At 60.8% G+C, this 57,368-nt stretch carries 53 protein-coding genes (2 of these 53 only partly in view); 25 read left to right on the top strand and 28 right to left on the bottom strand.

Features of this window, described 5'->3' with window-relative positions:
* Window positions 1–810: the 5' portion of a ComEC/Rec2 family competence protein gene (locus GLP43_RS11525; RefSeq protein WP_237279416.1), read on the bottom strand. 1,290 nt of this gene lie to the left of the window's left edge; only the first 810 of its 2,100 coding nucleotides appear in the window; it begins with the start codon at window positions 808–810; its stop codon lies beyond the left edge, outside the window.
* A 126-nt stretch (window positions 811–936) separates the two neighbouring features.
* On the opposite strand from GLP43_RS11525, the gene gltX reads away from it, so the two are divergent.
* The 3 genes from gltX to GLP43_RS11540 all read left to right on the top strand — a co-directional run bounded on the left by gltX (window position 937) and on the right by GLP43_RS11540 (window position 4,403).
* Complete coding sequence (gene gltX, locus GLP43_RS11530; protein WP_237279417.1) at window positions 937–2,337, top strand: glutamate--tRNA ligase; 1,401 nt, start codon at window positions 937–939, stop codon at window positions 2,335–2,337.
* Window positions 2,338–2,450: 113 nt separating this feature from the next.
* The gene (locus GLP43_RS11535) at window positions 2,451–3,746 is read left to right on the top strand and encodes a citrate synthase (RefSeq protein ID WP_237279418.1); all 1,296 of its coding nucleotides are present in this window, start codon (window positions 2,451–2,453) and stop codon (window positions 3,744–3,746) included.
* Between the two features lie 363 nt (window positions 3,747–4,109).
* Window positions 4,110–4,403, top strand: coding sequence for a hypothetical protein (locus tag GLP43_RS11540; RefSeq protein ID WP_237279419.1), 294 nt, complete (start codon window positions 4,110–4,112; stop codon window positions 4,401–4,403).
* Window positions 4,404–4,408: 5 nt separating this feature from the next.
* Here the strand turns inward: GLP43_RS11540 and GLP43_RS11545 are convergent, their stop codons facing one another.
* From GLP43_RS11545 to GLP43_RS11590, 10 genes are all read right to left on the bottom strand, one after another.
* A complete protein-coding gene (locus GLP43_RS11545) occupies window positions 4,409–5,185 on the bottom strand; it encodes an enoyl-CoA hydratase-related protein (RefSeq protein WP_237279420.1) in 777 nt (258 codons plus the stop codon).
* Window positions 5,186–5,257: 72 nt separating this feature from the next.
* A complete protein-coding gene (locus GLP43_RS11550) occupies window positions 5,258–5,728 on the bottom strand; it encodes a cytochrome c-type biogenesis protein (RefSeq protein WP_237279421.1) in 471 nt (156 codons plus the stop codon).
* The gene (locus GLP43_RS11555) at window positions 5,725–7,686 is read right to left on the bottom strand and encodes a heme lyase CcmF/NrfE family subunit (RefSeq protein WP_237279422.1); all 1,962 of its coding nucleotides are present in this window, start codon (window positions 7,684–7,686) and stop codon (window positions 5,725–5,727) included. The genes GLP43_RS11550 and GLP43_RS11555 overlap by 4 nt, the downstream gene beginning before the upstream one ends.
* A 53-nt stretch (window positions 7,687–7,739) precedes the next feature.
* Window positions 7,740–8,354, bottom strand: coding sequence for a holin family protein (locus GLP43_RS11560; protein WP_237279423.1), 615 nt, complete (start codon window positions 8,352–8,354; stop codon window positions 7,740–7,742).
* On the bottom strand, window positions 8,345–8,956 hold the full coding sequence (locus tag GLP43_RS11565) for a holin-associated N-acetylmuramidase (RefSeq protein ID WP_237279424.1): 612 nt from the start codon (window positions 8,954–8,956) through the stop codon (window positions 8,345–8,347). Before GLP43_RS11565 ends, GLP43_RS11560 begins: the two co-directional genes overlap by 10 nt.
* Window positions 8,957–9,036: 80 nt before the next feature.
* Entirely contained in the window at window positions 9,037–9,480 is a 444-nt protein-coding gene (gene ccmE, locus GLP43_RS11570) for a cytochrome c maturation protein CcmE (protein WP_237279425.1), read from the bottom strand.
* Between the two features lie 6 nt (window positions 9,481–9,486).
* On the bottom strand, window positions 9,487–10,515 hold the full coding sequence (gene argC / locus GLP43_RS11575) for an N-acetyl-gamma-glutamyl-phosphate reductase (protein ID WP_237279426.1): 1,029 nt from the start codon (window positions 10,513–10,515) through the stop codon (window positions 9,487–9,489).
* A 36-nt stretch (window positions 10,516–10,551) separates the two neighbouring features.
* Entirely contained in the window at window positions 10,552–11,361 is an 810-nt protein-coding gene (locus tag GLP43_RS11580) for a glutamate racemase (protein ID WP_237279427.1), read from the bottom strand.
* 12 nt (window positions 11,362–11,373) lie between these two features.
* On the bottom strand, window positions 11,374–12,273 hold the full coding sequence (locus GLP43_RS11585) for a lysophospholipid acyltransferase family protein (protein WP_237279428.1): 900 nt from the start codon (window positions 12,271–12,273) through the stop codon (window positions 11,374–11,376).
* A 79-nt stretch (window positions 12,274–12,352) separates the two neighbouring features.
* Window positions 12,353–15,769 (bottom strand): indolepyruvate ferredoxin oxidoreductase family protein, encoded by a 3,417-nt coding sequence (locus tag GLP43_RS11590; protein WP_237279429.1) that lies wholly within the window; start codon window positions 15,767–15,769, stop codon window positions 12,353–12,355.
* Window positions 15,770–16,030: 261 nt separating this feature from the next.
* Between GLP43_RS11590 and GLP43_RS11595 the strand changes: the two genes are divergently transcribed.
* Window positions 16,031–16,936, top strand: a complete 906-nt coding sequence (locus GLP43_RS11595) for a LysR family transcriptional regulator (protein ID WP_009824823.1) — start codon at window positions 16,031–16,033, stop codon at window positions 16,934–16,936.
* A gap of 252 nt (window positions 16,937–17,188) precedes the next feature.
* The gene (purL, locus tag GLP43_RS11600) at window positions 17,189–19,348 is read left to right on the top strand and encodes a phosphoribosylformylglycinamidine synthase subunit PurL (RefSeq protein ID WP_237279430.1); all 2,160 of its coding nucleotides are present in this window, start codon (window positions 17,189–17,191) and stop codon (window positions 19,346–19,348) included.
* Here the strand turns inward: purL and GLP43_RS11605 are convergent.
* A complete protein-coding gene (locus GLP43_RS11605) occupies window positions 19,345–20,607 on the bottom strand; it encodes a vWA domain-containing protein (RefSeq protein ID WP_237279431.1) in 1,263 nt (420 codons plus the stop codon). The two genes, purL and GLP43_RS11605, sit on opposite strands and share 4 nt — an antisense overlap.
* A gap of 76 nt (window positions 20,608–20,683) precedes the next feature.
* A complete protein-coding gene (locus tag GLP43_RS11610; protein ID WP_237279432.1) occupies window positions 20,684–21,595 on the bottom strand; it encodes an AAA family ATPase in 912 nt (303 codons plus the stop codon).
* Between the two features lie 212 nt (window positions 21,596–21,807).
* Here GLP43_RS11610 and GLP43_RS11615 point away from each other — a divergent pair, with 212 nt between their 5' ends.
* From GLP43_RS11615 to GLP43_RS11630, 4 genes are all read left to right on the top strand, one after another.
* The gene (locus GLP43_RS11615; RefSeq protein ID WP_237279433.1) at window positions 21,808–22,809 is read left to right on the top strand and encodes a phosphoadenosine phosphosulfate reductase; all 1,002 of its coding nucleotides are present in this window, start codon (window positions 21,808–21,810) and stop codon (window positions 22,807–22,809) included.
* 70 nt (window positions 22,810–22,879) lie between these two features.
* Entirely contained in the window at window positions 22,880–23,917 is a 1,038-nt protein-coding gene (gene pyrC, locus GLP43_RS11620; RefSeq protein ID WP_237279434.1) for a dihydroorotase, read from the top strand.
* A gap of 84 nt (window positions 23,918–24,001) precedes the next feature.
* Window positions 24,002–24,682 (top strand): orotate phosphoribosyltransferase, encoded by a 681-nt coding sequence (locus GLP43_RS11625; RefSeq protein WP_237279435.1) that lies wholly within the window; start codon window positions 24,002–24,004, stop codon window positions 24,680–24,682.
* Between the two features lie 157 nt (window positions 24,683–24,839).
* A complete protein-coding gene (locus GLP43_RS11630; RefSeq protein WP_237279436.1) occupies window positions 24,840–26,342 on the top strand; it encodes a replicative DNA helicase in 1,503 nt (500 codons plus the stop codon).
* A 45-nt stretch (window positions 26,343–26,387) separates the two neighbouring features.
* Here GLP43_RS11630 and GLP43_RS11635 read toward each other — a convergent pair whose 3' ends face one another.
* Window positions 26,388–27,113, bottom strand: a complete 726-nt coding sequence (locus GLP43_RS11635) for a sterol desaturase family protein (protein ID WP_237279437.1) — start codon at window positions 27,111–27,113, stop codon at window positions 26,388–26,390.
* Between the two features lie 12 nt (window positions 27,114–27,125).
* Window positions 27,126–28,442, bottom strand: a complete 1,317-nt coding sequence (locus GLP43_RS11640; protein ID WP_237279963.1) for an alpha/beta hydrolase family protein — start codon at window positions 28,440–28,442, stop codon at window positions 27,126–27,128.
* Between the two features lie 237 nt (window positions 28,443–28,679).
* On the opposite strand from GLP43_RS11640, the gene alr reads away from it, so the two are divergent.
* From alr to GLP43_RS11695, 11 genes are all read left to right on the top strand, one after another.
* The gene (gene alr, locus GLP43_RS11645; protein WP_237279438.1) at window positions 28,680–29,714 is read left to right on the top strand and encodes an alanine racemase; all 1,035 of its coding nucleotides are present in this window, start codon (window positions 28,680–28,682) and stop codon (window positions 29,712–29,714) included.
* On the top strand, window positions 29,704–30,177 hold the full coding sequence (locus GLP43_RS11650; protein WP_237279439.1) for a paraquat-inducible protein A: 474 nt from the start codon (window positions 29,704–29,706) through the stop codon (window positions 30,175–30,177). Before alr ends, GLP43_RS11650 begins: the two co-directional genes overlap by 11 nt.
* A gap of 165 nt (window positions 30,178–30,342) precedes the next feature.
* Window positions 30,343–31,110: a DNA repair protein gene (locus tag GLP43_RS11655; RefSeq protein WP_237279440.1), complete on the top strand. Its 768-nt coding sequence runs from the start codon at window positions 30,343–30,345 to the stop codon at window positions 31,108–31,110.
* 60 nt (window positions 31,111–31,170) lie between these two features.
* Window positions 31,171–32,538 carry a DNA repair protein RadA gene (radA, locus tag GLP43_RS11660; RefSeq protein WP_237279441.1) on the top strand — a complete coding sequence of 456 codons (1,368 nt, stop codon included), beginning with the start codon at window positions 31,171–31,173 and terminating at the stop codon, window positions 32,536–32,538.
* 28 nt (window positions 32,539–32,566) lie between these two features.
* Window positions 32,567–33,121 (top strand): CvpA family protein, encoded by a 555-nt coding sequence (locus GLP43_RS11665; protein WP_005853908.1) that lies wholly within the window; start codon window positions 32,567–32,569, stop codon window positions 33,119–33,121.
* A gap of 186 nt (window positions 33,122–33,307) precedes the next feature.
* Window positions 33,308–34,792, top strand: a complete 1,485-nt coding sequence (gene purF, locus GLP43_RS11670) for an amidophosphoribosyltransferase (protein WP_237279964.1) — start codon at window positions 33,308–33,310, stop codon at window positions 34,790–34,792.
* Between the two features lie 219 nt (window positions 34,793–35,011).
* A complete protein-coding gene (locus GLP43_RS11675; RefSeq protein WP_005853915.1) occupies window positions 35,012–35,278 on the top strand; it encodes a hypothetical protein in 267 nt (88 codons plus the stop codon).
* Window positions 35,279–35,348: 70 nt separating this feature from the next.
* Window positions 35,349–35,999, top strand: a complete 651-nt coding sequence (locus tag GLP43_RS11680; protein WP_237279442.1) for an SDR family NAD(P)-dependent oxidoreductase — start codon at window positions 35,349–35,351, stop codon at window positions 35,997–35,999.
* Window positions 36,000–36,071: 72 nt separating this feature from the next.
* Window positions 36,072–36,857 (top strand): 5'/3'-nucleotidase SurE, encoded by a 786-nt coding sequence (gene surE / locus GLP43_RS11685; RefSeq protein ID WP_237279443.1) that lies wholly within the window; start codon window positions 36,072–36,074, stop codon window positions 36,855–36,857.
* Complete coding sequence (locus tag GLP43_RS11690) at window positions 36,854–37,513, top strand: protein-L-isoaspartate(D-aspartate) O-methyltransferase (RefSeq protein WP_005853921.1); 660 nt, start codon at window positions 36,854–36,856, stop codon at window positions 37,511–37,513. The genes surE and GLP43_RS11690 overlap by 4 nt, the downstream gene beginning before the upstream one ends.
* Before the next feature lie 76 nt (window positions 37,514–37,589).
* The gene (locus GLP43_RS11695) at window positions 37,590–38,846 is read left to right on the top strand and encodes a peptidoglycan DD-metalloendopeptidase family protein (protein WP_237279444.1); all 1,257 of its coding nucleotides are present in this window, start codon (window positions 37,590–37,592) and stop codon (window positions 38,844–38,846) included.
* A 77-nt stretch (window positions 38,847–38,923) separates the two neighbouring features.
* Here GLP43_RS11695 and GLP43_RS11700 read toward each other — a convergent pair whose 3' ends face one another.
* From GLP43_RS11700 to GLP43_RS11715, 4 genes are read right to left on the bottom strand one after another with little or no spacing between them, the layout of a single operon-like run.
* On the bottom strand, window positions 38,924–39,763 hold the full coding sequence (locus GLP43_RS11700) for an ATP-binding protein (RefSeq protein ID WP_138058753.1): 840 nt from the start codon (window positions 39,761–39,763) through the stop codon (window positions 38,924–38,926).
* A complete protein-coding gene (gene tatC / locus GLP43_RS11705; RefSeq protein WP_005853927.1) occupies window positions 39,760–40,644 on the bottom strand; it encodes a twin-arginine translocase subunit TatC in 885 nt (294 codons plus the stop codon). The genes GLP43_RS11700 and tatC overlap by 4 nt, the downstream gene beginning before the upstream one ends.
* Window positions 40,641–41,279, bottom strand: coding sequence for a Sec-independent protein translocase protein TatB (gene tatB / locus GLP43_RS11710; protein WP_237279445.1), 639 nt, complete (start codon window positions 41,277–41,279; stop codon window positions 40,641–40,643). The genes tatC and tatB overlap by 4 nt, the downstream gene beginning before the upstream one ends.
* A 6-nt stretch (window positions 41,280–41,285) precedes the next feature.
* A complete protein-coding gene (locus tag GLP43_RS11715) occupies window positions 41,286–41,522 on the bottom strand; it encodes a twin-arginine translocase TatA/TatE family subunit (protein ID WP_005853930.1) in 237 nt (78 codons plus the stop codon).
* Window positions 41,523–41,741: 219 nt separating this feature from the next.
* Between GLP43_RS11715 and GLP43_RS11720 the strand changes: the two genes are divergently transcribed.
* Window positions 41,742–42,395, top strand: a complete 654-nt coding sequence (locus tag GLP43_RS11720) for a helix-turn-helix transcriptional regulator (protein ID WP_237279446.1) — start codon at window positions 41,742–41,744, stop codon at window positions 42,393–42,395.
* A gap of 51 nt (window positions 42,396–42,446) precedes the next feature.
* Here GLP43_RS11720 and GLP43_RS11725 read toward each other — a convergent pair whose 3' ends face one another.
* From GLP43_RS11725 to GLP43_RS11735, 3 genes are all read right to left on the bottom strand, one after another.
* Complete coding sequence (locus tag GLP43_RS11725; protein ID WP_237279447.1) at window positions 42,447–43,550, bottom strand: ABC transporter ATP-binding protein; 1,104 nt, start codon at window positions 43,548–43,550, stop codon at window positions 42,447–42,449.
* Between the two features lie 43 nt (window positions 43,551–43,593).
* Window positions 43,594–44,952, bottom strand: coding sequence for a sodium:proline symporter (locus tag GLP43_RS11730; protein ID WP_237279448.1), 1,359 nt, complete (start codon window positions 44,950–44,952; stop codon window positions 43,594–43,596).
* 153 nt (window positions 44,953–45,105) lie between these two features.
* Window positions 45,106–45,885: an SDR family oxidoreductase gene (locus tag GLP43_RS11735; RefSeq protein ID WP_237279449.1), complete on the bottom strand. Its 780-nt coding sequence runs from the start codon at window positions 45,883–45,885 to the stop codon at window positions 45,106–45,108.
* 183 nt (window positions 45,886–46,068) lie between these two features.
* Between GLP43_RS11735 and GLP43_RS11740 the strand changes: the two genes are divergently transcribed.
* Entirely contained in the window at window positions 46,069–47,082 is a 1,014-nt protein-coding gene (locus GLP43_RS11740; protein WP_074634407.1) for a Hint domain-containing protein, read from the top strand.
* On the opposite strand, the gene GLP43_RS11745 is transcribed toward GLP43_RS11740, so the two are convergent.
* Window positions 47,083–47,442, bottom strand: a complete 360-nt coding sequence (locus GLP43_RS11745) for a nuclear transport factor 2 family protein (RefSeq protein WP_237279450.1) — start codon at window positions 47,440–47,442, stop codon at window positions 47,083–47,085.
* A 131-nt stretch (window positions 47,443–47,573) separates the two neighbouring features.
* On the opposite strand from GLP43_RS11745, the gene GLP43_RS11750 reads away from it, so the two are divergent.
* The 3 genes from GLP43_RS11750 (at window position 47,574) to GLP43_RS11760 (ending at window position 51,937) form a co-directional block, all read left to right on the top strand.
* A complete protein-coding gene (locus GLP43_RS11750; RefSeq protein WP_237279451.1) occupies window positions 47,574–49,193 on the top strand; it encodes a peptide chain release factor 3 in 1,620 nt (539 codons plus the stop codon).
* Between the two features lie 42 nt (window positions 49,194–49,235).
* Entirely contained in the window at window positions 49,236–50,180 is a 945-nt protein-coding gene (locus GLP43_RS11755) for a glycosyltransferase family 2 protein (RefSeq protein WP_237279452.1), read from the top strand.
* A gap of 137 nt (window positions 50,181–50,317) precedes the next feature.
* Complete coding sequence (locus tag GLP43_RS11760; RefSeq protein WP_237279453.1) at window positions 50,318–51,937, top strand: DEAD/DEAH box helicase; 1,620 nt, start codon at window positions 50,318–50,320, stop codon at window positions 51,935–51,937.
* Between the two features lie 171 nt (window positions 51,938–52,108).
* On the opposite strand, the gene GLP43_RS11765 is transcribed toward GLP43_RS11760, so the two are convergent.
* The 5 genes in view from GLP43_RS11765 to GLP43_RS11785 are tightly spaced (at most 37 nt apart) and all read right to left on the bottom strand, a layout consistent with a single transcriptional unit that may run on beyond the window.
* Entirely contained in the window at window positions 52,109–53,776 is a 1,668-nt protein-coding gene (locus GLP43_RS11765) for a ribonuclease J (RefSeq protein WP_237279454.1), read from the bottom strand.
* 4 nt (window positions 53,777–53,780) lie between these two features.
* The gene (locus GLP43_RS11770; RefSeq protein WP_237279455.1) at window positions 53,781–54,554 is read right to left on the bottom strand and encodes a type III pantothenate kinase; all 774 of its coding nucleotides are present in this window, start codon (window positions 54,552–54,554) and stop codon (window positions 53,781–53,783) included.
* Between the two features lie 21 nt (window positions 54,555–54,575).
* Complete coding sequence (locus GLP43_RS11775; protein WP_237279965.1) at window positions 54,576–55,337, bottom strand: biotin--[acetyl-CoA-carboxylase] ligase; 762 nt, start codon at window positions 55,335–55,337, stop codon at window positions 54,576–54,578.
* Between the two features lie 37 nt (window positions 55,338–55,374).
* Window positions 55,375–56,820, bottom strand: coding sequence for an NADH-quinone oxidoreductase subunit NuoN (gene nuoN / locus GLP43_RS11780; RefSeq protein WP_237279456.1), 1,446 nt, complete (start codon window positions 56,818–56,820; stop codon window positions 55,375–55,377).
* Between the two features lie 11 nt (window positions 56,821–56,831).
* Window positions 56,832–57,368 carry the 3' portion of an NADH-quinone oxidoreductase subunit M gene (locus GLP43_RS11785; RefSeq protein WP_009824853.1) on the bottom strand. 1,020 nt of this gene lie beyond the right edge of the window, so only the last 537 of its 1,557 coding nucleotides appear in the window; its start codon lies off the right edge, out of view — the gene reads right to left on this strand; it ends in the stop codon at window positions 56,832–56,834.

Here is a 57,368-nt window from a genome sequence, read left to right on the forward strand (position 1 = left end):
GTGCAAGCCCGAGATCGCCAGCAGATGCGCAAGGTTGCTGGCACGCAGATCGTGCAGTGCGTCTTGGCTGATGGCGCTGCGGTCGCCAGTGGTGATCGCGGTGGCAAACCCGCCGATATCACCCGACAAGATCCGCTGAATGTGGGTCGAGGCCGCCATACGCGCCCGAAATACCGCCAGCCCGCTATGCCCCGCCTCGGCCGGCGTGGCCGCCAACAAGGGCGTGCGACTATACCCCACAGCGCCCAAGCGCACGAACCATGCATGCCGTTGGAAATCAAAGCCCTCAGGCTCGACCGGACCGCTTGGCGGCGACAGATGCCCCGTGGTCATCACCCCGAGCCCCGGCGTGATATCAGCGTCAAAGCGCCTGTCGCCATGCAAGGACACGCGCACATGCAGGGGCGTCCGAGCCGCAGAGACCCGTTCCAGCACCACTTGATCCAACGTCAACCGCAGGGCATCGGACTGGCTGCGATCCACCGCCACGACGCGCCCCGCGATTGGGCCGTAATAGCGCCACCCCAGCACCGGCCCGCCGACGGCATCAGCCCGCCACGCCGCCAAATCAAAACCGACCAACACCAAGGCCGTGCCCAACAGAACAGGCCCCGCGACCTCGCCCGCCAGAAAGGCCGCAGCCCCCAGCAGCGCCGCCCCGCCCGCGACCCAAAGCAGAACAGCCAGCGAAGGCTCAGCCCGCAGCGCAAAATAGCTGCCGACCCCCATGGCCAGACAGACCGGCACCCATCCGATCAGATGCCCCCGCTGTGCGCGCATGCTCTGCGCCATATAGGACAACAGCCCCATACTTGCCCCCGTTCTCTGCACTGGGTAGATAGTCGGGGACGCTATCTCCAAAGGAGTTAGCAAATGATAAACGGCACCCCGAACGGGCGTTTTCCGTGAACTTCTGCTGCAAAGGACCCTCCGCCCATGACAACGCCTGTCGTTACCCGTTTCGCCCCGTCTCCTACCGGTTATCTGCACATCGGCGGCGCGCGGACGGCGCTGTTCAGCTGGCTTTATGCACGCGGCCGGGGCGGTAAATTCCTGCTGCGTATCGAAGACACCGACCGCCAGCGCCACACCCCCGAGGCAACCGAAGCGATTCTGCAGGGCATGGCGTGGCTGGGACTGGATCACGACGGTGACGTGGTCAGCCAGTTCGAAAACGCGCCCCGCCACGCCGAGGTGGCGCTGCAGCTTCTTGCCGAAGGAAAGGCCTATAAGTGCTTCGCCTCGCAAGAAGAAATCGCCGCGTTCCGGGATCAGGCCAAAGCCGAGGGGCGCAGCACCCTGTACCAATCGCCTTGGCGTGACGCCGCGCCCGAAACGCACCCCGACGCCCCCTATGTCGTACGGATCAAGGCCCCGTTGACGGGCGAAACCGTCATCCACGACGCGGTGCAGGGCGACGTGGTGATCGGGAACGACCAGCTCGATGACATGGTGCTGTTACGTTCCGATGGTACGCCCGTCTATATGCTGGCCGTTGTTGTTGATGACCATGACATGGGCGTGACCCATGTGATCCGCGGGGATGATCACCTCAACAACGCCGCGCGCCAGATGATGATCTACAACGCCATGGGCTGGGACGTACCGGTCTGGGCGCATATCCCGCTGATCCACGGCGCGGATGGCAAAAAACTGTCGAAACGTCACGGCGCTTTGGGCGCGCAAGAGTATCAGGCTATGGGCTTTCCCGCGGCCGGTATGCGCAACTACCTCGCCCGTCTGGGGTGGAGCCATGGGGACGACGAATTCTTCACCGACGCCCAAGCGCAAGAATGGTTCGATCTGGACGGTATCCGCAAAAGCCCCGCGCAATTCGACCTCAAGAAGCTGGAAAACATCTGCGGGCAGCACATCGCCGCGGCGGATGATGCTGCATTGCGGCACGAGATCGAGGGCTATTTGACCGCTGCTGGTCTGCCCGCGCTTACGAAAGCGCAAGCGGACGGGTTGGAGCGGGCGATGTATTGCTTAAAGGATCGCGCGAAGAAATTCCCTGATCTTCTTGAAAAAGCTGAATTTATCCTCGCTGAACGCCCCATCCAACCGGACGAGAAGGCAGACAAGCATTTGGACAATGTATCCCGTGGTATGCTGACTGAATTGACGCCGCAGTTGCAGAATGTTACTTGGGACAGAGAAACGCTGGAGGAGGCGCTGAACGGCTTTGCCGCCGCTCGGGACACCAAATTCGGCAAACTGGCGGGGCCGCTGCGCGCAGCACTCGCCGGGCGGGCAGCAACCCCATCAGTTTTCGATATGATGCTGGTACTTGGGCGCGACGAAAGCCTTGCCCGCTTAAACGATGCAGCTATCTAAAATATGCAAAAGCATATTCCTGATGTGCACAACAATAACTGAGGGGCGGACCGTTTCGGTATCTCCCCAGTCGGCGGCATGACGCGCGTCGATAAACGATAGGAAGGGACTTCATGGCCGAAAGTACAAAATCCGCAACGTTGACCATCGACGGGAACAGCTTTGAACTGCCGATCTATTCCCCGTCGGCGGGCCCGGATGTCATGGACATCCGCAAGCTGTTCGCGCAGGCGAATGTGTTCACATATGACCCTGGCTTCACCTCGACAGCGGCCTGTGACAGCACGATCACCTTCATTGACGGTGACGAAGGCGTGTTGCTGCACCGTGGGTATCCGATCGACCAACTGGCCAGCGAATCTCACTACCTCGAAGTGTGCTACCTGCTGCTGTATGGCGAACTGCCCTCTGCCGCGCAGCTGGAAGAGTTCGAAAATCTGGTGACCAACCACACCATGATCCACGAGCAGATGATCAACTTCTTCCGTGGTTTCCGCCGTGATGCACACCCGATGGCGATCATGGTCGGCGTTGTGGGCGCGATGTCTGCCTTCTACCACGACAGCACCGACATCAACGACGCGCACCAACGCGAAGTGGCAACGATCCGTCTGATCGCCAAGATGCCGACGATTGCCGCGATGGCCTATAAATACACCATCGGTCAACCGTTCATCTATCCGCGCAACGACGTAGACTATGCCGGTAACTTCCTGCGCATGTGCTTTGCCGTTCCAGCCGAGGATTATGTCGTCGACCCGATCCTGTCGCGCGCGATGGACCGTATCTTTACCCTGCATGCGGACCACGAACAGAACGCATCGACTTCGACCGTGCGTCTGGCGTCCTCTTCGGGGGCGAACCCCTTTGCCTGTATCGCTGCCGGCATCGCCTGCCTTTGGGGTCCGGCGCATGGTGGGGCGAACCAGGCCTGTCTGGAAATGCTGAAAGAGATCGGCACACCGGACCGCATCCCTGAATTCATCGCCCGTGCCAAGGACAAGAACGACCCGTTCCGCCTGATGGGCTTTGGTCACCGCGTTTACAAGAACCACGACCCACGCGCGACCGTGATGAAAGAAAGCGCGGACGAAGTGCTTGAACTGCTGGGTGTCGAAAACAACCCGATCCTGCAGGTCGCGAAAGAGCTTGAAAAACAAGCGCTGGAAGATCCGTATTTCGCAGAGAAGAAGCTGTTCCCGAACGTCGATTTCTACTCGGGCATCATCCTTGAAGCGATGGGGTTCCCCACATCGATGTTTACGCCGATCTTTGCGCTGGCACGGACTGTTGGCTGGATCTCGCAGTGGAAAGAGCAGATCAGCGATCCTCAGCTGAAAATCGGGCGTCCCCGTCAGCTGTATCTTGGCGAAACACCACGCGACTATGTGGATATCGAAAAGCGCTGAATTTCAGTACATTAGTCGAAACGCCCCGCCCTCACGGCGGGGCGTTTTGCATTTCGGGGTGGGCTGCTGCTGCCTGAAACGCAGGACAAAGAGAATCACCTGGGCCCCCGCCAGAAAGCACCCCGTGATCAAAGCGCCTCTTTCCAGCCCACTGTTTCAACTCACTTTTCCCCATTTCGAAACCATAGGGTCCGAAATATGGCAGTTTTGTGTTGTTGTTTCCAAGCTGCGCATAATGGCCAAAATTGATTGACCAACCGCCCCGATCATCCCAGATTCATCGTCAATTCAGCGCAGGTTCACCCTGTGCGATGCACAGCAGACCCCAATACGCCCGCTGGCCCCTGCGGAAAGGATGACCGGATGAACGACCCTCGGCCTCGCCTGCAATGGGATAACGCAACCAGTCTAAGCTGCAAGACCGCACGGCATCACCCCGCGCCGCAGGGATCCTTTGTGCATGATATCGAACAGAAATGTGACCAGATCGCGGTTGTCTATGACAAAGGCCAGACGCCGCCGCGGATCACGGTCAAACAGGTGTCAGGCAGCGTGCACACGGTGCTAGCCGACGGGATAGCGGTGGCCGTGGTTGCCAGCGCCTCGCGTCCGACCCTCAACGCCGATGATGTGTTGCTGGTCGAACGCTCGGTCTAGCGGGATTAGCGGCCCTCGAAGCTCGCGGGGCGTTTTTCCATAAAGGCCATCACGCCCTCTTTGAAATCACGCGATTGCCCGCATTTCCCTTGTTCCTGCGCCTCTAGCGACAGCTGATCCTCCAGCGTGTTGTCCCAGCTGGCGCGAATAGCGTTCTTGGCAGCGGCATAGGCTGCGGTCGGACCTTGGGCCAGATGCGCCGCCTTGGCACGCCAATGGGCGTCAAACTCGGCATCGGCCACGGCCTCCCAGATCATCCCCCAGTCATCCGCCTGACAGGCAGAGATTTTATCCGCGAACAAGGCCGCGCCCATAGCCTTGGCCGTGCCCATCTGACGGGGCAACGTATAGGTGCCGCCCGCATCAGGCATCAGACCAATGCGCGTAAACGCTTGCAGGAAATAAGAAGATTCCGTCGCAAAGACCACATCCGTCGCCAGTGCAAGGTTCGCCCCTGCCCCCGCCGCAGGACCATTGACCGCGGCGATCGTTGGCACAGGGCAGTTGGTGATCGCCCGCAGCATGGGGCCGTATTCTTCGCGAAGGGTGCGTTCCAGGTCCAGCGTCCCTTTGCTGCTGCTGTCGCTAAGATCCTGACCGGTGCAAAACGCACGACCGGCTCCGGTGATGACCACACAGCGCGCGTCTTTGCCCGCTTGGGTAAACGCGTGCTCGATCTCTGCCCGCATTTGCGTGGTCAGCGCGTTCATCTTGTCGGGGCGGTTCATGGTGACCACGGCCAGCCCGTCGGTCAGTTCATAGGTCAGGGTTTGATAGTCCACGGCGCGGGTTCCTCCTCTAGAATTCCCCCGCACCTTACCCATACGACACGCAGCCGCCAGCAAAACCCCGCGTTATCGCTTCAGAATGTCATCCAGCCGCGCCTGTTCTTGCGCGCTGAGCGGGGCTTGTTCGGCAGACGGAGCCTTCGCACGACCGCGCAGGTAGCCAAGCCCCACCCCCGCGGCGATCAACAGCATCAGCGGCCCTGCCGCCCACAACACCCAGGTTGATCCCTGCGCAGGCGGGTTGAGCAGGACATATTCACCATAGCGGTCGACGATATAAGCGACCGCCTCTTCGTCGCTATCACCGGCCACCAGACGTTCGCGCAGCAGGATACGCAGGTCGCGCGCAAGGCTAGCGTTGCTTTCGTCGATGCTCTCATTGCGGCACACAAGGCAACGCAACCCTTTCGACAAGCTCCGCGCGCGTTGTTCAAGCGCCGGATCCGAGAGCACCTCGTCCGGCTGCACGGCCCAGGTCGGCGCAACCGATAGCACAGGTGCCGCGAACAACATCAGGGCGAGTATCAGCGCTCTCATTCCGCAGGCACCGGCTTTGATTTCGCCGCCCCTGCCGCAACGCGGTAGCGTCGGTCCGAAAGGCTCAACACGCCGCCAAGGGCCATCAGCGCGCAGCCGATCCATATCCAGTTGGTCAGCGGTTTGACATAGGTGCGCACCACCCATCCGCCATTTGCCTGTTCATCCCCGATCACGACATAAACATCGCGCAGCAGGTTATAGTCGATCGCCGCTTCGGTCGTGGGCATCTGCGCCACGGGATAGAAGCGTTTCTCCGGTCGCAACTGCGCAATCTCTTCCCCGTCGTGGAACAATGTCACGCTGCCGGTCGTCGCCGTATAGTTAGGGCCTTGGCCCTGGGTGACATCGTCCAACTGCACGCTATAGCGCCCCACATCGTAGGATTCCCCCAGCGGAACGGCGCGGATGTCATCAATCGACCACGCCGTCAGGCCAGCCACCCCTGCCATGGTAACCCCAAGACCGGCGTGGGCCACCATCTTACCCCAGTCCGCGCGCGGCAATCGCCCAAGCCGGCGCAGCCGGTTGGCACCACGTCCTGTGCGCCCCCACAGGTCGACAACGGTGCCCATCACGATCCACGCGCCCAAGAACAACCCGAGCGGACCCAACAGGCTACGCCCCGACTGCATCGCGTAGGCCAGCCCTCCAATCGCAATCGCCAATACAAAGGCGTAGCGTAGCGGCTTTAGCGCCCGCGAAATCACCGCACGCTTCCAAGGCATCGCCGACCCGATCGGTAGGATCAGCCCCAGCATAACCATGAAAGGTGTAAAGGCGGCGTTAAAAAACGGGGGGCCAACACTCAATTTTCTGTCGAAGAACATTTCGGCCAGCAGCGGCCACATCGTGCCGATGAACACGACGAAACAGGCTACGGCGAGCAAGACGTTGTTTACCAGCAAAGCCGACTCCCGGCTGACCATGCTGAACACGCCTTTCGCCTCTAACGCGCTCGCGCGCGCCGCGAACAGAACCAGCGCACCGCCCATGAAAAACGCCATGATCATCAGAATAAACACGCCGCGCTCGGGGTCATTCGCAAAGGCGTGGACCGAGGTCAGCAACCCAGACCTGACGATAAACGTCCCGATCAGCGAGAAGCCAAAAGCCAGGATCGCAAGCAGGATCGTCCAGCTTTTCAGGCTTTCGCGTTTTTCGACAACGATGGCGGAATGAAGCAACGCCGCCGCAAGAAGCCAGGGCATAAAGCTTGCGTTTTCAACGGGATCCCAGAACCAGAACCCGCCCCAGCCAAGCTCGTAATAGGCCCACCAGGACCCAAGCGCGATGCCGATCGTCAAAAACACCCACGCCGCCAAAGTCCAAGGGCGCACCCACCGGCCCCAAGCGGCATCGATCCGCCCTTCGATCAAGGCGGCGACGGCAAAGCTAAAGGTCATCGAGAGGCCCACATAACCCAGATACAAAAACGGCGGGTGGAAGGCGAGCCCGGGATCCTGCAGAAGCGGGTTCAGATCCTGCCCGTCAAACGGTGGCGTCGCCAGCCGCAAGAACGGGTTGGATGTGAACAGGATGAAGGCAAAAAACGCCACACCGATGGCGGCTTGCACAGAAAGCACTCGCGCCCGCAACGTCGGCGGCAGATTGCCCCCGAACCACGCGGCCATCGCCCCGAATAGCGAGACAATCAGCACCCACAGCAGCATTGAGCCTTCGTGATTGCCCCAAGTCCCGCTGATTTTATACAAAAGCGGCTTCATAGAGTGGCTGTTCAACACCACCAAACGCAGCGAGAAATCAGATGTGACAAAGGCCCACATCAACGCGCCAAACGCCAGCAGTGTCAGAGCGAATTGCGCACCGGCAGCGGGCTCTGCCACCGCCATCCAACCGGGCCAGCGTTTATGGGCACCGATCAGGGGCACGACCGTCTGAACGATGGCAACGCCGAAGGCGAGGATAAGGGCGAAATGTCCGAGCTCTGTAATCATACCCCGATCATAGAGCGGAGCACCGCCCCATACCATGCCGATTCACCGCGAAATCACACGACTGTGCGCAGCAAAGCGTCGCAGGGTCCCCCATAGCCCGCAGCCCTGCGCCAGTCCGCAAGCGCTGCGTTGTCCGATCTGTCGCGCGCGGCCTCAGATGCGCCTTCCAGATCCCGCAGGGCCCCTTCTTCAACACCATCAACACGTAGCGTTTCCAGCTCTTCGATATGCCGCATCACCGTTGGGGTCCGCGCAATGGTCCGCGCGATAGAGCGTTGGAACTCCAGGGTTTTCACCTGATGCCGCGCGCCAAAGTAGAAGGACACGACAACCCCCAGAAGCCACCATAACGGCTCTGGCACCAGCGACACGCCCTGCATCCGGCTGGCAAACCAGACCGGGTCAACCATCGCCGCGATGAACAAGCCCAAGGTCCCAAGCGCCAGCGCTGGACGCGGAAGCCGGTTCAACCCGTCCATGAAACGGTCAAACCGTCCCTTGCGGGGCATAGCGAATTCCGCCCCAAATTGCACCATAGCCTGTTCCCGCGCGGTCGCATCACGGCCGGCCGTCTTCTCCGCATTGGCGCGAAATACCTCGACCGTGTCGCGCACCACATTGCGGCCGTCACCAAAGACCAGTGCAAGCGCGGTATCAATCATCCCCATGCCGCGACCCTTTCGTTAAAGTCACGGATGCTCAGATGATATCGCGGCGACATGAATTCCTCTGCCCGTTTGATCCATCCTCCTTTCTTTCCGGCCCTTGTGCGGGCGTATTTGCGACTTGCGGGGCGCTGATCCGCGAGCCCAAAGTAATAGTTGCGCCGCGCCACGGCGTAGGCGTCCACCATCTGCGCAGGTGCAGCGGCGTAAGCGCACCCCGTCGCGCCAAGCGTTTGCGGCCCAAGCACCCCGTCCACGGCCACATCAAACCCCATATCTCTTAACAATCGCTGAAGAATCTTCACCGCATTCGCCCCCGCATTGACGTACATATCAAAAACGGACGGCTGGAGCGGACGGGGCAGCTGTGCGATCTTGGGTTTGTGGAAGTAATGGGTGATGAATATCTCGGTCGCTTGAGCTTGTGTAAGCTCTTGAACATCGGCGAGATTTACGGCGCCGTCACGGTTCACATCCAGCCCCAGCCGACGCAGTGTGTGGATGGTGACGCCGTGGTTCGTTGCCCCGCCCGGATCATCGGGGTCATTCACAAAGCCCCCCTCACGCGCGACGATGGACTTTGCAATTTCCTCAACAGTTTGCATCAAATTGGCCCTTCTTGCAGGTTGTACTGCTGCAAGAATGACGTTTCAGATGTTAACGAAACCCGGCAGGCCCGTACGCATCACCCCTCGGGGGCAACATAAACGCCTTGCTCTTTCAGGGCGTCGACGACCTCTTTCGGCATGTAGGTCTCGTCATGTTTGGCAAGGATTTCAGTCGCTTCGAAGGTGCCGTTGATGTAACGCCCTGTCCCGACCATGCCTTGATTTTCCTCGAACAGATCGGGCAATACACCGCTGTAGGTCACAGGCACAACCGCGCCTCCATCGGTCACGGAAAAGCGGATCGTCAGGCCATCACCGCGCACAAGGCTGCCTTCTTCGACCAGGCCACCGATGCGGAAAACCTCTGTCGGGCCGGGGGGTTCGGCGATCACCTGACTGGGCGCGCGGAAAAAGTTGATCCCGTCGCGCATGGCATATCCAATCAGCGCCGTGGACAGCACAAGCGCCACGACCGCGACACCGATGATCTGGATACGCCGTTGCTTTTTAAGACTTTTCATGCGCCCTCAGGGAAATAGCGGAGCCATCATCAGCCCCTCGACCTCGTCAATACCTAACATCAGGTTGGCGTTTTGCAACGCCTGCCCGCTGGAGCCTTTGGTCAAATTATCGAGCGCCGCCACCACAATGGCGCGGCCGTCGATTCGGTCTGCCACCACGCCGATATGGCAGAAGTTCGACCCGCGAATATGGCGCGTGCTCGGGGCCTCCCCCATGGGCAGCACCTCGATAAACGGCTCGGCATCATAGGCCGCGGCAAGTGTTTTGTGGATCACCTCGGCGTCGCCTTTGACATAGACGGTCGCCAAAATTCCGCGGTTTGCGGGCACCAGATGCGGGGTGAACTGCACCTTGACCGGACGGCCGGCGATAGCGGAAAATTCCTGATCAAACTCGCCCAGATGGCGGTGCGTCCCGCCAAGGGAATAGGCATGATACCCCTCGGACAGCTCTGCATGCAGCAGGTTTTCCTTCAACGACCGCCCCGCACCGGACACGGCGCATTTCAGGTCAAGGATGATGTCGTCCAGATCAATCACGCCTTTTTCGATCAAGGGGCGCAGGGCGAACTGGCCGGTGGCGGCGTTACAGCCCGTACCGGCAACAAGACGCGCGGATTTGATCTCTTCGCGGTAGAATTCGGTGAGGCCATAGACCGCCTCTTTCTGTTGCTCCAACGCGGCATGGGGGTTGCCGTACCACTTGGCGTAGGCCTCGGGGTCGCGCAGCCGAAAGTCCGCAGAAAGATCGACGATTTTCAGGTCTTCAGGCAGGTTCGCGATGACCTCTTGGCTGGTTTTATGGGGCAAGGCGCAAAAGCACAGGTCAATCTCCGAGAAATCTATCTCTTCAATCGTGACCAATGCGGGCAGGTCTAGATGGCGCAGGTGTGGAAACACCTCTGCGATGGTTTGCCCCGCCTTGGAGTTTGCCCCCAAGGCTTTGATCTGCATAGAGGAATGGCCAGCGATCAGCCGGATCAGCTCGGCTCCGGTATAGCCGGAGGCACCAAGAATGGCGATATTATGGGTCATGTCGGGTTCCGTTCGGAAAGTGTTAGCAAATACGTGTTAGGCCGCTTGAAAGGTCAGCGGTCGTCGCAAGAATTGCGTGGCACGGCTGCTGACCTTTTTGGGATCGCCCGTGGTCAGGAAAGCCGCCTCGCCCGTGCCCAGCATATTGGGATGACGCTTTAGATAGTCGCCTAGACTGTGGGCGACCAGATTGGCTTGGCTGAACACTTTGACATCGGGGCCAAGCGCGTCCTGAAAGGTTTCCTGCATCAGCGGGTAATGGGTGCAGCCCAGAATGGCCGCTTCGGGCGCGGGCATCTTGCGTTTCAGCGCGTCCACATGGCTGCGGACCAGCGCTTCGGCGAGGATGAAATCACCGTCCTCGATCGCATCGACGACACCCCCACAGGCCTGCGCTTCGACATCGACGCCGATCGCCCGAAAGGCCAGTTCACGCTGGAACGCACGACTTGCCACCGTTGCGGGCGTCGCAAACAGCGCCACGTGCTTGAGATCCACCTCGCGCGGGGGGGAGTTGTCGCCCCATTGGCGTTCTGTCATCGCCTCGATCAGCGGCACAAAGACGCCCAACACACGCTTGTCCGATGGGATCCACCCCTCCTGCATCCGGCGTAGCGCCGCGGCAGAGGCAGTGTTGCACGCCAAGATCACCAGATCGCAGCCCGCATCAAACAGACGCTGGGTGGCAGCCGTGGTCAGGTTATAGATGTCATCCGCGTTGCGCACACCATAGGGCGCATGGGCGCTATCGGCCAAATACACGAAATCCACATCCGGTAGCTGCGCCTGCACGGCATCCCAAACGGTCAGCCCGCCTAGCCCAGAATCGAAAATACCAACTGCCATAACACCTTGCCGTCACCTGTCGGCACGATGCCGATCTTCAAATTCAAACCCCAGATCAAAGGATTTTGCCGGGTCTGGTGACAACTCATACGTCGCTTTGCGCAGGAAATCCATCATAGCTTTTGCGTCTTTTGCCATGGGGTCCAGCACGTTTCTGCCGATGGGTTCGCCGATGACCACGCGCACGGGCGTGTCGACCCGTTTGCGGAATTCCTTGATCAGCAGCCCCATGCGCAGGGTGTGGTGCATGTGGCTGGCAATCTGGAACAAGCGGCTGGTGTGCCCGTCAAAGTAGATCGGCACGACGGTGGCATCCGATTTCGCGATCATACGGGCGGTAAAGCTGCGCCAGCCCGGATCCATCGGGCGCGAAAACGGCCGTGCGCTGGTGCTGACGGTGCCCCCCGGAAAGATACCAACCGCGCCACCCTGCCCCAGATACTCCAGCGCGGTCTTGCGCGTGCGCAGGTTCAGCGCCAGCGCGGCCTTGTCCTCGTCAAAGCTGATTGGCAGCAGATGGCGGTTCAGGTCGGGTGCGCGGTTAAAAACCGAATGGGCCATGATCTTGAAACCCTCCCGCCGCCGCGACAGCATATGCCCCAGCATCAACCCGTCCAGAATACCGTAAGGATGGTTCGCCAGCGCGATGACAGGCCCCGTTTCGGGGATATTCGCCAGACTGCCGCCCACGACGTCAAGCGTCAGCCCATAGCGCTGCACCATCACGTCAAAGAAGCCGATCCCGCGCGCCATGTCGTCTTCATAGCCGGTGGCCCGTTTCATCAGCCCCAACCGCCCTGTGCTATTCTCCATCAGCCGGATGAAGGCACGCGCGGGCCGCGACTTGGCGGAATAGGCATAGCTGATGTCACGCGCTGTCAGAGGCCGAAGATCGGGCTGCAAGAGGGTCAAGGTCGGTTCCTTTTCACGGGCTTTGCCTTGCCCTCTAGCAGTGGATCATGACAGTCGCGTGACAGACAGCCTATTCAGCCTATTCTGCCGCGCGAGAGGTTTGCGTGCCCCCCGACCGGATCACGGCCAGCAGCTCTTCGCGCCGCTTTGCGGCCTTAGCTTCATTCGCCTGTTTCACCGGACCAAAACCGCGGATCTGCAAGGGAAGCTCTGCCAAGGCGACAATCGCGTCGTGGGTTGCGTCCGTCAGCTTGGGCAGAACATCCTTCATGTCGGCCTCGTATTGCGTGATCAAGGACCGCTCCATCCGGCGTTCTTCGGTGCGGCCAAAGGGATCGAACGGCGTGCCGCGCAGGAACTTCATCCGCGCCAGCATGTTGAACGGCCCCTCCATCCACGCGCCAAAGGTCCGTTTCATCGGACGGCCATCCGCGCCGGTTTTCGACAGGATCGGTGGCGCAAGGTTGAAGGTGAGCTTGGGATCCCCCTCAAAGGCCTCTGCCACTTTGGCTCGGGTGGATTTCAACAGGCGCGCGACCTCGTATTCATCCTTATAGGACAAGAGCTTATGATAGCCCAAGGCCACGGCCTCTTTCAGGCGCGCGTCGGTAATGCTGTCCACCATGGTGCCATAACGCTTCGCCAGCCGCTTGCCCTGATAGGCGATCAGGTGGTCCTTGCGGAAGGCGATCCGCTCATCCAGCGTTTTCGGCAGGGCGACAACATTGGGCGTCATAACGCGCTTGGCGTCTTCGGGGTGCAGCACGGCCCAACGGCCCAGTTCAAACGCACGCAAGTTCCGCTCCACCGCCGCGCCGTTCAACGTGATCGCCTGTTGCAAGCTGTCCAGCGACAGTGGGATCAACCCCTGCTGCCACGCCGCGCCGAAGATCATCATGTTCGAATAGATCGAATCCCCCAGCGTCGCCTTCGCCAGATCAGAGGCATCAAACAGCGCCACGTCATCCTTCAACCGCGCCTCAAGCGCGAGTGACAGCCGGTCATAGGGCATCTGGAATTCAGTATCGCGGGTAAACTCGCCCGTGATGATTTGGTGCGAGTTCACAACCGCCCCCGTCCGCCCAGCGCGCGTCAGGCCAAGCGTCTTGGTCCCGGCAGAGACAACAAGATCGCCCCCGATCAACGCATCCGCTTCACCCGTTGCCACGCGAATGGCGCTGATATCTTCGGGACGGTTCGCAATACGGCAATGGATATGCACGGCTCCGCCCTTTTGGGCAAGGCCTGCCATCTCCATCATCCCAGCGCCCTTGCCGTCAATCTGCGCGGCTTGCGCCAGCACCGCACCGATGGTCACAACGCCGGTCCCACCGACACCGGTGATCACCACGTTGTGCGTGCCATTGATCGCAGGCAGGGTCGGCATGGGCAGGTCGGGGATCTTGACCTCTGTCGTGGGGTCCTTGCGGATCTTGGCCCCTTCCAGCGTCACGAAGGACGGGCAAAACCCTTTGACGCACGAGAAATCCTTGTTGCACGAGGATTGATCAATCGCCCGTTTGCGCCCAAGTTCTGTTTCTTCGGGCACGATCGAGACGCAGTTGGACTGCACACCACAATCCCCGCAGCCTTCGCAGACATCGGTATTGATGAACACGCGCTTGTCGGGATCGGGGAACAGCCCCCGTTTGCGACGGCGACGTTTCTCGGCGGCACAGGTCTGGATATAGACGATAACGCTGACGCCTTTGTGTTTGGCGAAATTCTCTTGCACGGTCTGTAGGTCCGCACGCTCGTACATCGGCACGTCGCCAAAGGCTTTTTCGTCTACGTCTTCTTTCTCGTCATAGACCACGGCGATATTCTTGACGCCCATGGCCCTCACCTCTGCGACGATACGCGGCGCGTCCAGATCGCCTTCGTTGTGCTGGCCACCGGTCATGGCAACGGCATCGTTATAGAGGATCTTGTAGGTGATGTTCGTCTTGGCCGCGATGGCCGCACGGATCGCCAGATTGCCGGAATGGTTGTATGTCCCGTCCCCGAGGTTCTGGAACACATGGTCGCGTGTCGAGAATTTGGATTCACCGATCCAGTTCGCCCCTTCCCCCCCCATATGGGTAAAGCCCGTCGTTTCGCGGTCCATCCATTGCACCATATAGTGGCAACCGATCCCGGCGTAGGCGCGGCTTCCTTCTGGTAGCTTGGTTGATGAGTTATGCGGACAGCCCGAACAGAAGTAGGGCACACGCGCTGCGATGTCTTCGGCGTTATCGGCACGTCGCGCGGTATCCAGCGCTTCCATACCCGCCTTGATGCCATCGGTGGTCCGGCCTTCCTCGATAAAGATACCGCCCAGCTTTTCGGCAATCCATATCGGGTCCAGCGCGCCACGGGTGGGGAACAGCTCTTCGCCATGCTCCATCCCAGCACCACCGCCTTTGTGCCAGCCATAGACGCGGCGATGCGTATCCGAGAACAATGCCTCTTTGATCTGCACCTCGATCAGCTTGCGCTTCTCTTCTACGACAATCACCAGATCGAGCCCTTCGGCCCAGGAATGGAACCCCTTCATGTCCAGCGGGAAGGTCTGCCCGATCTTATAGAGCGTGATCCCCAGACGTTCGGCTTCGTCCTCGTCGATGTTAAGCAAACTCATGGCGTGGATCACATCCAGCCAGTTCTTGCCGGCTGCCGCGATGCCGATCTTGGCCCCGCGCTTGCCCCACATGCGCTTGTCCATCTTGTTGGCGTGGCTAAACGCCTCTGCTGCAAAACGCTTATAGTCGATCATCCGCGCTTCTTGCAGATGCGGCGTGTCTTGCAGACGAATGTTCAGCCCACCGTCGGGCATATCGAACTGCGGGGTGACCAGCTTCATTCGGTTCGGGTCACCATTCACGACCGATGTCGCCTCTACGGTGTCTTTCATCGTCTTGAGCCCGACCCACAGCCCGCTGAAACGGCTCAGCGCCCAGCCATAGATACCGTAATCAAGGATCTCTTGCACACCGGCGGGGCTGACGACGGGCATATAGGCATCCACCATCGCCCATTCGGACTGGTGCAGCACGGTAGAGGATTCACCCGTGTGGTCATCCCCCATTGCCATCAGAACACCACCGTTCACGGACGAGCCCGCCATATTCGCGTGACGCATCACATCGCCAGAGCGGTCAACACCCGGGCCCTTACCGTACCATAGGCCAAAGACACCGTCGTACTTCCCCTCACCGCGCAACTCTGCTTGCTGGCTGCCCCATAGGGCTGTGGCGGCAAGGTCTTCGTTCAGACCCGGCTCGAACACGACGTTATGTGCGGCCAGCGTCTTGGCGGCGCGGTCCATTTGAAGGTCAACGGCCCCCAGTGGCGATCCACGATATCCGGTCACGTACCCGGCTGTGTTCAACCCTGCCGCCTTGTCCCGTGCCGCCTGCATCATCGTCAGGCGCACCAACGCCTGCGTGCCGTTCAGCAATACGGGCGATTTCTCGAGGTCATACCGGTCAGTTAGTGAAATTTTTTGCGTACCCATAGCGCGTCCTCCCCTACGTGCAATCAATAGCTATGGCATCACACTAGGTCACAAACGCTGACCTGTCTAGCGTTGTGTCTGACCCTAGGTCATAAAGCGCCAAAGCGCAGGTCTTGATCTTTTGCACCCTCGCCCGATCTATCCGTGATAAGATAACCGCACATATACCGATGCGCCGCGTCGGAGGGTTGTTTTTAAACTGTAAAACGCGCAAAGATGACCATTCTTGCGAACAATGCGCTCATTATAAAGGTAGTCCTCATGGATTGGGACAAGCTCAGAATATTTCACGCCGTGGCGGACGCGGGCAGCTTGACCCATGCGGGCGACAAGCTGAATTTGTCGCAATCTGCCGTCAGCCGCCAGATCCGCGGACTGGAAGAGCAGCTGAATACCAACCTGTTCCACCGCCACGCACGCGGCCTGATCCTGACCGAACAAGGCGAGCTGCTGTTCGACGCCACCGTCGCCATGTCCAAACGGCTTGATACCGCCGCTGCGCGCATCCGCGACAGCGAGGAAGAAGTCTTTGGCGAATTGCGTGTTACCACGACCACGGGCTTTGGCACCCTCTGGCTGGCCCCGCGTCTGCCGAAGCTCTACGAGAAATACCCCGACCTCAAGGTCGACCTGATGCTCGAAGAACGCGTCCTGGACCTGCCCATGCGCGAAGCCGATGTCGCCATCCGCATGAAAGAGCCGTCCCAAGCCGATCTGGTGCGCAAGAAGCTGATGATGATCAAGATGTGCATGTACGCCTCGCCCGCCTATCTTGCGGCGAACGGCACGCCCCAGCGGCTTGAGGATATGTCGGACCACCGCCTGATCTGCCAGAACACCGACAGCAACCAGGTGCATGCGGGTCTGAACCTGATCCAGCAGCTGATGATGCATGACGTGCGGTCGATGCTGACGGTGAACAACTACTTTGGCGTATTGCAAGCGGTGATCAACAACCTCGGGATCGGCGTGCTGCCCGACTACCTCATGCAAGACTTCCCCGATCTGGTGCAAGTTCTGCCAGAGACCGAGTCGGCGGATGTGCCCGTATTCCTTGCCTACCCCGAAGAATTGCGCGCCTCCAAGCGGGTCGCGGCCTTTAAAGACTTCGTGCAAGACGAGATCATTACCCACCGCAAACTGCTGCGCGAGAAAGAGTCCCACTAGCTATGCGAAATCCGCATAACGGGCATGTCATAGATTAACGATTCCATCCTTGAACCGTGCACGAACGCCACTTAATTGGGCGGTATGAAGACGGGCGGCTCCGCGCCGCTACTTCATACCTCCCTGTTGGACTCGGCCGAGCTTCGTGCTCGGCCTTTTTTTTGGCTATGGCCCTTCACGAGCCTTAGGTCTTTTCCCCGCGCTGCGCTTGATCTAAGAGGTGTGGCATATTGCTAGGGGAAAACGCGCACCATGACCGAACCAGCCATCACCCAAGACCTGATTTCCAGCCACGGCATCAATGCCGAAGAATATCAGCGTATTCTGGATATCATCGGGCGCGAACCCACCTTTACCGAACTGGGCATCTTTTCGGCTATGTGGAACGAACACTGTTCCTACAAGTCGTCAAAGAAATGGCTGCGCACTTTGCCAACCGAAGGCCCGCAGGTGATCTGCGGACCGGGCGAGAATGCGGGCATCGTTGATATCGGCGACGGCCAAGCGCTGGTCTTCAAGATGGAAAGCCACAACCACCCTTCCTACATCGAACCCTATCAGGGTGCCGCGACCGGCGTGGGCGGCATCCTGCGGGACGTCTTCACAATGGGCGCGCGTCCGATCACGGCGATGAACTCTCTCAGCTTTGGGTCGCCCGATCACCGCAAGACGCGCCAACTCGTGCATGGTGTGGTCGCGGGTGTGGGCGGCTACGGGAATTGCTTTGGCGTACCGACCGTGGGCGGCGAAGTGCGCTTTGACACCGCCTATGATGGCAACTGCCTTGTGAACGCCTTTGCCGCGGGTTTGGCCGACACCGACAAGATCTTCTATTCCGCCGCTTCCGGCGTTGGCATGCCAGTGGTTTACCTTGGTGCGAAAACCGGCCGCGACGGTGTGGGCGGCGCGACGATGGCATCGGCCGAGTTCGACGACACCATCGAAGACAAACGTCCCACCGTTCAGGTTGGCGACCCCTTCACCGAAAAACGCCTGATGGAAGCCACGCTAGAACTGATGGCGACCGGTGCCGTGATTTCGATCCAGGATATGGGCGCTGCGGGCCTGACCTGCTCGGCCGTGGAAATGGGCGACAAGGGCAACCTTGGTGTGCGCCTTGACCTTGAGAAAGTACCGACACGCGAACACGCGATGACCGCCTACGAGATGATGCTGTCGGAATCCCAGGAACGGATGCTGATGGTGCTGCGTCCCGAACTTGAGGCAGAGGCGAAAGCCGTCTTCGACAAATGGGACCTCGATTTCGCCATCGTAGGCGAAACAATTGCCGAGGACCGTTTCTTGATCGTGCACAATGGCGAGGTCAAAGCCGACCTACCGCTTAAAGCGCTGTCAGGCAACGCGCCCGAATACGACCGCCCCTATGTCGAGACACCCGCAGCCGAACCGCTGTCGGATGTCCCCGGCATCGACCCCATCGACGGGCTGAGCGCGCTGATCTCCAGCCCGAACTACGCGTCCAAAGCATGGGTGTTTGAACAATACGACACGATGGTCATGGGCGACAGCGCCCGCACCCCCGGTCTGGGATCGGGCATCGTGCGCGTGCATGGCACCGACAAGGCGATCGCCTTCACCTCGGATGTGACGCCGCGCTACGTCAAGGCGAACCCTGTCGAAGGCGGCAAACAAGCCGTGGCCGAAGCCTACCGCAACCTCTGCGCCGTGGGGGCACTGCCGCTGGCGACCACCGACAACCTCAACTTCGGCAACCCCGAAAAGCCCGAGATCATGGGCCAGTTCGTCGGCGCGCTGAAAGGCATCGGCGAAGCGGTTGCCGCGCTGGACATGCCCATCGTGTCCGGCAACGTGTCGCTGTATAACGAAACCGACGGTAAAGGCATTCTGCCCACCCCCACCATTGGCGCGGTCGGCCTGCTGAAGCACACGGACGAGATCATCGGCAAAGAGGTCCGCGAGGGCCATGTCGCATTGGTTCTGGGGGCCACCGAAGGGCACATCGGGCAATCCGCCCTGCTGCTTGAAGTGTTCAATCGCCGCGATGGCGACGCCCCCCATGTCGATCTGGCACTGGAGAAAGCCCACGGTGAATTCATCCGTGCCAACCGCGCGTTGATCAAAGCCTGCACCGACCTGTCTGATGGCGGTCTGGCACTGGCAGCCTTTGAACTGGCGGACGAGGCCGGCGTCGGCGTGACCTTGGATTCCGCCGATACGCAGGTTCTGTTTGGCGAGGATCAAGCCCGCTACCTGATCGCCTGTAACTTCGATCAGGCCGAAGCCCTGATGATCGCCGCGCAAAACGCCGGTCTGCATCTGGAAAGTGTCGGCAAGTTCGGCGGGGATTACGTGAACTTTGGCGGCGTCAAAGCGCCTTTGGCTGACCTGTCGGCGACCTATCGCGGGGCTTTTGCTGAAACCTTCGCCTAAGGCGTCGCCCCCATCACCTGCATCAATCGCGTTTTCTCGCCCCGGTCATCGGGGCGGGAGATCACCTCTGCCAGTTCTTGCAGCGACGCGATCGAGTGACCGGCCCGAAAGCTGTCGGTAAACGGCAGCATCGCACGGATACCCGCCGCTTTGGGCGCGAACCCGTCCCACCGCAGCAGCGGATTTAGCCAGATCAGCCGACGTGCGGACAGTTGCAACCGCTGCATCTGTCGCGCCAGATCATCGGGCGCATCGCGGTCCAGCCCGTCGGTGATCAACAGCACAACAGCTCCCTGCCCCATGACCCGCCGCGACCAGTCGCGGTTGAACGCCTCGATACAGGCCCCGATACGCGTGCCGCCCTCCCAATCCTGCGCCTCTGCCCCCGCCGCCTTGAGCGCTGCATCCACGTCGCGCGTCGCCAGATGGCGGGTGATATTGGTCAGCCGCGTGCCAAAGGTAAACGCATGCACCTGCGCCCAGCCCGCGCCCTTGGCATTGCTCACCGCATGCAGGAAATGCAGCACCATGCGGGAATATTGGCTCATGGACCCGGAGATATCGCACAGCACCACCAGATTGGGATAGCGTGGGCGCGGGGTTTTCAAGACCAGCTTGTCCATCTCTCCGCCCCGGCGCAGCGCGGCCCGCAGGCTGCGCCCCGCGTCGATCCGCCCCCTTGGGGACGTCATGGCACGGCGTGACGGCATGGGTTTGACCGGCAGGCGCAACCGCGCCAGCATCTTTTTGGCCTCCGCCACCTCCGCTAGGCTCATCAGTTCGAAATCAAGACTGCGCAGCCGTTCTTGCGAGGACATGGTCAGGCTGGCATCGACCTCGATCTCTGTCTCGCGCTCGTCTTGCGGCTCTTGGCTGTCCCGCTCCGGCGCTTCGGCACCGTCCAACAGCGCCTCTGCCGCGCGTTTTTCGGCGGCTTGGGCGGGGCGGTCTTCTTGGACGCCACGGATCGCGGGCAGCATCGCGGCCATCATATGTTCCAGATACCGCGGGTCGCGCCAATAAAGCCGGAAGAGCTGCGCAAAGACGGTCCGGTGTTCAGGACGGTTCACAAAGCAGGCGTGCAGCGTCCAGTAGAAATCGGTTTTGTCGGTGAACCCTGCCACCTCTACCGCGCGGATTGCGTCGATCACGCGGCCGGGACCGATGGGCAGACCGGCGCGGCGCAGGGCGCGGGCGAAATGGGTGATATTGCCGGCAAGTTTGGGGTTGTCGGGCAGGTCTAGGGGTAGATGTTCCATCAGGTCGCCTGCCGCCGGGGGCTGTCGGCCCCCGGACCCCCGAGGATTTTAGACCACTTGGAAGCGGCAGTATTAGTCAAGGGGTCGCGTCCAGCGTGGCTTTGGCCTGATCGAGGATACGTTTCGCCTCTGATCCCTGAAGTTTGGCGATGTCATCCTGGTATTTCAGGATCGCCCCAAGCGTATCCGCAATGGTTTCGGGGCTGAGGTTGATCACATCCAGCGCCAGCAGACATTTCGCCCAATCGATGGTTTCGGCCACGCCGGGCTTCTTGAACAGGTCCTCGGTTCGAAGGTGCTGGACAAAGGCCACGACCTCGCGGCTGAGCGCAGCTGAGGCTTCGGGGGCGCGGGCGGCCAGAATCTCCATCTCGCGGGGGAAATCGGGATAGTCGACCCAGTGATAAAGACAACGGCGTTTGAGCGCGTCATGCACCTCGCGCGTGCGGTTCGAGGTCAGGATCACAATGGGCGGCTCGGGGGCCTTGATCGTGCCGAGTTCAGGGATTGTGACCTGAAAATCGCTGAGCGCCTCAAGCAGGAAGGCTTCGAACGGGGCGTCCGTGCGGTCAAGCTCGTCGATTAACAGGATGGGGGCACCGCGTCCGTCAGGGCGCATCGCTTCGAGCAAGGGGCGTTCGATTAGGAACTCGTCGCTAAAGAGTTCTGTGGTGAGCTGCTGTCGCGAGCGATCGCCGGTGGCTTCAGCCGTGCGGATCGCCACCATCTGGGCAGGGAAGTTCCATTCGTAGACCGCCGTGGCGGCGTCCAGCCCTTCATAGCATTGCAGCCGGATCAACTTGCGGTCCAATGCCAGCGCCAATGCTTTGGCGATCTCTGTCTTGCCGACGCCCGCCTCTCCCTCGAGGAACAGCGGCCGACCCAAGGTCAGGCTCAGGAACACCACCGTCGCCAAGGGGCGCCCGCAGACATATCCCTGCCCCGCAAGCAGCTCTTGCACGGCGTCGATCGAAGGGGGCAGTTGCATGGCGTTCTCCGGTTGTGATTGGGACGAGTGGTGCATTCTGATCCCGCGCGGTCAAGGGGTCTGCACGGGGTTCAGCAGACTCTATGCCTTGGAGCGACCACAGAATGTGCTATAAATGTGCTTCAAATCTCCGCATTTTCGCCTTAATGCGCCGATACCTCAGACCAAAAGCCAGGGTTTCCTGTGCCCAGATACGATTGAGGAAGTTTACCATGATCGATACCGCCGTAACGCTCGACACGTCTTTTGAGGACTATTCCAAAAGCGAGTGGATGGATGCTGTGAAGCAGGTCGCGCAGAATGGCGGGTTCTATGAAGCGCTTGGGTCACGGCACCATGCGATGTTTCTGGAAAAATCCTCTACCCTGCTGGTCAGCTTTGAAACCATCAACGGGATGCGCGCCTTGTCATCTATGGCGCATCCTTTGGGGTGGGAAATGGTGCGCAGCGAAGGCTGGTCGCATCTTTGTCTGGCGTCAGAAGGGGATACATGGTTCCGAGATGAGCCAGTTTATGCGTTTTTCGACCGGCTGATCGACGATGGCTTTTTCGACAGCTTTGACCGCGTGGTCTTTTATGGCGCGGGTCCGGGCGGCTATGCGGCTGCGGCATTCTCTGTCGCGGCACCGGGTGCGAAGGTCGTTGCCATCCAGCCGCAAGCGACGCTGGACCCCAGCGTGACCGAATGGGACGATCGCTTTGTAGAGATGCGGCGCACGGATTTCACCTCTCGGTTCGGATATGCCCCCGATATGCTGGACGCGGCCGAGGCCGCCTTTGTGATCTATGACCCAACTGTGCCGCTGGACGCGATGCATGCCAGCCTGTTCACCCGCCCCAATGTGACCAAACTTCGGATGCGGCGCATGGGCACGGCGCTGCAATCGAAACTGCTAGAGCTGGACCAGTTTGAAGCGCTTCTGACCCTAGCTGCAGAGGGCGCACTAGACATCGCCAGCTTTGCGCGCTGCGCCCGTGCCCGCCGCGATCATCGCCCCTATCTGCGCGGCCTGTTGAATGCGTTGGAACAAGACCAACGCGAGCCTCTGATCCTCACGCTTTGCCGCTTTGTGACGGACCGAACCTCTGCACCGCGTTTTGCGCGGCGTCAAAAGCAGATCGAGGCGGAAATCGCACTGAGAAACGCAGCTGACAAAGGTGACGGCACAGATCAGGGCGCGTCCAACCCCGAGGCCGCCCAAGGTACTGGCTGAAGGCCAAAACACGGTGCCAAACTCGTGCCGAGACTAGCGCGCCCGCACGCCCTGTGCTAGCGGAGTGCCCATGACACAGACCCTCACGCTTCGACGCCCCGATGATTGGCACCTGCACCTGCGCGACGGCGCGATGCTGGACGCCGTGTTGCCCCATACCGCCGCGCATTTTGCCCGCGCCATCATCATGCCCAATCTGGTGCCCCCGGTGGTGCGCGGTGCCGATGCGGCCGCCTACCGCGATCGTATCCTAGCGGCACTGCCCGAGGGCACGGATTTCAAGCCGCTGATGACCCTGTATCTGACCGAGGATACCGATCCCGACGATGTGGCAGCCGCCCATGCCAGCGGGCTGATCACCGCGGTCAAGCTTTATCCCGCCGGTGCGACGACCAATTCGGCCAGCGGCGTGTCGAACTTTGACACTGTTGCGCCCGTGCTGGAACGCATGGCCGAGATCGGCCTGCCCCTGTGCACCCACGGCGAGGTGACCGACCCCGAGATCGACATTTTCGACCGCGAGGCCGTGTTCATCGACCGCGTGCTTGATCCGATCCGCTCCCGTCATGTGGGGCTGAAAGTCGTGATGGAGCATATTACCACCGCCGACGCCGCCCAATATGTCACGGAAAGCACCGGCAACCTGGGTGCTACGATCACCACGCACCATCTGGTGATCAACCGCAACCATATCCTCGCCGGTGGGATCAAACCGCATTACTACTGCCTGCCCGTCGCCAAACGCGAAAGCCACCGTCTGGCCCTGCGTGCCGCGGCGACTTCGGGCGACGCGCGCTTCTTTCTGGGCACGGATTCCGCGCCGCACACGGACGCGAACAAGCTGCTGCCCTGCGGCTGTGCCGGCTGCTTTACCGCGCCCAACACTATGTCGATCCTGGCCGAGGTCTTTGAACAGGAAGACGCGCTGGATCAATTGGAACGGTTTACCTCGCTGAACGGGCCGGATTTCTACGGGCTGGCTCCGAACGAAGCGAAGATGACGCTGACCCGCACACCGGCGATCTACCCCGATCACATCGACACGCCCGACGGGCCGGTCACCGTGTTCGATCCGATGATGCCGCTGAACTGGTCCGTCACCGACTGACGGCTCCCGTACCAAAGACAGTTTGCCGGTCGCAGCAGGATGGGACCGGCCCCCACCGCCAAGGCCCTATAAGGAACGCATGACATGATCCCCACCAGCTACCCCGACTCTACCGAAATGGCGCGCCTGACCGCGCGGATGTTGCTGGAGATCAAGGCCGTTCATTTCAACGCGGCAGAGCCCTTTACCCTCGCCTCTGGGCTGCCAAGCCCGACTTATATCGATTGCCGCAAGCTAATCAGCTATCCGCGCATCCGCGCCACCTTGATGGACTTCCTGACCGTCACCGTGATGCGCGAAGCGGGGTTCGAGGCGTTTGACAATATCGCGGGCGGTGAAACCGCGGGCATCCCCTTTGCCGCGATGGTGGCCGAGCGCATGGCGCTCCCCATGACCTATGTGCGCAAGAAGCCCAAAGGCTATGGCCGCAACGCCCGCATTGAAGGTGAGATGACCGAAGGCCAACGCGTTTTGCTGGTCGAGGATCTGACCACCGATGGCGGCTCAAAGATCAGCTTTGTCGACGCGATTCGCGATACTGGTGCGAGCTGCGCGCATACGGCGGTGATCTTTTACTACGGTATTTTTCCGCAGACAGAAAAGACCTTGGGCGATCACGGGGTTACGTTGCACAGCCTGTGCACCTGGTGGGATGTGCTGGCCGAGGCCAAAGCGCAGAACGCGTTTGACACAGAAACCCTGACCGAAGTCGAAGCCTTCCTGAACGCGCCCGAAGCGTGGCAGGATGCGCGGAAAAAAACCTAAGTAATCCACATGATATTGTGTCGCGTGGTGTAAAATCACGCGACATATGCTACGCTAGCGCAGAGATCAGGTTATCCACAGCTTATAAAGATTGCGGGATGACGGGCGGCTCGGGTAGATAAGCCTCGGGTCATTAATCAGTGGGGCAACACGTAGCATGAACGAGATTTCAAGCATCGACGGTAACCAGCTAACGGTTCAAGCGGCCGAGACAATGCCGCATTCCATCGAAGCGGAACAGCAGTTGTTGGGCGCGATCCTGACCAACAACGATATCTACGACCGCGTGGCCTCTGTCATCGGTCCCAAGCATTTCTACGATCCCGTTCACGCACGTATTTTCGAGATCGCCGCCGCGCGGATCGCCAAGAACAACCTCGCCTCCCCCGTGACGCTCAAGGCGTTTATGGAGGATGACGAAGGGCTCAAAGAACTGGGCGGCCCCGCCTATCTTGTGCGCCTTGCCGGAGCCGCGATCAGCGCCTTTGCTGTGCGCGACTATGCGCAGATGATCTATGATCTGGCGGTGCGCCGCGACCTGATCCAGCTGGGTCGCGATATTTCTGCCAAAGCCGCGCAGGTCGATGTTGCGTCAGAGCCGCGCGAACAGATCGTCGAGGCCGAACAGAAGCTCTATAAGCTCGCCGAGCAGGGTCAGACCGAAAGCGGTTTCCAGAGTTTTCTGAAAGCTGTGACCGACGCGGTCAACGTGGCCAATGCGGCCTACCAGCGCGACGGTGGCCTATCCGGTGTCTCTACCGGACTGATTGATATGGATAAAAAGCTGGGCGGCTTGCACCCGTCTGACCTTTTGATCCTTGCCGGTCGTCCGTCGATGGGGAAAACCTCGCTTGCGACGAACATCGCCTTCAACGTCGCCAAAGCCTACCGCCGTGGCACCTTGCATGACGGCACCGAAGGCGCTGTAGATGGTGGCGTTGTCGGGTTCTACAGCCTCGAGATGAGCGCGGAGCAGTTGGCCGCGCGTATCCTCTCCGAAGCGGCCGAGATCCCGTCCCAACAGATCCGGTCGGGTGATATGACAGAGACCGAATTCCGCCGTTTCGTCGATGCCGCCAAAGCGCTGGAAGCCTGCCCGCTGTATATCGACGACACACCCGCCCTGCCGATCAGCCAGCTGGCCGCCCGTGCGCGACGGCTCAAGCGGACCCACGGGCTGGACGTGTTGATTATCGACTATCTCCAGCTGGTGCGCGGGACGGGCAAAGGCGAAAACCGGGTGAACGAGATCTCGGAAATCACCATGGGCCTCAAGGCGATCGCGAAAGAGCTCAACATTCCCGTGATCGCCCTGTCGCAGCTGTCGCGTCAGGTGGAAAACCGCGAAGATAAGCGCCCGCAGCTGTCGGACTTGCGTGAATCCGGGTCGATCGAACAGGATGCCGACGTCGTGATGTTCGTGTTCCGCGAGGAATACTATAAGGAACGCGAAAAGCCCGGCGATCACGAGCTGGATAAAATGGCGATCTGGCAAGAAGAGATGGAGCGTCTGCACGGTCGTGCCGAAGTGGTCATCGGCAAGCAGCGTCACGGCCCGATTGGTACTGTCGATCTCAGCTTTGAAGGGCGCTACACCCGCTTTGGTAACCTTGTGAAACCGTGGCAGAGTGAAAATGGCGGTGGCGATCAGGAATTCTGATCGCCACACCCCGTTAATTTGATGAATAGATGCTCTGTGCGGAGGTTAGACAACCGCCGCGCGGGCGATCTCTGCCTCTGACAGATTGTATCTGGCGGCAAAGCGTTCCCGCGCCGCGATCAGCCTTGGGTCATTGGGTCGCATCCCCAAAGTACGAATAAATTCAATCCGTTGCTGGTGCTTTAGCGCCTCTCGGTCAATCGCCGTCCCCATAGCGCGGTCAATCACCGCCCCTCCGGGGCTGACGTGGAACCATTTGCTGAAATCGCGGAAGTGATGCTGGTTGTGCAGCCTGGTCACATAACGCTCTACCCGCGTTTTGGGCACGTTCACATGGGCGGTCATGTGGAACCATTCATAAACCATAAAGGTCAGCACCCCGCCCACTGGCACGACTGCCACGGCGATCCAGCCCGCCTGCGGCACGCCAAACAGGGCAAGAACACCCCACAGCAGTGCTCCGTTCACCAATAGCATCGGCAAAGCGACCCAGATCGGTACGAAAAACAGCTTGGTGTTGGTCGGGAAATCATGATGACCGTAGTGCGCCATATACAGCAGGTTGAATGCCCACTGCGCCCGCGGGGGCGCCAGGTGGAACACATAGCGGTGCAGGTTGTATTCATTCAGCATCTGGGCGGCGACCCCCAAGGGGATCAGCGCCCAGACCCATAGCGGCGCGAAGAACGCCAAGCCAACCAGCCCCGCCCCACAGGCGACCGCCATCACCACGACGGCCGCGTGCGAGAACATGATACGCAAGCGCATCATCAGCGGTGCTCCTTACTCGGGCGACAGGGTTTCATAACGCAACCCTTTGGCGGTATCCTTGTCGAACCCCTTCCAATAGCTGTGATCCTCCTTCGGGGTGCCATCCTCGTTCATCGACCAGACCCCGTCGTTGGAGTTTTCGACCAGATCAAGATAGGCCCCCATCTCGGAATCGCCCTTGAGATGCTGCGCCATCCAGACGGTGGCGAAATGCTGCGCGATGTTGTTCATGCGCACCGTGTCCCAGACCGGATCGGTATAGTGGCCCGACACGTTGAACCCCAGATCAGCGTCATCGCGAAAGGATTCTGCAGGCGCGGGCATCGGAGCCGCCGCATTATGGCCGCCGTTTTCAAAGGTCAGCAAGGCGCGGTCGACGCTGCCGGCGTTTTCCCAAATGGCGCGCACGCCTTTTTCGTACAGCGATACCATATCCTCGGACCCGGCCATGAAAAGCATCGGGATCTGCACGCCCTTCAAGCCTTCGGCATCCCAGAAGCCCGTGTTCATGCCCCAGGGGCCGATCGCGATGGCGGTCTTGATCCTTGGATCGGGCAGGTTGTTATGCGTCTCGGACCCCGCCTGATGGATGCCCAAGGTGCCATGCGGCCCGCCCCAGCCATAGCCGACCGACGCTTCGGTCACGCCACCGCCTGCGGTGATCACCGCGCCATAGCCGCCCATGGAATAGCCGATCAAGCCGGTGTTATCCACATCCACTAACCCATTAAGAAAAGAGCTTTCGTCTTGCGACAGACGCGCCATTTCATCCAGCACGAACAGCTGGTCCAGCGACCGGTTCACCAGCGTAGAGCCAAAGGCCGCCTGTGTGCGATAGGTCGAATCCATGTGATCGATGGACGCCACGACATAGCCCTTTGACGCGATATTCTCGGCCAGATGGGACATCAGGAAGCGGTTGCCGGGATACCCGTGGGAAACGATGACCAGCGGATAGGCCGCGTCGGGTTGTGCGGGGTCCGCGTCGCGCATGGCTTTGCCTTGCAAGGTTACCTCTGTCTTGCCATCGCGGATGAACGCCTTGATCGCGGTGTCGCCGGTGGCCCCATCAGCGGCGGGGTACCAGACCTCGACCGTCAGCGGGCGATCATAGCGCGGTAGGGTTTCAGGCTTGTCCGCTGCGGGATCGATGGACAGGATATCGATCTGGTCCTTATGCACCAGATCAAGCTGGCGCACGCCGATGGCTTCGTCGCCATAGGCCGCCATATCAGGGGCCGTTGGCATCTGGGTATCGATCCGGTTCTCGGCCAGCGCCATAGGCGCGGCCATCGCCGTGACCACCGCCAGCACGGGCCCCGTTGTCATTGTTGAAACTCGCATTGAACTCTCTCCCGTTTTATATCCGGCTACTGTGCGCAGCCTGTCTTTTGTCAGGAACCAAGCTATCGCGTTCGCGGCACCATGCAAGCATCATGCGAAGGTTTCGTTACGTTAGGGAAATGGGCCAAACATTCCGTCCCGTTCCCCGCAAGGCGAGGTATTATTGGCCGGTGGCCTTGCTCGTGGCTTGACCTTGGCGGGCATACGGTCAAAACAAATCCCATGACAACAGCCACCCTCTCTATCGACCTCAATGCGATTGCCGCCAATTGGCAGGCGCTGAACAAAATGACCGGCTGCGACACCGGTGCCGTGATCAAGGCGAATGCCTATGGTCTGGGCATTGACCGCGTGGCCCCTGTTCTCGCCGCCCAAGGCGCGCGCAAGTTCTTTGTCGCTGTCGCGGAAGAGGGCGTTGCCCTGCGGCGCGTGTTGGGGCCCGGCCCTGCGATCAACATCTTTGCAGGGCACATGCCCGGTGACGCCGATATGATCCGGTCCGCCGCACTGACGCCGATGATCAATTCGGTCGACCAGATGATCGCCCATGTCGAAGCTCTGCCCGGCCATCGTTTCGGGGTGCAGTTGAACAGCGGCATGAACCGCCTTGGGATGGACCCCGCGGAATGGGCCGCGCTGCGCGACATCGCCTTGGCGCAGAACCCGACCTTGATCATGTCGCATCTGGCCTGCGCGGACGAACCGAACCACCCGATGAATGCCCGACAGCTCAAGACCTTCCGCGAGATGACGGATGGGTTGAACGTGCCACGATCCTTGGCCGCGACGGGGGGGATCATGCTTGGCCGTGACTACCACTTTGACCTGACCCGCCCGGGCATCGGGGTATACGGCGGATTGCCCTTCGCCGATGCGATGCCGGTGGTGACGCTGGATGTGCCTGTCATTCAGGTACGCGAAGTCGCCACGGGCCAGACCGTCGGCTATGGGTGCGCCTGGACCGCCCCACGCCCGACAATGGTCGCGACGGTCGCTGCGGGCTATGCCGACGGGTTGATCCGCGCCTTGGGCAACGGGGCCACTTTCACCCACGAGGGGCGCAAACTGCCCGTTATTGGCCGTGTCTCTATGGATCTGATCACCGTCGATGTGACCAGCGTGACAGAGGTGCCAGAGCATTTGCAGCTGATCGGAAACTATCAGTCTGTCGATACCGTCGCCGGATTTGCAGGCACCATCGGCTACGAGGTGCTGACCGCGCTTGGCGCGCGCTATGACCGGGTCTATGTCGAGTGATGGGGCACGGCCCCGCGCAGATCGCTTTGATATGCTGCTGCGCGTGGCAAACCTGTCTCTGCTGATCCTCTACCCCGTTGCATGGGCCGCACCCTTGCTGCGCGCCGGCGTGCTACCACTGTTCGGGCTCACCGAAATTTCTGTCCTGAGCGGGCTGAAATCCCTCTGGGACACCGACCTGTTTCTGGCGTTGATCGTCGCGGCTTTTGCCCTTGTCGCGCCTTATGTAAAGACTGTCGGCCTGACGCTGGTTCAGTTCCGCCTGATCGGCCCACGCGCCCTGCCCGTCTTGCAGGCAATCGGCAAATTGGCGATGGCGGATGTGTTTCTGATCGCGCTGTATGTGACCCTGTCCAAGGGGATCGGCATCGGGCGGATCGAGACGGCTTGGGGGCTCTACCTGTTCACAGGCTGCATCCTCGCGTCCCTGTTTATCGGGCACCGCGCGCAGAAAATCGCCTAAAGAAGCCGGCGTTTCCGCGTGATCACCCCACTCTCATAGGTGGAATTACTTGGAATTTCCCAAGTAAAATCGATTCATTTACGGAAAATACAAGATTTTCTTCGCCTTTTGCCGACATCGGCATATTCTTGCTTACAACAGCAACTCAAGCACAAGGTGAGACAGATGAACGCGTTGACGGCACTTATTCAGTATCTTTTTCAAAGACTCGCATTCGCGGTTTTCGCTGTTGCCGCCGTGGCGATCACCGTCTGTACCGTTATGGCCGCGCTTGGCCAATGGGCCTGGATTGAACTGCCGCTGAACTATGACGGGCAACCCGTTGAGAATGCAGGGATGTATGCGCAGATCGGCCTGACCGTTTTGGCTGTGGGCATCTGCTTTTTCATCCCCACCAACCGCCGCGTCATGCAGCTTGAAACATCGCACCGCAAGTTTGCGCTCAATATGGATGACATCACCCGCGCCTACGGGGCGGTGCATGCGGCGGATCGCGGCGACGTTTTTCACATGTCCTCCGAATTCGACTCGGTGCGCGAACGGCTGGCCTATCTGCGCGATCACCCTGATCTCAGCACGCTTGAACCCGCCCTTCTGGAAGTCGCCGCGCAGATGAGCCACATCTCGAAAGAGCTGGCGACCGTCTATGCCGACGAGAAAATCGAACGCGCGCGCAATTTCCTCAAGCAGCGTCAGGAAGAAGTGAACCTGTTCAACAGCCGTCTGGATCAGGCCAAGGGCATCACCTCGGAAATGAAGCACTGGCTGCACGAGGTCGAGCTGGAAGAAAGCGTGGCCGCAGCACAGCTGGACCGCCTGCGCGCCGAAATGCGCGAGATCATGCCCGAACTGGGAATCGAACGCAGGGTATCGGCGGATGAAATGGCCCGCGATTCACGTGTGGTAGAGCTGCCCCCCAAAGCAGCGGAGTAACCCCGCGTGGGCACCAAGGTTTTGCTTTGACGTTTCCCGTTTGTTCGGCCAGAAAGACGCATGGCTAAATCTCCCGTTACATTTTCGTGCACGGCTTGCGGTGCGACCTATAACAAATGGTCCGGGCGCTGTGATGCCTGCGGCGAATGGAATACGATCCAGCAGGACAAGGGCATTTCATCCGGCCCGCCCAGCAAATCGCTTGGCACCCGTCGTGGTGCAGCGATGGTGTTGACCGACCTCACCACCAAGGACACGCCCCCGCCCCGCAGCCAATCCGGCATTACCGAACTGGACCGTGTTTTGGGCGGCGGGCTGGTGCCATCCTCTGCCATTCTGGTGGGCGGTGATCCGGGCATCGGGAAATCCACCCTTTTGCTGCAAGCAGCGGCCCATTTTGCCCGCAGCGGGTTAAAAACAATCTACGTCAGTGGAGAGGAAGCCTCGGCGCAGGTCCGTATGCGTGCGCAGCGCTTGGGGCTATCTGACGCCTCGGTGCAGCTGGCAGCCGAAACCAATCTGCGCGATATTCTGACCACGCTAGAGGAAGAAAAACCCGATCTGGTCATCATCGATTCGATTCAGACCATGTGGGCCGATAACGTCGATTCCGCCCCCGGGTCCGTCAGTCAGGTCCGCGCCGCCGCGCACGAACTGACAAGTTTTGCCAAACGGCGCGGCGTTTCCGTGATTCTTGTGGGGCATGTCACCAAGGACGGGCAGATTGCGGGGCCGCGCGTAGTCGAGCATATGGTCGATACCGTGCTGTATTTTGAGGGCGAACGCGGCCACCAGTTCCGCATTCTGCGCGCGGTCAAGAACCGCTTTGGCCCCGCCGACGAGATTGGCGTGTTCGAGATGACCGGCGAAGGGCTAGCCGAGGTCACCAACCCCTCTGCCCTGTTTTTGTCCGAACGCGGCACGCCCGCCGCAGGGTCAGTGGTTTTCGCAGGTATCGAAGGCACCCGCCCTGTTTTATGCGAACTTCAGGCGCTTGTGGCCCCCCCGCCTCATTCGCAGGCGCGGCGTACGGTCGTAGGCTGGGACGGGGGACGGCTTGCGATGATCCTCGCTGTGCTAGAGGCCCGTTGCGGCATCCCCTTTGCGGGGCTTGATGTTTACCTCAACGTGGCGGGCGGCATGAAAATCTCGGAGCCGGCGGCGGATTTGGCGGTAGCCGCCGCGTTGCTCAGCGCGCGCGAAGACGTGGCCCTGCCCGCGGAAACCGTTGTTTTCGGCGAAATCAGCCTGTCCGGTGCGCTACGCCCCGCCAGTCAGACCGAAAACAGGTTGAAAGAAGCGCAAAAACTTGGTTTTACCAGCGCCATCGCGCCCGCGGGCGGAAAACCGGTGGGCAAGAACGGCATAACGCTTAACACCATGAGCGATCTCACCGGATTTGTAGGCGAAATATTCGGGGCTGGCTAACTGCCCCTTCAAGGAAGGCAAGACGACCATGGAAGGTTTTACCATCATTGACGGGGTTGTGGCGCTTGTCATCGTTCTGTCGGCTTTGCTGGCTTATGGCCGCGGGCTTGTACGCGAATTTATGGCGATCGTGGGCTGGATTGCCGCCGCCATCCTTGCGTTTCTCTTTGCGCCGCAGGTTGAACCGCTGGTGTCCGAGATCCCTGTCGTGGGCGAATTCCTTGCCGACAGTTGTGAACTATCGATCATCGGGGCCTTTGCCATCGTTTTTGCCATCGCGCTCATTGTGGTCTCGCTGTTCACCCCGCTGTTTTCGTCGCTGGTGCAGCGCTCTGTTCTGGGTGGCTTGGATCAAGGGCTCGGGTTTCTTTTCGGCGTGGCGCGCGGCATCCTTCTGGTCGCCATCGCGTTCTTTGTCTATGACACCGTGATCACTGGCCAGACCTTCACCATGGTTGACGAAAGCCGGTCGGCACAGGTCTTCGGGCGCTTTACCGGCCAGATCGAAGAGCAGAACCCAGAAGCCGCATTGGGATGGATCACCACCCGCTACGAGGCTCTGGTTGGTGCCTGCGGTGCCTAATCGCCACTGAGGCTGCCAAAAGTTAAACACGCGCCCCCGTTTTCGGGGGCGTTTGCGTTTCTGCCATATGTTGCATCGCAGCATATGCGGGGGCAAAATGTAACGGCGGGGTGACAAGGCCCGCCCAAAGTCCTACATAGCCCCTATCCCTTCATCGGATTCGGAGTTGCCCCGTTGTCCAAGATCATGCCCCCCGCGCACCCGTTTGATTCCTCCTATCTGCGTGATGCAGATGATGGGGATAAACTCAAAGAAGAATGCGGGGTGTTCGGCGTGATCGGCGTTGCAGACGCCTCGAACTTTGTGGCCCTCGGCCTGCACGCATTGCAGCACCGTGGTCAGGAAGCCGGCGGGATCGTCAGCTATGACCCCGCTGCCGGTTTCCAGTCCGCCCGTCGCTTCGGCTATGTGCGCGACAACTTTACCTCGCAAAAGGTGATGGAAACACTGCCCGGCGAACTGTCTATCGGGCATGTGCGTTATTCGACCTCTGGTCACAAAGGCCCGACAGCTATCCGCGATGTACAGCCCTTCTTTGGCGAATTCGCCATGGGCGGTGCCGCGATTGCCCATAATGGCAATATCACCAATGCCAACGCCCTGCGGCGCGAGCTGATTGAACGCGGGTCGATCTTCCAGTCCTCGTCGGACAGCGAATGTATCATCCACCTGATGGCGCGGTCCCTGCAACGCAACATTCCCGAACGCATGGAAGACGCGCTGCGCCGTGTCGAAGGCGCGTTTTCGGTCGTGGCGATGACCCGCACCAAGCTGATCGGCGTGCGCGATCCTTTGGGTGTCCGCCCGCTGGTTCTGGGCAAGCTTGGCGACGGTTGGGCGCTTAGCTCGGAAACCTGCGCGCTGGACATCATCGGTGCCGAATTCGTCCGCGAGATCGAGCCCGGCGAGATGGTCGTGATCACCCCTTCGGGCGTCGAAAGCCATTTCCCCTTCCGCCGTGTAGCATCGCGTTTCTGCATCTTTGAACACGTCTATTTCAGCCGTCCCGACAGCATCCTTGGCGGTCGTTCGGTCTATGAAACCCGCGAAGCCATCGGGCGCGAGCTGGCAAAGGAATCGCCGGTAGAGGCGGATCTTGTCTGCCCCGTTCCCGACAGCGGCACGCCTGCGGCCATCGGTTTCAGCCTCGAATCGGGTATCCCCTATGCGATGGGGATTATCCGCAACCAATACATGGGCCGGACCTTCATCGAACCGACCGAACAGATCCGCAACATGGGCGTGCGGCTAAAGCTCAACGTGAACCGCGCGCTGATCAAGGGCAAGCGGGTCATTCTGGTCGACGATTCGGTTGTGCGTGGCACCACCAGCCGTAAGATCAAAGAGATGATCCTTGATGCCGGCGCGAAAGAGGTCCATTTCCGCATTGCCTCGCCCCCCACCGCGTGGCCCTGTTTCTACGGTGTGGACACGCCGCAACGTGAAAAGCTGCTGGCGGCCACCATGTCCGAAGAGGAAATGCGCGAGCATTTGCAAGTGGATAGCCTCAAGTTCATTTCGCTCGACGGGCTTTACCGCGCCGTGGGCGAGGCAGAGGGTCGCAACAAGAAGTGCCCTCAATATTGCGATGCCTGCTTCTCGGGTGATTACCCCGTCACCCCTGCCGACCAAATCAATCAAGGGTTCGAGATGAAGCCAGCCGCCGAATAAAGCCACCGCTTTCCGACAGGTTCCGCAAGGGCGGGCGCAGGGTTCAACCCCTCGCCCGCCCTTTTGCTGTTTCGCACCCCCGTGCCGCTGGCAAAGCTTTGCCGACGTGCAAGCCAGTCTTTGCCAGCCTCCCCCGCGCCCTCTTTCGGCTGTCAGGCAGCTTTGTTAGCCCCTCGGTCTAACCATTCTTTGCCCCCATAAGCGCAGCAAGAGGCACCCATGTCGACTGACGAAAAAGGCACTCCGACCCCGCAGAAAACACTTAATCTGGCTACGCAGCAGGCGTCCCTGCCCAAGCTCGCCCTGATTGGTACCTTCGGCAGCCTGACCGACCCCGGCGCGTTGATCCGCGATGGCCGCGGACGCATCCACCGCGTGACGTTGAACGACAAGATCAGCGACGGCATCGTCGCTGCCATTGGCGACGACAGCGTGGTGCTGGCGCAGCGCGGGCGCACGGTGACGCTCAAACTTCCGAAAGGGTGAAACGCCCCGCGACAGGCTGCGGGGCCGCGCCCCTCTTGACGGGGGGCGGTGGCTCAGGCAAAGCCACCCCATGACAAAAACAGCTCTTATCACTGGCGCGTCCCGCGGTCTTGGTGCCGCCCTGGCCGAAGCACTTTGCGACACGCATCACATCATTGCAGTCGCCAAAACCACCGGCGCCCTGGAAGAGCTGGACGACCGTATCCAGTCCCGCGGCGGCAGCGCGACGTTGGCCCCGATGGACATCACCAATGCCGATGCAATGGCGACCCTGTGCCGTGGCATCTATGACCGCTGGGGCAGCCTTGATCTTTGGCTGCACACCGCTGTCCATGCCGCCCCGTTGGCCCCGACCGATCACATCGACGCCAAAGACATGGCCAAATCGGTCGCCTGTAACGTCACCGCCACCTCGACCCTGATCACCTATGTGGCACCGCTGCTGGGGCAATCGGGTCAGGCTGTGTTCTTTGACGATCCGGTTGTGGCGACCAAGTTCTTTGGCAGCTACGGGGCCACCAAGGCCGCGCAGATCGCGCTGGCCAAAAGCTGGCAATCCGAAGCGGTGGCAATCGGCCCGCGCATCCACATCATGACGCCCGCCCCCATGCCAACCGCGACACGCGCGCGTTTCCACCCCGGTGAAGATCGCGAGGCGCTGAACACGCCACAGTCGCAAGCCGCTGAAATTCTGGCGCAACTGGCTGTTCCCCAGCCTTAAAACATGATGCGGTGAAGGCTCCTGCCTTGCCGCGCCGCGCCCCGTCGCCTATCAAGGCGCAAAGGGGAATTTATGCGCATTCTGATCACCAACGACGACGGTATTCACGCTCCGGGTCTGAAGACCCTGCAGGGCATTGCCACTGACCTGGCCGGACCCGATGGCGAGGTCTGGACCGTGGCGCCCGCCTATGAACAATCCGGCGTCGGGCATTGCATCAGCTACACCAAGCCGATGATGGTCGAAAAGGTCAGCGACCGGCGCTTTTCAGTCGAGGGCAGCCCGGCCGATTGTGTGATGGCAGCACTGCATGACTGTATGCTGGATGCCCGCCCTGATCTGGTGCTGTCCGGCGTGAACCGCGGCAACAACGCGGCTGAAAACACGCTCTATTCCGGCACGATCGGTGGCGCGATGGAGGCGGCGTTGCAAGGTATCCCCGCCGTAGCGCTGTCGCAATACTACGGCCCCGCCAACCGCGATCTGGATGATCCGTTCGAGGCCGCTGCCAGCCACGGGGCCGAAGTGACCCGCCGTATTCTGGATGCGACACCGGCGCATGGGGATGGCTACCGTCTGTTTTATAACGTGAATTTCCCGCCCGTCGCAGCGGCAGAGGTTCAGGGCATCCGTTTGGCCCCCCAAGGGATGCGCCGCGATACCAGCTTTTCCACGATCCCGCAGCTGTCGCCTTCGGGGCGGCGGTTCTTGTGGATCAAGGGCGCGGACCAGCAGATCCCGACGGACGACGGCACCGACGCTGCGCTGAACCTTGACGGCTATATCTCGGTCACGCCCATGCGCGCCGACCTCACCGCTCATGATACATTTGACGCGCTAAAAGCCATCAATACATGAACGACGAAGAAGACATCACAGACGCGACACGCAAGATGCAATTTCTTTACGCACTCCGTTCCAAGGGCGTCACCGATGCCCGTGTCCTGAACGCGATGGAGCAGATCGACCGTGGTCCCTTCATCCGCGGCCTTTTCGCGTCCCGCGCCTACGAGGACATGCCCCTGCCGATCGCCTGCGGTCAGACCATCAGCCAGCCTTCGGTTGTGGCGCTGATGACGCAGGCACTGGATGTGTCGTCGCGTGACAAGGTGCTCGAGGTGGGGACCGGATCAGGCTATCAGGCCGCGATCCTCAGCAAACTGGCGCGGCGCGTCTATACCATCGACCGCCACCGCAGGCTGGTGGTAGAGGCCCGCCAGATCTTCGAGGATCTGGCCCTGTCCAACATCACCGCGATCATAGGCGACGGCAGCTTTGGCCTGCCCGAACAGGCCCCCTTTGACCGGATCATCGTGACAGCCGCCGCCGAAGACCCCCCCGGCCCGCTTTTGGCCCAGCTCAAGGTTGGCGGCATTATGGTCGTGCCCGTTGGCCAGTCGGACACGGTTCAACACCTCATACGTGTCCGCAAAACCGAGACCGGGCTGGAATATGACGAGCTGCGCAAGGTCCGCTTTGTTCCCTTGCTTGAAGGGCTGGGAAAAGACGGCTAAATGCAGTATAGCAAGGGGAACTCCGCCCGAACGGGGACCCCAAGGCGCTGACGGCACCGAAGACGAGGACGAGCAGATGACCCAACCAAACGTGACCCGTACCCTCAGGCTGACGGTACTGGCGGGCAGCTCTGCGCTTTTGCTCGCCGCCTGTGAACAGCCCCTTGATATGGATTTGCGCGGCGGCTTTGGCGACGGTTTCACTACCGCCCATGCAGCCACAGGCCCGCTGGATGAACGCCCCGCACCGGACAACCGCGGTGTGATTTCCTATCCAAACTATCAGGTCGCCGTGGCGCGGCGCGGCGATACGCTGTCTGACGTGGCCACCCGTGTGGGTGCCGATGTGGGCAGCCTGTCGCGCTACAACGGCATTGACCCTGCCGTCCCCCTCCGCAAGGGAGAGATCATCGCCCTACCGACCCGCGTGGCTGAACCCTCGCCCGCGACTGGTGCGTCGGGCACCGGTCCGATCACCACTGCCGCGGTCGATATTCAGACCATCGCAGGCGGCGCGATCAACCGGGCGCCCGCCACCCCCGGCGTGCAGACCACTACCCTGCCCTCGGCGCAGACCACCACCCGCGAGAACCCCGCGAAACAGACCGGGATCGAGCCTGTGCGCCACAAGGTGGAACGTGGGGAAACCGCCTATACCATCGCGCGTCTCTATGCCGTGCCGGTTGAAACGCTGGCCGAATGGAACGGGCTTGGCGCTGATTTCTCTGTCCGCGAAGGGCAGTTCCTGCTGATCCCCGTGGCGCAGCAAGCCGCCCCGAAACGCAGCGCTGCAGTGCCAGCCGCCGCGACGGCCACTGCGCCGACAACGACCAGCTTGCCCGGCACCGGATCGCCAACGCCGACCCCGCCAAGCGCTGCGAAACCGCTACCGCCCGTGGACGAGAAGCCCGCCGCGCCAAAGCCCGAACCCGCCGCAGCCAAGCCTGTCGCCGATGTGGGCAAGACGACGCAACCCGCCTCTTCGGGCCGCATGTCTCCCCCCGTACAGGGCAGCATCATCCGCGCCTATTCCAAGGGCAAGAACGAGGGCATCAACATCAAGGGCACACCGGGTGCTGCGGTCAAAGCCGCCGATAGCGGCACCGTCGCCGCGATCACCAAAAGCGCCGAGGGCGTGCCGATTGTCGTGATCCGTCACCCTGACAACCTGCTGACCGTATATGCCAATGTCGCCAATGTGTCGGTCGCCAAAGGGGATAGCGTCTCCAAAGGTGCGAGCATCGCCAAGCTGCGCCCGGGCGACGATTCATTCGTACATTTCGAAGTGCGCAAAGGCTTTGATAGCGTCGATCCGACGCCCTACCTGAACTAAGCCAACTGGAAAGCTGAACAGTTTTAACACGCGGCCCCTTTTCGGGGCCGCTTGCTTTTGTGCAGGCCGCTTATCGCTTACAGCGCGACGCCGCGCCGCCCTGCCAGATCAACGAAGTACTGCCACGCCACGCGGCCCGACCGCGCCCCACGGGTCGCTTGCCATTCAATCGCCTCGGCGTGCAGGGTCTTGGCGTCAATCTCGACCCCATAGGCATCGCAATAACCGCGGATCATATCCAGATACTGCTTCTGGTCGCAGGGGTGGAAGCCCAGCCACAGCCCGAACCGATCCGACAGCGATACTTTCTCTTCCACCGCCTCGGCAGGGTTGATGGCAGAGCCACGTTCGTTCTCGATCATGTCACGGGGCATCAGATGCCGCCGGTTCGACGTGGCATAAAGAACGACATTCTCTGGCCGCCCCTCGATCCCGCCATCCAGCACCGCCTTCAGCGATTTGTAATGCGCGTCGTCATGACCAAAGCTCAGATCATCACAATACAGGATAAACCGTTGCCGCGCACCGCGCAGCAGACTCAGCAGACGGCCGACCGATGGCAGGTCTTCGCGTTGCAGTTCCACGATGCGCAGTCGGTCGTGCGTCTCTCGGACATGCGCGTGCACGGCTTTCACAAGGCTCGACTTGCCCATCCCGCGCGCGCCCCACAACAGGGCGTTGTTGGCGGGAAGACCGGCGGCGAATTGCATCGTGTTGGCCAGCAACGTGTCGCGCGCGCGATCCACGCCGACCAGCAGCGACAGATCAACCTTGCTGACCGTTTCGACCGGTGCCAGATGGTCCGGCCCTGTCTGCCAGACAAAGGCCCCCGCAACATCAAAATCCGGGGTTTTCAGCGGCGGAGGAGACATCCTCTCCAACGCCGCTGCGATACGGTCCATAGGGTCACGGTTCACTTCAGGTCGTCCTCATCCTCTTCGAACTCTGCAAGGATCGGGTCATCATATTCGTCGTCATAATACCCGTCTGCGCGCAGCTGCTCTTCTCGTTTGCGTTCAACCCGCCCTACAAGAAAGATAGAGATTTCGTAAAGCCCATAGACCACAACAAACAGGATCCCTTGGGTGATCACATCGGGCGGCGTGACAAGTGCGGCCAGCACCAGAATACCAACCACCGCATATTTGCGCACGTTGCCAAGCCCTTCGGCGCTGACCAGTCCGGCCTTGCCCATCAGGGTCAGCAATACGGGCAGCTGAAAGCACAGGCCAAAGGCCACGATGAACTTGATCGTCAGGCTCAGATATTCCTGAGCCGACCCCTGGAACGCGATGGCCGCGATCCCGCCTGCGTTATCCGTCCCCTCGCCGACAAGCGTGCCCGCCTGCTGGAACCCGAGGAAGAAATCGAAAGCCAGTGGCGTCACGACATAAAAGGCAAAGGACGCGCCCAAAAAGAACATCAGCGGGCTCGAGATCAGGAAGGGCAGAAACGCGCCCTTCTCGTTCTTGTAAAGGCCCGGCGCCACGAAGCGCCACAGCTGGTAGCTGATATAGGGAAAGCCCAGCACCAGCCCGCCCAGCAAAGAGATAGAGATGGCAACGAAAAAGCCCTCTTGCAGCTTGATTAGGATCAACCCGCAGTCTTCCTGCCCGCGCTCGGCCATAGCCGAACACAAAGGGTTCGTCAGGAAGTTAAAGATCGGATTCCAAACGGTAAAACAGATCACCATGCCGATGATAAAGGCGATCACCGAATGGATCAGCCGCGTGCGTAGCTCGGCCAGATGCTCGATCAGCGGGGCGGCGCTGTCGTCAATATCGTCTGATGCACTCATGTGTCACTCTTTTTGGCCGCTGGCGCTTTGGGCGCGGCTTTCTTGGCCACAGGTTTCGCTGCGGCAGGTTTCTTGGCGGCAGGTTTCTTCGCAGACGTGGCTTTGGCTGGCGCTTTGGCGGCAGCTGCCTTCTTGGCTGGCGCTTTCTTGGCAGGAGCTTTCGCCGCCGGCTTCTCGATCTGCGGCGCGGCGGCGGGTGTTGCCAGCTTTGCCTCTGCCTTATCGGCCTGTGCCAGCGCGTCGGCAGCTTCACGCTGTTTGCGCTCGGCACCGGCACGGGCGGTGGCGGCCTGGATTTTCTTGACATCCTCGGCCCGCTGCGAGGCCAGCTTGCCTGTCTCGCTTTCGGGGTCGAATTTGGACAGGGATTTGGTCGCTGATTTCACTTCGTCCATCGCCGATCCCAGCGGGTTCGTCGCGGTTTTCAACGTCTTGTTCAAACTGGACGACATCTCGCGCATGCCCGTGTCATCGGCTGCGTCATTCATCGCATTGCTAAACTCGCGCGCCATCCCCTTGGCCTTGCCCACAAACTGGCCGACCTTGCGAAACAGCACGGGCAGGTCCTTGGGACCCACCACAATCAGCGCGACAACGCCAACGACCAACAGCTCTGACCACCCCATATCAAACATGAGAGCTTACACCCGGTCCTTGTCGGTCTTCGTGTCGGTGACAACAACGGTGTCATCGCTCAACTCGGCGGTGTCCTTATCGCCGTTTTTCACGTCATCTTCGCCTTCGCTGATACCTTTCTTAAAGCTGGTGATGCCCTTGCCGACCTCGCCCATCAGGCTGGAAATCTTGCCGCGCCCGAACAGGACCAGCACCACAACTGCAATCAGCAAAAGACCCGGAAGGCCGATATTGTTCAACATAGTCTCAACTCCATAATCCGAATATGTGGCAGAGGGACTGCCCCCGCCGGTAAACTCTGTCTCTTTTTAGGCCCCCGCTCTGGCAGCTTGAAGGGCCAAAGCGATGACCTCGCCGCGCGGCCCCGCAAAAATTACGCCCTCCGACGACCGCCCCAACACTCCTGACAGTTTTTTGGCAGTTGCCTTGCACCCTGCCCGCTCGCGTGGCACAGATAAACCATGCGCCGCAGCGATCGATTGTTTTCCCTGCTCTCCCTCTTGGGCGACCACCAGCTTCACCGGGCCGAGGATATGGCGCAGGCGGCGGGCGTGTCCTTGCGCACGCTCTACCGCGACATCGCGCGGCTGCAGGCGTCGGGCGTGGCGATCACCGGCACCCGTGGCGCAGGCTACCGGCTGACACCGGCGACGGTGCTGCCGCCGCTATCCCTCTCCCCCGAAGAGATAGAGGCGTTGCAACTCGCCCTCGCCGTTGTGCTTGAAACAACCGACCCCGACCTACAGGCCGCCGCGACCTCTCTGGCGCAAAAAATCGACGCGGCCTTGCCTGAAACCGCACAGCCCGCAACGCAGGACTGGCAGCGCATTGAACACCCTTTCGCCAATGCCGCGCGGGGGATGGGGCATCTGCCCGTGCTGCGCGCCGCAATCCGCGCGCGCCAGAAACTCAGGATCGTCTATAACGCCGACGATGGCTCGCTCGAAACGCTGGTGCTCCACCCCCACGCGCTCAACCATGCCGCGCGCAGCTGGACGCTGTCAGGTTGGGACGAAAACAAAGGGCAAAACACCACCCTGCGGCTTGACCTGATCGAGGCGACACACCCGCTGCCCGAGCTATTCACCGCGCCGCCCGCCTTCCAAATGGATTAAATCCTCGCCGAAGGCATCCCTCGGGGTGCCACAGGGGCAGCCGCCAGCGGTCTACCGCGCCTCATGCACCGGAAAGACAAAACAACGGTCGCGGCGCACGGTCAGCCACATGACGGCCCCGGGCTGCGGCAAGAAGACATTGGGCACGGTGGCGCGCAGGGTGCTGCCGTCATGGTCCATGACAAACTCCACGAGACTTTCATTCCCCATGAAACGCGCACGCGCAACAACGGCGCGGGCTGCGGTGCCATCGGTCGAGGTTGGCAACGGCCCCTTGCCCGCACGGTCAAAGTCGATGCGCAAATGCTGGGGGCGGAACACGATATCTACCTGCGTCCCGTCCGGCACGCCGGGGGCCAGAAACCGGCCAAAGACAGTATGCGCAAGCGCCCCAGACACCTCGGCCCGCAACACATTCGCGTCCGAGAAAAACGCCACCGACGCGCGGTCGACGGGGCGCGTGTAGACGTTATACGGGGCCCCCTGCTGCACGATCTTGCCATCGCGCATCAAGGCGATCTCGTCTGCCATGCGCATGGCTTCTTCGGGCTCGTGGGTGACCAGCAAGACGGCGGTACCTTCCTCTTTCAGGATGCCCAAAGTCTCGTCCCGGATGTCATCGCGCAGCCGGTTATCAAGCCCCGAGAAGGGCTCGTCCATCAGCATGATCTTGGGCCGCGGGGCCAAGGCACGCGCCAGCGCCACGCGCTGTTGTTCGCCCCCTGACAGTTGATGCGGATAGCCGTCGATGAACCGCAACAGGTCCACACGTTCCAGCAGTTCCTCGATACGGGCGCGGCGTTCGGCCTTGGTGCCGGTTTTCAGGCCAAAGCCCACGTTGTCGGCCACGCTAAGATGCGGAAAAAGCGCGAAATCCTGAAACATCAACCCGATCTCGCGCCGTTCGGGGGGCACGCGGAAAACCGTGTCACAGATCAGCTTGCCATCAACGTGGATCGTGCCGCTGTCCTGCATCTCGACGCCGGCGATCATCCGCAGGGTGGTCGACTTGCCACAGCCAGACGGCCCCAGAAGACAGGTCACCTGCCCCGGCATGATCTTCAGGCTGACATCATCCACCACGGCCCGCCCGCCATAGGCGCGCTGCAGGTTCTTGATTTCCAGTCTCGGGTGCACGTCAGTCACTTCAGTCATGGGCGCGGTCTAATCCGATCAATTCGCTCGGGATCGACCGCTATCAGCCCCGCCGCGCGCCCGCAAGCACCGCCGCGAAGCCTGCGACCAGAACGACCACACAAATCACCAAAAGCTGTTCGTATTTATGCCCCTCTGGCAGCACCGCGGCAAAGGCGGGCCACGCGCGGGCAAAATAGGCAAAGGCCCCGATCATCGCCGCGCCGAAGGCCGCCAGATAGGCCCATAGGGCGATCTGCCGCTGCATCACCAGCCCGACCACCAGCACCGGCGTCAGGAACATCGACGCGGTACCCGACACGGCCACCGCGTCGAACAGCGTCGCATTGCCCCAGAGCGTCAGCACCGTGCCTGCGGCCATAAAGCCCAGCATCACGATCCGCCCGCCGTTCAGGCTACGCGGTGCGAGCTTCAGCTCTTCAACCACCAGACGCGCGGCAGAAGAGAGCGCGGAATCCAGCGTGCTCAGCGCCGAGACCAGCAGCGAAATCATCAGCGCCACAAACACCCACGCAGGGAACATCGTGGCCCAGGTGCCGATCAGCTCGCCCTCGTAGGCCGCACCGACAAGGCTCGCCTGAATGCCGAAGAACCCGAAGCCGATGATACACAGGGTCGAGATCCAGAAGGCATGCAGAAAGGACCGGCGCGTCACCTCCGGGTCGGCGATAAACCCGCGGTCCATCATCACCGGATCATGCGCGGGGTAGGAAAACACTTGCAACAGCGCCACGGCCAGCAAGACCCAGCCGTTATAGGCCCCTGCGGTCCCCGGTGCCGTGACAACCGCCCCCAGATCAAAGCCGGGCGACACGACCAGCGCCACAAAGGCGACACCGAAAACCACGAGGAACACGACCATCTGCACCACATCGGTGCGCAGCGCAGCACTTAGCCCGCCCCAAGCGGAATAGCCCAGCCCCACAAGCGCGACGATCAGGATCGCAGGCGTGCCGCTGCCCGCCAGCACGGCGTTAAAGATCAGCCCCACCACCAGCAGATTGGCGAACACCTCGGACAAGAGCCGCAGCGCGATGACCAGATTATAGCAGGCGTTGCCCGCTCCGCCAAAGCGCGCACCCAGCCAATCTTGTACCGACATGGCGCCGTTCTGGCGCAGACGGCCGACGATAAAGCCCCCGGTCAAGAAAGACCCGTAATAGGCCGCATAGGCCAGCGTGCCCGCGATGCCGTAGTAATAGCCCAAGATAGCCGCGTTCATCAGGCTGCGGGCGAAAATCCATGTGGTGACCTGGCTAAGCACCAGCGTCCAAAGCCCCGGCGCACCGCCTTGGGCCGTCATCCCGCCAAAGAACCCCTCGATCGAAGCGCGGCGCGGTGCGGCCAGCAGACTTGCGGCGATGATGGCACCGAAGAGGACAAACAGAACAATGGGGGACATCCGGGAATACCTTTGAAAGGGACAGCAACGTCCATGGGTAGCCGAGCAAAAACCGCCGCGCTATCTGTTGCGCGGCGGTCTGTCGTAAACGTGATGAAATATGTCAGACGGGCGCGCGTGCCGCGCGGGCATCACAGCGCCCGCCCCTCGCACTTACATCGTGATATTGGTCGCCCCGCCGTCCAGCAGCAAGTTCTGCCCGACGATAAAGCCCGCGTGTTGCGAGCACAGGAAAGCGCAGGCCGCGCCGAATTCATGCCGCGTGCCATAACGCCCTGCTGGGATGGTCGATGCGCGCTCAGAGCGGGCCTCGTCCAGCGTGATGCCCTTTTGTTTGACGACGCCGCCATCCAGCGCATCGGCGCGGTCGGTGGCATGGATACCGGGCAGTAGGTTGTTGATCGTCACGCCCTTGCCCGCGACCTGCCGCGAGGTGCCCGCGACATAGCCGGTCAGCCCGGTACGGGCCGAGTTGCTGAGCCCCAGAACGCCGATTGGCGCGCGCACAGATTGCGAGGTGATGTTGACGACGCGGCCCCAGCCACGGTCCATCATCGCGGGCACCAGCGCCTTGATCATCGCGATGGGGGCCAGCATGTTCGCGTCGAGCGCCTTGATGAAATCCTCGCGGTCCCAATCGCTCCACATGCCGGGGGGTGGGCCGCCTGCGTTATTGACCAGAATGTCGATCTGGCCCGCGGCCTCCAGCACCAGCTTCTGGCCTTCATCCGTGGCGATATCGGCGGCGATGGTGGTGACCTCGACGCCATAATCCTGACGGATGCGTTCGGCGGCTGTTTCCAGATCAGCGGCACCGCGTGCGTTCATCACCAGATCCACACCCGCTTCGGCCAGCGCCTCTGCGCAGCCCAGGCCGAGGCCCTTTGACGATGCGCAAACCAATGCGCGTTTTCCCTTGATTCCCAGATCCATAGCGATCTCTCCCGGTTAGTGTTCGCGCAAGTCGTAGCACTGTCTTCGCGGACAATGCCAGCAAAAGGCCAAAGGCTTGACCCGAATGGGACACAATCCTATGGCAAGGACACAAGAACCACCGGCAGTTGTGTGACTGCCGGCCCCGATATCATTCACTTTTCGCGCGCAAAGGCCCGCCCCATGACCTCGCCCCGCCCTTCCCCTCCGCAAAGCGTCCCTGTCTTTCGTGCGACGCAATTCACGGCGACGGATGGTGCGAATATGGGCGACGCGCTGTCTTTTGCCTCGGAACTGCTGCTGGATGATGTGTACGAGCTGTCCTACGGGGCAGAACCAGTGCGCCTGTCGATCCAGACGGCACCGGATGGCAGCCTGTCGATCGCGCCCGACACGCAAACCGGAACCAGCGGGGCCGCCCTGCATCTGGATTGCGCGCTGACCTTCATGTCGCCCGACGGGCAGATCAACGATGCGATCCTGCTGGTCGAAGTGGCCGATGACGGCCACGCCGAAGCAATCTATCTCATCCCGCTCAGCGCGCTGTCGTCGAAAGTGGAATACCGGCTGGTCGGCATAGACACCGAGACGATGCGCCAGAAGTTCGCGCAAGTGGCTTGCGTGTCCTTCACCCGCGGCACGCATATCACCATGGCCACCGGCGAGCAGCGCCCGATCGAGGAGCTCTGCGTCGGTGACAAGGTCCTGACCCGCGATGACGGCGTGCAGGCGATCCGCTGGATCGGACAGAGCACCGTGCGCGCGGTTGGCGAATTCGCCCCGATCTGCATCAACGCGGGCACATTGAACAACGACAATGACCTGATCGTCAGCCCCGATCACCGCCTGTTCATCTACCAACGCGAAGACCGTCTGGGCGCCGGCCGGTCAGAGCTGCTGGTCAAGGTCCGCCATCTGGTCAACGGTGATACGGTACGGGTACAGGACGGCGGCTTTGTCGACTATTTCCAACTGCTGTTTGATGGGCACCAGATCATCTATGCCGAAGGGATCGCGGCAGAATCCATGCTGATCGACAGCCGCACCAAAGGCGTGCTGCCGCAAGAGCTGTCGGACGCCATGGGCGATGTCATCCCCGGCCATTCCGACCTGCCCCATGCGGGGCTGGATGTGTCGGAACCGCTGCTGGACCGCCCCGACGCGGCAGAACTGCTGCGCCGCGCCAGCATGCGCTGATCAGCCAAAGAATTCCTCGCGCACGATCTTGCCATTGGCCACGTGGTAGATGGCGACCTCTTTCATCTCCATCTCGGTGCCGCTGTCCTTTTCGCGCGCCGCAACATCAAAGATGACGGCAAAGCGGTCATCGCCATGGAGCATCGGGTCACTGACATTCTGGCGCGTCACCTCCATCGCACTGTCCCACCACGCATGCTTGCCCTTGATGCCCTCAAGGCCCTGCGTCTCGCGCCCGTTTCCGTGGTCCATCCCTTCAACCGACACGGCGTCCTGCGCGTAAAGCCGATCAAGGTTCGCCACCTCGTGGCCCTCGCGGCAGCCTTTTACCAACGCCTCTGCGATTTCTTTCAATTCCATTGTCACGCCCCCCTCTGGTTTCATCTGCCCCCATCATACCGCAATTTCGCGCCACCCCCCAAGAAAATGCCAGCAGGCACCTGATCCAAGCAGACTTGCGCGTGTGTTCGGGCGTGGATATATGCCAATCCATGTTGGATACCCCCTCAAACCGCCCCGCTTTGCCTGCCGAAATCGCTCGGCGTCGCACCTTTGCGATCATTTCCCACCCCGATGCGGGGAAAACCACGCTGACAGAGAAATTCCTGCTGTTCGGCGGGGCGATCCAGATGGCCGGTCAGGTCCGCGCCAAGGGCGAGGCGCGCCGCACACGGTCCGACTTTATGGCGATGGAAAAAGACCGCGGTATTTCGGTCTCTGCCTCGGCCATGTCGTTCGATTTCATGAACAAAGGCACGAATTTCCGCTTTAACCTCGTGGATACGCCCGGCCACTCTGACTTTTCCGAAGATACCTACCGCACGCTGACCGCCGTTGACGCGGCCGTGATGGTGATTGACGGAGCGAAAGGCGTGGAAAGCCAGACACAAAAGCTGTTCGAGGTCTGCCGCATGCGCGACCTGCCGATCCTGACCTTCTGTAACAAGATGGACCGCGAAAGCCGCGATGTCTTCGAGATCATCGACGAGATTCAGGAAAACCTTGCGATCGATGTGACCCCTGCAAGCTGGCCCATCGGCGTGGGCCGCGACTTTATCGGCTGCTACGACATCCTGCGTGACCGGCTTGAACTGATGGACCGTGCGGACCGGAACAAGGTTTCTGAAAGCATCGCGATCGAAGGGTTGGATGACCCAAAACTGGCCGAACACGTGCCCGCCGCCTTGCTTGAGAAACTGCGCGAAGACCTTGAGATGGTGCGCGAGCTGATGCCGCCGCTGGATGCCGAACTGATGGCCGAAGGGTCGCTGACACCAATCTGGTTCGGCTCTGCGATCAACAGCTTTGGCGTCAAGGAACTGATGGACGGCATTGCCACCTACGGCCCCGAACCGCAGATTCAATCCGCTCAGCCAAGGGAGATTTTACCAGAAGAACCAAAGGTTTCCGGCTTTGTCTTCAAGGTTCAGGCGAACATGGATCCCAAGCACCGCGACCGCGTGGCCTTTGTCCGTCTGGCGTCGGGCCACTTTACCCGTGGCATGAAGCTGACCCATGTGCGGTCCAAGAAAACCATGTCTGTTACCAACCCCGTGATGTTCCTTGCCGCCGACCGCGAGCTGGCAGAGGAAGCATGGGCAGGTGACATCATCGGCATCCCCAACCACGGGCAGCTGCGCATCGGTGACACCCTGACCGAGGGCGAGGCGATCCGCGTCAGTGGCATCCCGTCCTTCGCGCCAGAGCTGTTGCAGGGCGTGCGCGCGGGCGATCCGATGAAATCGAAACACCTTGAAAAAGCGCTGATGCAATTCGCCGAAGAAGGTGCCGCGAAGGTCTTCAAACCCGCCATCGGCTCGGGCTTTGTTGTGGGCGTCGTTGGGCAGCTACAGTTCGAAGTGCTCGCCAGCCGGATCGAACTGGAATACGGGCTGCCGGTGCGGTTCGAACAGTCGCAGTTCACGTCGGCCCGATGGGTGAACGGTGACCGACAAGCCGTTGATAAGTTTACAGAAGCCAACAAGCAGCATATCGCCCATGACCACGATGGCGACATCGTTTACCTGACACGGCTGCAATGGGATATCGACCGCGTAGACCGCGACTACCCCGATGTGCGCCTGACCGCGACCAAGGAAATGATGGTCTGACTTGGGCTTGCCAGCCCGACCGACGCACCGCAAACTGGCCCCATGACTGATGTGACATGGGGCATCGCCTCTACCATTCTGGCACCGACGCGCGACATATTGCAGTTCGCCGCCTATCATCTGGCGGCGGGCGCGCAGCGGCTTTACATCTATCTGGATGCGCCCAATGACGAGGCCTTTGCCCATCTGGACGCCCATCCCAAGATCCGCGTCATCACCTGCGACGCGCGCTATTGGAAGCAGCGCAAACGCGACCGGCCAGAGGCGCACCAACAACGCCAGACGGCCAACGCGACCCATGCCTACAACCGCCGCCGCGAGGTGGACTGGCTGATCCACATGGACGCGGATGAATATCTAGTCGCCGACCGCCCGATCGCTGACATACTCGCCAAGATCCCGCAAGATGCGCCCGCCACCCGCATCCGCCCGATGGAGCAGCTTTCAGGCGATCCAACGGCGTTCAAGGGGTTCATCCCCGCCGGCCCCGACCGCGCGCGCATTGTGGCAGAGCTTTATCCGACCTATGGTGCCTATTTAAAGGGCGGGTTTCTCAGCCATCTTGCGGGCAAGGTATTTGTCCGCACGGGGCTGCCGCATATGCATCTGCGCATCCACAACGTCTTTCAAAAGGGCGAGATGCTGGACTGTCACGACGCTCCGCCCGACATCACGCTGGCCCATGCCCATGCGAAAACATGGGACGACTGGATCACCGCCTACCGCTACCGCGTGACCAAAGGCAGCTACCGCCCCGAACTGCGCCCCAACCGCCCCTATGACCAGGGCGGCCTATCGCTCAATGACCTTTTCTCGATGATAGAGAGCGAAAGCGGCGAGGACGGCTTGCGCGCGTTTTTCGACGAAGTCTGCGCCGATACACCGGAATTGCGCAGCCGTCTGCGCGGTCACGGGCTGCTGCGCGAGGTGGATCTGGAGCTTCCCAACCATCTGGCAACACATTTCCCCCGTTTCACAGGGCTTTAGCGCATCCATTTGACGCGACGGGGAGTCTTTGTTAATGGGTGCAGAACATGTCGCGGAGAGCCTCCGCCCCTTGGGCCATGCGGGCCGACATGAATGCTGCCGCGGGCCAAGTGTATGTCCGCTATCATCGGACACACATGACAAAATTTTCTGATCTAAACCTTAATCCTAAAGTCCTGAAAGCCATCGATGAGGCCGGGTATGAAACCCCCACGCCCATTCAGGCCGGCGCGATCCCCCCTGCCCTTGAAGGCAAGGACGTCTTGGGAATCGCCCAAACAGGCACCGGCAAAACTGCCAGCTTTACCCTGCCCATGATCACCCTGCTTGCCCGTGGCCGCGCCCGCGCCCGGATGCCGCGCAGTCTGGTGCTTTGCCCCACGCGGGAACTGGCAGCTCAGGTGGCCGAAAACTTCGACACCTATACCAAGCACCTGAAACTGACCAAAGCGTTGCTGATCGGCGGTGTGTCTTTCGGTGAACAGGACAAGCTGATCGACAAGGGCGTTGACGTTTTGATCGCCACGCCCGGCCGTCTGATCGACCACTTTGAGCGCGGCAAGCTGATCTTGTCCGACGTGAAGATCATGGTCGTCGACGAAGCCGACCGGATGCTGGATATGGGGTTCATCCCCGACATCGAACGCATCTTCCAGATGACGCCCTTTACCCGTCAGACGCTGTTCTTCTCGGCCACGATGGCCCCCGAGATTGAACGGATTACGAACACCTTTCTCTCTGCGCCCGAGCGTATCGAAGTGGCCCGTCAAGCCACCACAAGCGAGAATATCGAGCAAGGCGTGCTGATGTTCAAAGCCTCACGCAAGGACCGTGAAGCGACGGAGAAACGCAAAGTGCTGCGCGCGTTGATCGACGCCGAAGGCGACAAATGCACCAATGCGATCATCTTCTGCAACCGCAAGATGGATGTGGATACGGTCGCTAAGTCGTTGAAGAAATACGGCTATGACGCGGCTCCGATCCACGGGGATCTTGATCAAAGCCAGCGGACCAAAACGCTGGAAGGGTTCCGCAACGGCGATCTGCGCTTCCTTGTTGCCTCTGACGTGGCGGCGCGCGGTCTTGATGTGCCGTCGGTCAGCCACGTGTATAACTACGACGTGCCCTCCCATGCCGAGGATTACGTGCACCGGATCGGCCGCACGGGTCGCGCGGGCCGTGATGGCAAGGCGATCATGATCTGCGTCCCGCGGGACGAAAAGAACCTTGAAGACGTTGAACGCCTGGTGCAGCGCGAGATCCCGCGCCTCGACAACCCCTTGGGCGGTTCGGAGGCAAAAGCGGCTCCCGCGGCAGAGGCCAAGACAGCCGAGGCCCCCGCAGCCAAATCCGATGAGGCGGCTAAATCTGAAAAACCCAAACGCACCCGCACGCGCAGCCGTAAAAAGCCCGATGCGGCTAAGGCGGATGCCGACCAGACAGAGACGGCGCAGGCGGACAGCCCCAAGGCTGACAAATCCGATGCCAAAACGGACGTCAAAGCGGACGCCAAGCCCCAAGGCAAACAGTCGGATAAGCCTGCCAAGGATACGGCAGATAAGGCCCCTGCCCAAAAGGCAGACGCCCCGCAGGACGACAAACCCAACAACCGTCGCGGTGGCCGTGGCGGGCGCGGTGATAACAACCGCAATGACAACAACCGTCAGCAGAACAACCGCAACGACAACCGCGTCGTCGGTCTGGGCGATCACACGCCCGAGTTCATCGGCCTAAGCTTTGCCGAGCGTCGCGAATAACCCCGCGCACCACTGACAGAAACGATTAAAGGCGCAGGGCATCCTCTGCGCCTTTTTCTTTGTCGTTACCGCGTTGCCTTGCAGCAACCCCGCCGCGCCACACCCTGCCCCCACAAACGCAAAACGCCGCGCAGAGAGCTGCGCGGCGTTTCTATTTAGTATCAGGTCGATTTAGCTCAGGCGGCTGACCACGATGGTAACCTCGGGCTTTTTGCCGATCTCATCGTTGGCGGACTGACGCACGGTGCGCTTCAACCCATCGTGCAGCTTGTCGTCGTCGCGCAGGGTTTTGGCGTTCGCACGGCCAAGGAACTGGGCCAGATCGGCTTCCAGTATCTCGACCAGCGATGCTTTGGACCGGCCTTGCTCTGGCAGGCCCATGGCATCAACCCACGGATCGCCCAAGGCTTCGTCGTTCTCGTCCATGATGACGGTCACGGTGACGTGGCCGTTCAGCGCCATGCGGATACGGTCGCGCACAACGCCGTCCATCGCGCCGATTTGCGTCGATCCGTCCAGATAGGTCCGCCCGCTGTCGACATATTCAACGACCTTGGGCTCGTTGCCCGACAGGTCGATCATCATGCCGTTGACGGCCAGAACACCCTTCATCCCCTTGGCGTTGGCGATTTTAGCGTGCTCGCGCAGGTGGCGGTGCTCACCGTGCATCGGGATCAGGATCTGCGGCTTGACCACGTCATGCAGCGTTTCCAGATCGGGACGGTTGGCGTGGCCCGACACGTGATACAGACCCGAGCTGTCGTCGACGATATCAACGCCCATCTCGGAGAATGCGTTGATCACCTTGATTACGCCACGCTCGTTGCCCGGAATGGTTTTGGAGGAGAACAGGAACATGTCCCCTTCCTTCATTTCCAGCCCCATGTATTTGCCGCGTGCCAGCTGTGCCGACGCCGCACGACGCTCCCCTTGCGAGCCTGTTACCAGCAGCATCAGGTTCTCGCGCGGGATGCCGCGGGCTTCTTCCGGGCTTACGACCGGCGGGAAGTCCTTCATCACGCCGGTTTCAAGCGAGGCTTCGACCATGCGTTTCATCGCACGTCCCAGCAGCACAACCGACCGCCCTGCCCGTTCGCCCGCATCCGCCAGCGTCTTCACACGCGCCACGTTCGAGGCAAAGGTGGTTGCCACGACCATACCCTGCGCGGTGCCGAGCAGCTTTTCAATCTCTGGCCCGACGGTCTCTTCCGAGCGGCCAGGGTTTTGCGAGAACACGTTGGTACTGTCACAGATCAGCGCCTTAACACCGTCTTTGGACACATCGGCCCAAAGTTCGGGGTCGTAGGGTTCGCCAACACCGGGTGTCATGTCGATCTTGAAGTCGCCCGAGTGGATCAGCCGGTCGCCGGCCACATCGATCACCAGCGACGACGATTCAGGGATCGAGTGGGACATGGGCAGGAAGCCCACTTTGAACGGTCCCACGGTCGTTTGCTGCGGCCAAGGGGCCACGGTGGTCACCGCATCGTCGGGGTGACCGTATTCGTCCATCTTGCGCTTGGCGATATTAGCGGTGAACTTCCGCGTATAGATCGGCGCGCGCAGGCGGTCATAGGTATGGGCCACGGCACCAATATGGTCTTCGTGGGCGTGGGTGATGAAAATCGCCTCGATCTGGTCGCGACGTTCTTCGAGCCAGGCGATATCGGGGATGATCAGATCCACGCCGGGGCTTGTGTCCATGTCGGGGAACGCAACACCAAGATCGACAACAATCAGCCGCTCCTTGCCGGGTTTCCCGTATCCATAAACATAGGCATTCATGCCAATTTCACCTGCCCCACCGAGGGGCAGATAGATCAATCTTTCGCTGCTCATATGACTAAGCGGTATCCTTGTTATAGTTATAAATCACGGTCAGGCCGTGCATCGTCAAATCATCTTGGTATGCATCAAACAGATCGACTGTCTGTTGAAAGAGCGGGGCCAGCCCGCCTGTGGCAATCACGCGCATTTCGCGGCCGCGCTCAGCCTTTATTCGGGCACATATCTCACGGACGAGGCCAACATAACCCCAAAAAATGCCCGATTGTATGCAAGAGACGGTATTTGTACCAATCACCGCCTGTGGTTTCGAGATGTCTACATGAGGTAAGGCCGCTGCAGCGTTATGCAATGCCTCAAGGCTCAGGTTTACACCAGGGGCAATCACCCCGCCGATATAGGCCCCATCCGTATCGACCACATCAAAGGTCGTCGCCGTGCCGAAATCGACAATAATCAGATCACCGCCATAAAGATCATGCCCCGCCACCGTGTTGACCAGACGGTCAGGCCCGACGGCGGTGCCTTCGTCAACGCGGACATCCACCGGCAGCAGGCAATCGGGTTTGCCCACCACAATGGGACGCGTGTTGAAATAGCGGTCCGCCAGAACGCGCAGGTTGAACACCACCCGCGGCACGGTCGAGCTGATGATGACATCGGTGATATCTGCCTCGACGCCCTGAAACTTCATCAAGGTGCTGAGCCAGACGTAATATTGGTCAGAGGTACGCTGCCATTCGGTAGAGGTCCGCCACGTCCCGAGGAACCGCGCCCCGTCCCAGATCGAAAAGACTGTATTGGTGTTTCCGCAGTCAATCGCCAACAGCATGGCACATCCCTCCGCTCGCGCTTAGAAAAATACATCCGCCGCAGTGATGGGCACGCGGCCTTTGGGGGTGCGCAGGATCAGGTTGCCCTGCGCGTCCACGTCTTCGAACACACCGCGGGTTTCTTCCTTCATGGTGCGTGCGACGATCTCTTCGCCCAACCGGGCGGCATGGGACAACCACGCGGTACGGATGGGGGCAAACCCATAGGTCTGGAACTGGGTTTCCAGCTGCGCGTATTCCGCCGCCAGCGCATCCAAAAAGACCTCGGGCGGGACCACCTTGCCGGTCTCTGCTACGACGGAAACGGGGCGTAGGGCCCCTGCTTCGACCTGATCGGCACCGGGCGCATGGGCAAGGTTCACCCCGATCCCGATGGCCAGAAAATCTCCGATGCTTTCCAGCAGGATGCCCGCGACCTTACCGCCATTCAGCAACACGTCGTTGGGCCACTTGAGGGTGAAGGCCCCCTCGTCCCGCGTGGTGGCGACAAAGGCACGGCGCAGAGCAAGCGAAGCGACAAAGCTGCGCAGCGCAGCAGTCGAGGGGCTTTCGGACCGGCGCATCATCAGCGTCGCAGCAAAGTTGCCCCGTGGCGTGGCCCAGGACCGCCCGCGCCGACCGCGAGCGGCAGTCTGCTCCTGCGCGAGGATCCATGTGGACCCAGTCAGCTCGCCCGCTTGGCGTGCCGCCTCGCTCAGCGTGGAATCGACGCTGTCGAAAACCTGCCGCCCATAGCCGTCGGGCCAAGACGCGTTTTGCGCCTTGGCCCCCGTTGCTTCCATACCGGAAGCGCCATTGTTCACCGATGTCACCGGCGGATCAGTTGATCAGCGTCGCCGCTGCAGAGATCGCAGCAGTTTCGACGCCAAACATGTTCAGGATACCCACGACCATGATCACGGCAGAGGCAACAACGAACCCCGACAATAGGCTGCTTTTGCCTTCGTCCAGACGGTCATCGCCTTCGGCACCGAAATACATCAGGAAAACGATACGCAGGTAATAATAGGCACCGATGGCCGAGGCGACCGCACTGGCGACAACCAGCCAGACCAGCCCGGCATCCACACCCGCCTGCCAGACACCCAGCTTGGCGAAGAAGCCCAGCATTGGCGGCACACCAGCAAGCGAGAACAGCAAAACCAGCATCGCCAGCGCCTTACCTGGCGCGCGTTTGGAATACATGTTCAACGCCGAGATATCGGTGACCGGCTGGCCGTCTTTCTCCATCCCGAGGATGAAGGCGAAGGTGCCGATGTTCATGGTCACGTAGATCGCCAGATAGACCAGCATGGATTTGACACCCAGCTCGGTTCCGGCGGCAAGGCCGATCAGCGCATAGCCCATGTGGGCGATCGAGGAATAGGCCATCAGGCGTTTGATGTTGGTCTGACCAATCGCGGCGACGGCACCAAGGAACATGGACAGGACCGATAGCAGCGCGACGATCTGGCTCCAGTCGGCAACAGCATTGCCAAAGGCGTCATGCAGTACGCGGGCAAACAGCGCCATCGCGGCAACCTTGGGGGCTGTGGCGAAGAAGGCTGTAACCGGCGTCGGTGCGCCCTCGTAGACGTCGGGCGTCCACATGTGAAACGGCACAGCCGAAACCTTGAACGCCAGACCGGAGACGACAAAGACGATCCCGAGCAACAGGCCGATCGATGTCTGCCCTGCGCTCGCAAGGCTCATGACGCCTGCGAATTGCGTAGTACCGGCGTAGCCATAGACCAGCGACACACCGTACAGCAGCAAACCCGAGGACAAAGCGCCCAGAACGAAATACTTCAGACCCGCTTCGGTCGATTTCACGCTGTCACGACGCAGGGAGGCGACGACGTAAAGCGCCAGCGATTGCAGTTCGAGGCCCATGTAAAGGGTCATCAGGTCGCCTGCGCTGACCATCATCATCATGCCGACAACGCTCAGCGCGATCAGCACCGGATATTCAAACCGCAGCAGCCCGCGCTTTTTCATGTAGGCTTCGGACATCGCGAGCACCGCCGCCGCACTGAGCAGCATGGTGACCTTGGCGAAACGGGCAAAGCTGTCTTCGACAAACAGACCGTTAAAGGCGATGCGCGTGGTGCCACCGCTGGTCATACCGATCCAGATCGCCAGCAGCGTCATCACAATTGCCGTGGCCCAGACGATCACCCCCGCGGCGGCGTCCTTGTTGGTGTAAACCGCCCCAAGCAGTGCCAGGATCGCGAAAAGCGCCAGCAGGATTTCGGGCAGGATGACATTCAGATCAGCGGAAATCATCGCGCGGTCCTTTATTCTGAGGCCGTCTGGACAGCGGCACCTGCCGCCTCCAGGGCCGTATCATAGCTATCAACAAGGGCGGCAACCGACGGCCCGATCATGTCGAGCACCAGCGCCGGGTAGACACCCAACAGCAACGTCATCGCCACCAGCGGGGCAAATATCCAGCGTTCGCGGCGCGACATATCGGTGATGGTGCGCAGGCTTTCCTTGATCAGATCGCCCATCACCACGCGGCGATAGAGCCACAGCGCATAGGCCGCCGAGAAGATCACCCCGGAGGTCGCAACCGCCGCGACCCAAGTGTTCACCTGGAACGTGCCCATGAGCGTCAGGAATTCCCCGACAAAGCCCGATGTCCCCGGCAGACCGACGTTGGCCATAGTGAAGAACATGAACACCAGCGCATAGGCCGGCATCCGGTTCACCAGACCGCCATAGGCGTCAATCTCGCGGGTGTGCATCCGGTCATAGATCACGCCGACACACAGGAACAACGCCGCCGAGATGAAGCCGTGGCTGATCATCTGAAAGATCGCGCCATCCAG

It is taken from the genome of Sulfitobacter sp. M39, assembly GCF_021735935.1.
Lineage (GTDB): Bacteria > Pseudomonadota > Alphaproteobacteria > Rhodobacterales > Rhodobacteraceae > Sulfitobacter.

What these genes read in the sequence shown, in the direction of transcription:
- GLP43_RS11580 (WP_237279427.1), bottom strand. Translation starts at nt 11,361, where the DNA reads ATGGCAGTTGGTATTTTCGATTCTGGGCTAGGCGGGCTGACCGTTTGG.
- surE (WP_237279443.1), top strand. Translation starts at nt 36,072, where the DNA reads ATGCGCATTCTGATCACCAACGACGACGGTATTCACGCTCCGGGTCTG.
- GLP43_RS11755 (WP_237279452.1), top strand. Translation starts at nt 49,236, where the DNA reads ATGACTGATGTGACATGGGGCATCGCCTCTACCATTCTGGCACCGACG.
- GLP43_RS11615 (WP_237279433.1), top strand. Translation starts at nt 21,808, where the DNA reads ATGATCGATACCGCCGTAACGCTCGACACGTCTTTTGAGGACTATTCC.
- GLP43_RS11735 (WP_237279449.1), bottom strand. Translation starts at nt 45,885, where the DNA reads ATGGATCTGGGAATCAAGGGAAAACGCGCATTGGTTTGCGCATCGTCA.
- GLP43_RS11590 (WP_237279429.1), bottom strand. Translation starts at nt 15,769, where the DNA reads ATGGGTACGCAAAAAATTTCACTAACTGACCGGTATGACCTCGAGAAA.
- tatC (WP_005853927.1), bottom strand. Translation starts at nt 40,644, where the DNA reads ATGAGTGCATCAGACGATATTGACGACAGCGCCGCCCCGCTGATCGAG.
- GLP43_RS11675 (WP_005853915.1), top strand. Translation starts at nt 35,012, where the DNA reads ATGTCGACTGACGAAAAAGGCACTCCGACCCCGCAGAAAACACTTAAT.
- GLP43_RS11640 (WP_237279963.1), bottom strand. Translation starts at nt 28,442, where the DNA reads ATGACAACGGGGCCCGTGCTGGCGGTGGTCACGGCGATGGCCGCGCCT.
- GLP43_RS11745 (WP_237279450.1), bottom strand. Translation starts at nt 47,442, where the DNA reads ATGGAATTGAAAGAAATCGCAGAGGCGTTGGTAAAAGGCTGCCGCGAG.
- GLP43_RS11550 (WP_237279421.1), bottom strand. Translation starts at nt 5,728, where the DNA reads ATGAGAGCGCTGATACTCGCCCTGATGTTGTTCGCGGCACCTGTGCTA.
- GLP43_RS11610 (WP_237279432.1), bottom strand. Translation starts at nt 21,595, where the DNA reads ATGCAACTGCCCCCTTCGATCGACGCCGTGCAAGAGCTGCTTGCGGGG.
- GLP43_RS11565 (WP_237279424.1), bottom strand. Translation starts at nt 8,956, where the DNA reads ATGCAAACTGTTGAGGAAATTGCAAAGTCCATCGTCGCGCGTGAGGGG.
- GLP43_RS11655 (WP_237279440.1), top strand. Translation starts at nt 30,343, where the DNA reads ATGAACGCGTTGACGGCACTTATTCAGTATCTTTTTCAAAGACTCGCA.
- GLP43_RS11630 (WP_237279436.1), top strand. Translation starts at nt 24,840, where the DNA reads ATGAACGAGATTTCAAGCATCGACGGTAACCAGCTAACGGTTCAAGCG.
- GLP43_RS11725 (WP_237279447.1), bottom strand. Translation starts at nt 43,550, where the DNA reads ATGACTGAAGTGACTGACGTGCACCCGAGACTGGAAATCAAGAACCTG.
- nuoN (WP_237279456.1), bottom strand. Translation starts at nt 56,820, where the DNA reads ATGATTTCCGCTGATCTGAATGTCATCCTGCCCGAAATCCTGCTGGCG.
- alr (WP_237279438.1), top strand. Translation starts at nt 28,680, where the DNA reads ATGACAACAGCCACCCTCTCTATCGACCTCAATGCGATTGCCGCCAAT.
- GLP43_RS11680 (WP_237279442.1), top strand. Translation starts at nt 35,349, where the DNA reads ATGACAAAAACAGCTCTTATCACTGGCGCGTCCCGCGGTCTTGGTGCC.
- GLP43_RS11690 (WP_005853921.1), top strand. Translation starts at nt 36,854, where the DNA reads ATGAACGACGAAGAAGACATCACAGACGCGACACGCAAGATGCAATTT.
- purF (WP_237279964.1), top strand. Translation starts at nt 33,308, where the DNA reads ATGCCCCCCGCGCACCCGTTTGATTCCTCCTATCTGCGTGATGCAGAT.
- GLP43_RS11770 (WP_237279455.1), bottom strand. Translation starts at nt 54,554, where the DNA reads ATGCTGTTGGCGATTGACTGCGGAAACACCAATACAGTCTTTTCGATC.
- tatB (WP_237279445.1), bottom strand. Translation starts at nt 41,279, where the DNA reads ATGTTTGATATGGGGTGGTCAGAGCTGTTGGTCGTTGGCGTTGTCGCG.
- argC (WP_237279426.1), bottom strand. Translation starts at nt 10,515, where the DNA reads ATGACCCATAATATCGCCATTCTTGGTGCCTCCGGCTATACCGGAGCC.
- GLP43_RS11625 (WP_237279435.1), top strand. Translation starts at nt 24,002, where the DNA reads ATGATCCCCACCAGCTACCCCGACTCTACCGAAATGGCGCGCCTGACC.
- GLP43_RS11760 (WP_237279453.1), top strand. Translation starts at nt 50,318, where the DNA reads ATGACAAAATTTTCTGATCTAAACCTTAATCCTAAAGTCCTGAAAGCC.
- gltX (WP_237279417.1), top strand. Translation starts at nt 937, where the DNA reads ATGACAACGCCTGTCGTTACCCGTTTCGCCCCGTCTCCTACCGGTTAT.
- radA (WP_237279441.1), top strand. Translation starts at nt 31,171, where the DNA reads ATGGCTAAATCTCCCGTTACATTTTCGTGCACGGCTTGCGGTGCGACC.
- pyrC (WP_237279434.1), top strand. Translation starts at nt 22,880, where the DNA reads ATGACACAGACCCTCACGCTTCGACGCCCCGATGATTGGCACCTGCAC.
- GLP43_RS11740 (WP_074634407.1), top strand. Translation starts at nt 46,069, where the DNA reads ATGACCTCGCCCCGCCCTTCCCCTCCGCAAAGCGTCCCTGTCTTTCGT.
- GLP43_RS11635 (WP_237279437.1), bottom strand. Translation starts at nt 27,113, where the DNA reads ATGATGCGCTTGCGTATCATGTTCTCGCACGCGGCCGTCGTGGTGATG.
- GLP43_RS11555 (WP_237279422.1), bottom strand. Translation starts at nt 7,686, where the DNA reads ATGATTACAGAGCTCGGACATTTCGCCCTTATCCTCGCCTTCGGCGTT.
- GLP43_RS11765 (WP_237279454.1), bottom strand. Translation starts at nt 53,776, where the DNA reads ATGAGCAGCGAAAGATTGATCTATCTGCCCCTCGGTGGGGCAGGTGAA.
- GLP43_RS11535 (WP_237279418.1), top strand. Translation starts at nt 2,451, where the DNA reads ATGGCCGAAAGTACAAAATCCGCAACGTTGACCATCGACGGGAACAGC.
- GLP43_RS11695 (WP_237279444.1), top strand. Translation starts at nt 37,590, where the DNA reads ATGACCCAACCAAACGTGACCCGTACCCTCAGGCTGACGGTACTGGCG.
- GLP43_RS11650 (WP_237279439.1), top strand. Translation starts at nt 29,704, where the DNA reads ATGTCGAGTGATGGGGCACGGCCCCGCGCAGATCGCTTTGATATGCTG.
- GLP43_RS11775 (WP_237279965.1), bottom strand. Translation starts at nt 55,337, where the DNA reads ATGGAAGCAACGGGGGCCAAGGCGCAAAACGCGTCTTGGCCCGACGGC.
- GLP43_RS11605 (WP_237279431.1), bottom strand. Translation starts at nt 20,607, where the DNA reads ATGGAACATCTACCCCTAGACCTGCCCGACAACCCCAAACTTGCCGGC.
- purL (WP_237279430.1), top strand. Translation starts at nt 17,189, where the DNA reads ATGACCGAACCAGCCATCACCCAAGACCTGATTTCCAGCCACGGCATC.
- GLP43_RS11560 (WP_237279423.1), bottom strand. Translation starts at nt 8,354, where the DNA reads ATGGGGATGATTGATACCGCGCTTGCACTGGTCTTTGGTGACGGCCGC.
- GLP43_RS11715 (WP_005853930.1), bottom strand. Translation starts at nt 41,522, where the DNA reads ATGTTGAACAATATCGGCCTTCCGGGTCTTTTGCTGATTGCAGTTGTG.
- GLP43_RS11665 (WP_005853908.1), top strand. Translation starts at nt 32,567, where the DNA reads ATGGAAGGTTTTACCATCATTGACGGGGTTGTGGCGCTTGTCATCGTT.
- GLP43_RS11750 (WP_237279451.1), top strand. Translation starts at nt 47,574, where the DNA reads ATGTTGGATACCCCCTCAAACCGCCCCGCTTTGCCTGCCGAAATCGCT.
- GLP43_RS11720 (WP_237279446.1), top strand. Translation starts at nt 41,742, where the DNA reads ATGCGCCGCAGCGATCGATTGTTTTCCCTGCTCTCCCTCTTGGGCGAC.
- GLP43_RS11540 (WP_237279419.1), top strand. Translation starts at nt 4,110, where the DNA reads ATGAACGACCCTCGGCCTCGCCTGCAATGGGATAACGCAACCAGTCTA.
- ccmE (WP_237279425.1), bottom strand. Translation starts at nt 9,480, where the DNA reads ATGAAAAGTCTTAAAAAGCAACGGCGTATCCAGATCATCGGTGTCGCG.
- GLP43_RS11730 (WP_237279448.1), bottom strand. Translation starts at nt 44,952, where the DNA reads ATGTCCCCCATTGTTCTGTTTGTCCTCTTCGGTGCCATCATCGCCGCA.
- GLP43_RS11595 (WP_009824823.1), top strand. Translation starts at nt 16,031, where the DNA reads ATGGATTGGGACAAGCTCAGAATATTTCACGCCGTGGCGGACGCGGGC.